The organism is Chryseobacterium sp. BLS98 (assembly GCF_001045445.1).
Classification (GTDB): domain Bacteria; phylum Bacteroidota; class Bacteroidia; order Flavobacteriales; family Weeksellaceae; genus Chryseobacterium.
The window spans coordinates 230686-287892 of record NZ_LFNF01000004.1; the positions used below are offsets into that span (position 1 = coordinate 230686).

Annotated in this window: 51 protein-coding genes, 1 tRNA gene and 1 pseudogene (1 of these 53 only partly in view); 26 read left to right on the plus strand and 27 right to left on the minus strand. The window is 38.2% G+C overall.

Going from position 1 to position 57207, the window contains the following annotated elements; translation table 11 throughout:
• Positions 1–147: the start of a DEAD/DEAH box helicase gene (locus ACM40_RS16970; RefSeq protein ID WP_048503981.1), read on the minus strand. 3195 nt of this gene lie to the left of the window's left edge; only the first 147 of its 3342 coding nucleotides appear in the window; the start codon lies at positions 145–147; the stop codon falls past the left edge of the window.
• 245 nt (positions 148–392) lie between these two features.
• Between ACM40_RS16970 and ACM40_RS16975 the strand changes: the two genes are divergently transcribed.
• The 3 genes from ACM40_RS16975 to ACM40_RS16985 all read left to right on the plus strand — a co-directional run bounded on the left by ACM40_RS16975 (position 393) and on the right by ACM40_RS16985 (position 3418).
• Positions 393–1451 (plus strand): 3-oxoacyl-ACP synthase III family protein, encoded by a 1059-nt coding sequence (locus tag ACM40_RS16975; RefSeq protein ID WP_048503982.1) that lies wholly within the window; start codon positions 393–395, stop codon positions 1449–1451.
• Positions 1452–1631: 180 nt separating this feature from the next.
• Positions 1632–2429 carry an SDR family oxidoreductase gene (locus ACM40_RS16980; RefSeq protein WP_048503983.1) on the plus strand — a complete coding sequence of 266 codons (798 nt, stop codon included), beginning with the start codon at positions 1632–1634 and terminating at the stop codon, positions 2427–2429.
• A 74-nt stretch (positions 2430–2503) separates the two neighbouring features.
• Positions 2504–3418 carry a helix-turn-helix domain-containing protein gene (locus tag ACM40_RS16985; protein WP_048503984.1) on the plus strand — a complete coding sequence of 305 codons (915 nt, stop codon included), beginning with the start codon at positions 2504–2506 and terminating at the stop codon, positions 3416–3418.
• Between the two features lie 23 nt (positions 3419–3441).
• On the opposite strand, the gene ACM40_RS16990 is transcribed toward ACM40_RS16985, so the two are convergent.
• Both ACM40_RS16990 and ACM40_RS16995 read right to left on the minus strand, forming a co-directional pair.
• Positions 3442–3513: transfer RNA gene (locus tag ACM40_RS16990), tRNA-Arg, on the minus strand.
• Between the two features lie 484 nt (positions 3514–3997).
• Entirely contained in the window at positions 3998–4405 is a 408-nt protein-coding gene (locus ACM40_RS16995) for a bleomycin resistance protein (RefSeq protein WP_228376201.1), read from the minus strand.
• Between the two features lie 327 nt (positions 4406–4732).
• On the opposite strand from ACM40_RS16995, the gene ACM40_RS17000 reads away from it, so the two are divergent.
• Complete coding sequence (locus ACM40_RS17000; protein WP_048503986.1) at positions 4733–5368, plus strand: NAD(P)-dependent oxidoreductase; 636 nt, start codon at positions 4733–4735, stop codon at positions 5366–5368.
• Between the two features lie 51 nt (positions 5369–5419).
• Here ACM40_RS17000 and uvrA read toward each other — a convergent pair whose 3' ends face one another.
• Positions 5420–8212 carry an excinuclease ABC subunit UvrA gene (gene uvrA, locus ACM40_RS17005; protein WP_048503987.1) on the minus strand — a complete coding sequence of 931 codons (2793 nt, stop codon included), beginning with the start codon at positions 8210–8212 and terminating at the stop codon, positions 5420–5422.
• Between the two features lie 510 nt (positions 8213–8722).
• Here uvrA and ACM40_RS17010 point away from each other — a divergent pair.
• Together ACM40_RS17010 and ACM40_RS17015 are read left to right on the plus strand one after the other, a co-directional pair.
• On the plus strand, positions 8723–10624 hold the full coding sequence (locus tag ACM40_RS17010; protein ID WP_228376202.1) for a TonB-dependent receptor plug domain-containing protein: 1902 nt from the start codon (positions 8723–8725) through the stop codon (positions 10622–10624).
• A gap of 107 nt (positions 10625–10731) precedes the next feature.
• Positions 10732–11412, plus strand: coding sequence for a DUF2490 domain-containing protein (locus ACM40_RS17015; protein WP_228376203.1), 681 nt, complete (start codon positions 10732–10734; stop codon positions 11410–11412).
• On the opposite strand, the gene ACM40_RS17020 is transcribed toward ACM40_RS17015, so the two are convergent.
• From ACM40_RS17020 to ACM40_RS17030, 3 genes are all read right to left on the minus strand, one after another.
• A complete protein-coding gene (locus ACM40_RS17020; protein WP_083996895.1) occupies positions 11409–11855 on the minus strand; it encodes a phosphohydrolase in 447 nt (148 codons plus the stop codon). The genes ACM40_RS17015 and ACM40_RS17020 overlap by 4 nt on opposite strands.
• Before the next feature lie 79 nt (positions 11856–11934).
• Complete coding sequence (locus ACM40_RS17025) at positions 11935–12270, minus strand: YegP family protein (RefSeq protein ID WP_048503989.1); 336 nt, start codon at positions 12268–12270, stop codon at positions 11935–11937.
• 24 nt (positions 12271–12294) lie between these two features.
• Entirely contained in the window at positions 12295–12609 is a 315-nt protein-coding gene (locus ACM40_RS17030) for a hypothetical protein (RefSeq protein ID WP_048503990.1), read from the minus strand.
• A gap of 215 nt (positions 12610–12824) precedes the next feature.
• Here ACM40_RS17030 and ACM40_RS17035 point away from each other — a divergent pair, with 215 nt between their 5' ends.
• A complete protein-coding gene (locus ACM40_RS17035; RefSeq protein ID WP_048503991.1) occupies positions 12825–13229 on the plus strand; it encodes a DUF805 domain-containing protein in 405 nt (134 codons plus the stop codon).
• A gap of 78 nt (positions 13230–13307) precedes the next feature.
• Here the strand turns inward: ACM40_RS17035 and ACM40_RS17040 are convergent, their stop codons facing one another.
• The 8 genes from ACM40_RS17040 to ACM40_RS17070 all read right to left on the minus strand — a co-directional run bounded on the left by ACM40_RS17040 (position 13308) and on the right by ACM40_RS17070 (position 22482).
• Complete coding sequence (locus ACM40_RS17040) at positions 13308–15083, minus strand: acyl-CoA dehydrogenase family protein (RefSeq protein WP_048503992.1); 1776 nt, start codon at positions 15081–15083, stop codon at positions 13308–13310.
• Positions 15084–15198: 115 nt separating this feature from the next.
• On the minus strand, positions 15199–16377 hold the full coding sequence (locus ACM40_RS17045; protein ID WP_048503993.1) for a thiolase family protein: 1179 nt from the start codon (positions 16375–16377) through the stop codon (positions 15199–15201).
• A gap of 169 nt (positions 16378–16546) precedes the next feature.
• The gene (locus ACM40_RS20775) at positions 16547–16729 is read right to left on the minus strand and encodes a four helix bundle protein (RefSeq protein ID WP_228376204.1); all 183 of its coding nucleotides are present in this window, start codon (positions 16727–16729) and stop codon (positions 16547–16549) included.
• A 39-nt stretch (positions 16730–16768) separates the two neighbouring features.
• Positions 16769–19162 (minus strand): 3-hydroxyacyl-CoA dehydrogenase/enoyl-CoA hydratase family protein, encoded by a 2394-nt coding sequence (locus ACM40_RS17050; protein ID WP_048504042.1) that lies wholly within the window; start codon positions 19160–19162, stop codon positions 16769–16771.
• A 55-nt stretch (positions 19163–19217) separates the two neighbouring features.
• Complete coding sequence (locus tag ACM40_RS17055; RefSeq protein WP_048503994.1) at positions 19218–19670, minus strand: MarR family winged helix-turn-helix transcriptional regulator; 453 nt, start codon at positions 19668–19670, stop codon at positions 19218–19220.
• Between the two features lie 162 nt (positions 19671–19832).
• Positions 19833–20756 carry an ABC transporter ATP-binding protein gene (locus ACM40_RS17060; protein WP_048503995.1) on the minus strand — a complete coding sequence of 308 codons (924 nt, stop codon included), beginning with the start codon at positions 20754–20756 and terminating at the stop codon, positions 19833–19835.
• Between the two features lie 171 nt (positions 20757–20927).
• Positions 20928–21899 (minus strand): iron ABC transporter permease, encoded by a 972-nt coding sequence (locus ACM40_RS17065; protein ID WP_048503996.1) that lies wholly within the window; start codon positions 21897–21899, stop codon positions 20928–20930.
• Positions 21900–21921: 22 nt separating this feature from the next.
• A complete protein-coding gene (locus ACM40_RS17070) occupies positions 21922–22482 on the minus strand; it encodes a TlpA family protein disulfide reductase (RefSeq protein ID WP_048503997.1) in 561 nt (186 codons plus the stop codon).
• 32 nt (positions 22483–22514) lie between these two features.
• Between ACM40_RS17070 and ACM40_RS17075 the strand changes: the two genes are divergently transcribed.
• Entirely contained in the window at positions 22515–23639 is a 1125-nt protein-coding gene (locus ACM40_RS17075; RefSeq protein WP_048503998.1) for a ferredoxin--NADP reductase, read from the plus strand.
• 23 nt (positions 23640–23662) lie between these two features.
• The gene (locus tag ACM40_RS17080; protein WP_228376205.1) at positions 23663–24253 is read left to right on the plus strand and encodes a vancomycin high temperature exclusion protein; all 591 of its coding nucleotides are present in this window, start codon (positions 23663–23665) and stop codon (positions 24251–24253) included.
• Here ACM40_RS17080 and ACM40_RS17085 read toward each other — a convergent pair.
• Positions 24250–26850 carry a BamA/TamA family outer membrane protein gene (locus ACM40_RS17085; protein ID WP_048504000.1) on the minus strand — a complete coding sequence of 867 codons (2601 nt, stop codon included), beginning with the start codon at positions 26848–26850 and terminating at the stop codon, positions 24250–24252. The genes ACM40_RS17080 and ACM40_RS17085 overlap by 4 nt on opposite strands.
• Between ACM40_RS17085 and ACM40_RS17090 the strand changes: the two genes are divergently transcribed.
• Positions 26836–27561: a TrmH family RNA methyltransferase gene (locus ACM40_RS17090; RefSeq protein ID WP_048504001.1), complete on the plus strand. Its 726-nt coding sequence runs from the start codon at positions 26836–26838 to the stop codon at positions 27559–27561. The two genes, ACM40_RS17085 and ACM40_RS17090, sit on opposite strands and share 15 nt — an antisense overlap.
• 92 nt (positions 27562–27653) lie before the next feature.
• On the opposite strand, the gene ACM40_RS17095 is transcribed toward ACM40_RS17090, so the two are convergent.
• From ACM40_RS17095 to porQ, 5 genes are all read right to left on the minus strand, one after another.
• Positions 27654–28151 carry a hypothetical protein gene (locus ACM40_RS17095; RefSeq protein ID WP_048504002.1) on the minus strand — a complete coding sequence of 166 codons (498 nt, stop codon included), beginning with the start codon at positions 28149–28151 and terminating at the stop codon, positions 27654–27656.
• A 3-nt stretch (positions 28152–28154) separates the two neighbouring features.
• Positions 28155–28469 carry a phage holin family protein gene (locus ACM40_RS17100; protein ID WP_048504003.1) on the minus strand — a complete coding sequence of 105 codons (315 nt, stop codon included), beginning with the start codon at positions 28467–28469 and terminating at the stop codon, positions 28155–28157.
• 79 nt (positions 28470–28548) lie between these two features.
• Positions 28549–28899 carry a YtxH domain-containing protein gene (locus tag ACM40_RS17105; RefSeq protein WP_040999207.1) on the minus strand — a complete coding sequence of 117 codons (351 nt, stop codon included), beginning with the start codon at positions 28897–28899 and terminating at the stop codon, positions 28549–28551.
• A 95-nt stretch (positions 28900–28994) separates the two neighbouring features.
• Entirely contained in the window at positions 28995–29669 is a 675-nt protein-coding gene (gene cmk / locus ACM40_RS17110) for a (d)CMP kinase (protein WP_048504004.1), read from the minus strand.
• A gap of 84 nt (positions 29670–29753) precedes the next feature.
• Positions 29754–30746: a type IX secretion system protein PorQ gene (gene porQ / locus ACM40_RS17115; protein WP_048504005.1), complete on the minus strand. Its 993-nt coding sequence runs from the start codon at positions 30744–30746 to the stop codon at positions 29754–29756.
• Between the two features lie 166 nt (positions 30747–30912).
• On the opposite strand from porQ, the gene pyrH reads away from it, so the two are divergent.
• Positions 30913–31620 carry a UMP kinase gene (pyrH, locus tag ACM40_RS17120; RefSeq protein WP_040999212.1) on the plus strand — a complete coding sequence of 236 codons (708 nt, stop codon included), beginning with the start codon at positions 30913–30915 and terminating at the stop codon, positions 31618–31620.
• Between the two features lie 123 nt (positions 31621–31743).
• Positions 31744–32298: a ribosome recycling factor gene (gene frr / locus ACM40_RS17125; RefSeq protein WP_048504006.1), complete on the plus strand. Its 555-nt coding sequence runs from the start codon at positions 31744–31746 to the stop codon at positions 32296–32298.
• Between the two features lie 184 nt (positions 32299–32482).
• Here frr and ACM40_RS17130 read toward each other — a convergent pair whose 3' ends face one another.
• From ACM40_RS17130 to ACM40_RS17150, 5 genes are all read right to left on the minus strand, one after another.
• Positions 32483–33154: a hypothetical protein gene (locus ACM40_RS17130; RefSeq protein WP_048504007.1), complete on the minus strand. Its 672-nt coding sequence runs from the start codon at positions 33152–33154 to the stop codon at positions 32483–32485.
• Positions 33155–33204: 50 nt separating this feature from the next.
• The gene (locus ACM40_RS17135; RefSeq protein WP_131705385.1) at positions 33205–33996 is read right to left on the minus strand and encodes a hypothetical protein; all 792 of its coding nucleotides are present in this window, start codon (positions 33994–33996) and stop codon (positions 33205–33207) included.
• 149 nt (positions 33997–34145) lie between these two features.
• A complete protein-coding gene (locus ACM40_RS17140; protein ID WP_048504009.1) occupies positions 34146–35600 on the minus strand; it encodes an LptF/LptG family permease in 1455 nt (484 codons plus the stop codon).
• Positions 35601–35734: 134 nt separating this feature from the next.
• Positions 35735–36382 carry a LolA family protein gene (locus tag ACM40_RS17145; RefSeq protein WP_048504010.1) on the minus strand — a complete coding sequence of 216 codons (648 nt, stop codon included), beginning with the start codon at positions 36380–36382 and terminating at the stop codon, positions 35735–35737.
• A 64-nt stretch (positions 36383–36446) separates the two neighbouring features.
• Positions 36447–38996 (minus strand): FtsK/SpoIIIE family DNA translocase, encoded by a 2550-nt coding sequence (locus ACM40_RS17150; protein ID WP_048504011.1) that lies wholly within the window; start codon positions 38994–38996, stop codon positions 36447–36449.
• A 535-nt stretch (positions 38997–39531) separates the two neighbouring features.
• On the opposite strand from ACM40_RS17150, the gene ccsA reads away from it, so the two are divergent.
• The 3 genes from ccsA to ACM40_RS17165 all read left to right on the plus strand — a co-directional run bounded on the left by ccsA (position 39532) and on the right by ACM40_RS17165 (position 44316).
• Positions 39532–42801 (plus strand): cytochrome c biogenesis protein CcsA, encoded by a 3270-nt coding sequence (ccsA, locus tag ACM40_RS17155; RefSeq protein WP_048504012.1) that lies wholly within the window; start codon positions 39532–39534, stop codon positions 42799–42801.
• A 340-nt stretch (positions 42802–43141) separates the two neighbouring features.
• Entirely contained in the window at positions 43142–44008 is an 867-nt protein-coding gene (locus tag ACM40_RS17160) for an SPFH domain-containing protein (RefSeq protein ID WP_048504013.1), read from the plus strand.
• 110 nt (positions 44009–44118) lie between these two features.
• A complete protein-coding gene (locus ACM40_RS17165; RefSeq protein WP_048504014.1) occupies positions 44119–44316 on the plus strand; it encodes a hypothetical protein in 198 nt (65 codons plus the stop codon).
• A 122-nt stretch (positions 44317–44438) separates the two neighbouring features.
• Here ACM40_RS17165 and ACM40_RS20660 read toward each other — a convergent pair whose 3' ends face one another.
• Positions 44439–44591 carry a histidine kinase gene (locus ACM40_RS20660; RefSeq protein ID WP_040995320.1) on the minus strand — a complete coding sequence of 51 codons (153 nt, stop codon included), beginning with the start codon at positions 44589–44591 and terminating at the stop codon, positions 44439–44441.
• A gap of 135 nt (positions 44592–44726) precedes the next feature.
• On the opposite strand from ACM40_RS20660, the gene ACM40_RS17175 reads away from it, so the two are divergent.
• The 11 genes and pseudogenes from ACM40_RS17175 to ACM40_RS17225 form a co-directional block, all read left to right on the plus strand.
• Positions 44727–46277 (plus strand): aldehyde dehydrogenase family protein, encoded by a 1551-nt coding sequence (locus ACM40_RS17175; protein WP_048504015.1) that lies wholly within the window; start codon positions 44727–44729, stop codon positions 46275–46277.
• Between the two features lie 97 nt (positions 46278–46374).
• Positions 46375–47700 (plus strand): L-lysine 6-transaminase, encoded by a 1326-nt coding sequence (gene lat / locus ACM40_RS17180; protein WP_048504016.1) that lies wholly within the window; start codon positions 46375–46377, stop codon positions 47698–47700.
• A 62-nt stretch (positions 47701–47762) separates the two neighbouring features.
• Positions 47763–47993: a DUF2007 domain-containing protein gene (locus ACM40_RS17185; RefSeq protein ID WP_048504017.1), complete on the plus strand. Its 231-nt coding sequence runs from the start codon at positions 47763–47765 to the stop codon at positions 47991–47993.
• A gap of 253 nt (positions 47994–48246) precedes the next feature.
• Entirely contained in the window at positions 48247–48759 is a 513-nt protein-coding gene (locus ACM40_RS17190) for a GNAT family N-acetyltransferase (protein ID WP_048504018.1), read from the plus strand.
• A 116-nt stretch (positions 48760–48875) separates the two neighbouring features.
• Positions 48876–49331, plus strand: a complete 456-nt coding sequence (locus tag ACM40_RS17195; protein ID WP_040995310.1) for a transcriptional regulator — start codon at positions 48876–48878, stop codon at positions 49329–49331.
• Between the two features lies 1 nt (position 49332).
• Entirely contained in the window at positions 49333–50517 is a 1185-nt protein-coding gene (locus ACM40_RS17200) for an efflux RND transporter periplasmic adaptor subunit (protein WP_048504019.1), read from the plus strand.
• A gap of 1 nt (position 50518) precedes the next feature.
• Positions 50519–53665 carry an efflux RND transporter permease subunit gene (locus ACM40_RS17205; protein WP_048504020.1) on the plus strand — a complete coding sequence of 1049 codons (3147 nt, stop codon included), beginning with the start codon at positions 50519–50521 and terminating at the stop codon, positions 53663–53665.
• An 82-nt stretch (positions 53666–53747) separates the two neighbouring features.
• On the plus strand, positions 53748–55163 hold the full coding sequence (locus ACM40_RS17210) for a TolC family protein (protein ID WP_048504021.1): 1416 nt from the start codon (positions 53748–53750) through the stop codon (positions 55161–55163).
• 157 nt (positions 55164–55320) lie between these two features.
• A complete protein-coding gene (locus ACM40_RS17215; protein ID WP_048504022.1) occupies positions 55321–55818 on the plus strand; it encodes a GNAT family N-acetyltransferase in 498 nt (165 codons plus the stop codon).
• Positions 55815–56297 (plus strand): MarR family winged helix-turn-helix transcriptional regulator, encoded by a 483-nt coding sequence (locus ACM40_RS17220; protein WP_048504023.1) that lies wholly within the window; start codon positions 55815–55817, stop codon positions 56295–56297. The genes ACM40_RS17215 and ACM40_RS17220 overlap by 4 nt, the downstream gene beginning before the upstream one ends.
• A 329-nt stretch (positions 56298–56626) precedes the next feature.
• Positions 56627–57207: pseudogene (locus ACM40_RS17225) on the plus strand (T9SS C-terminal target domain-containing protein); the annotation flags it as partial.

Sequence of the window (57207 nt, forward strand, 5' to 3'; positions counted from 1 at the left end):
GAAAATTCCATGATTGCTTTCAATGACAGCCGGGTAAATATCCTGAAAATCCCTGAGCTCCAGAAATGCACTACCTGAGGTATGCTTCAGAAGATCATACACAGAAAGTGTACTGATGCTTGTATTGTCAAGAATATAGGCTGCCATAGACGTGCGAATTTACAAAAAAAGCTAGCAATACGATCTGGATTATTTTCCGGAACTCATTAAAAGAGAATAAACGGAAGAAGTATACTAGATAGGAAATTCATCATTGTATGCTCTGAATATTAATATAAATATTCAATTATATTTTTATCATACGATTAATAGATATTTTATCGTTATTATTGTAGGATATTAAAATTCATGAAAAAAAACAAAATGAGTTTAAAAAAATTATAATTATTTTAATGACAAGCAAGATTATAGGAGTCGGCCATTATATTCCGCCGGAAACAATTACAAATTTATTTTTTGACCAGCATCATTTTATTAATAAAAACGGGGAGTCATTAAAGGAAGCAAATGATATTATTGCCAGAAAGCTCAAAGAAATTACCGGCATAGAAGAACGGAGATATGCATCTGAACATCAGGTGACCTCTGATCTGGGACTAATTGCAGCCCAGAGAGCGATAGAAAATTCAAAAATAGATCCCGAAACCCTGGATTACATCATATTTGCCCATAATTTTGGAGATGTCCGTTTTGGGACAGTCCAGTCAGATAGTGTTCCAAGCCTGGCTTCAAGGATAAAGCATCTACTGAAAATTAAAAATAATTTCTGTGTGGCGTACGATGTACTTTTCGGATGCCCGGGCTGGATTGAAGGGGTGATACAGGCTAATGCTTTCATTAAATCAGGCATTGCCAAACGATGCCTTGTTGTAGGCGCTGAAACACTTTCCAGAGTGGTTGATATCCATGACAGAGACAGTATGATCTATGCAGATGGAGCAGGAGCAGCTGTCCTGGAAATCAGTGAAGATGAGAGGGGTATACAATCTCACTTATCGGCTTCTTATACCCTGACGGAAAAAGATTTTCTTTTCTTTGGTAAATCATACAATAACGAAAGCTGTCCTGATACGAAATATATCAAAATGGATGGCCGCAAGATCTACGAATTTGCTCTTGTAAATGTAGCGGATGCTATGAAGAAGTGTATGGATGCAAGTGGATACTCCATCGGCCAGCTTGATAAAATTATTATCCATCAGGCCAATGAAAAAATGGATGAAGCCATTGTAAAACGTTTTTACCAGCTTTATGATCTGCCAATGCCGGAGAATATTATGCCCATGGTAATTAATAAATTGGGGAATAGCAGCGTAGCTACCATTCCGACTTTACTTGGTATGATCCTTAATGGCGAACTTCCTTCCCATGAAATAAAAGAAGGAGACATTGTGCTGTTTGCATCAGTAGGTGCAGGGATGAACATTAATGCATTTGTCTATAAATTTTAAAATATACAATATAAAAGGATAGAAGCTAATGTCTATTCTTTTTTTGAAAAAGCTCAGGTATAAACTCTGAGCTTTTATTTTTTAGGATAAATTCATTTTGGCTACACGTTCGTCCAATTTGGCAACTTTAGCTTTCTTGCTAATGCTGACCTTTGTCCTGTTAATTTAATACAGAACAAAATGAAAACAATTTTTATAACAGGCGCTTCAACAGGATTAGGAAAAGCGGCTGCCCGATTATTTCAAAGCAGAGGATGGAACGTAATTGCTACAATGAGAAACCCTGATGCCGCACCTGAACTTGCCGCTCTGGACAATGTAACTGTGCTTCCGCTGGATGTTACCAACCTGGAACAGATAAAGTCAACCGTTAATAAAGCTGTTGAACTTGGAAACGTAGATGTAGTTTTCAACAATGCCGGATACGGACTTATTGGTCCTTTGGAAGCTTTAAAAGATGAGCAGATTCTGAAACAGCTGGATACCAATCTTCTTGGAGTGATCCGTGTGACACAGGCATTTATTCCTTATTTCAGAGAAAGAAAAAGCGGGATGTTTATTTCTACCACTTCAATCGGCGGATTGGTCGCCTTTCCTTTAGGATCAACCTACCATGCTACTAAATGGGCTTTGGAAGGCTGGAGCGAAAGTATGGCTTACGAGCTGAACAAATTTGGCATTGATATCAAAACCGTATCTCCGGGAGGAATCAAGACCGATTTTGTAAGCCGCTCTCTGGATGCAGCAACCAGCCCTGCCTACGAGGAAATGACGAATTCTCTTTTTTCAAGTATGGAAGGAATGATGGCTGCGGCTTCCGAGCCGGAGCAGATTGCTGAGGTTGTTTACGAAGCAGCTACAGATGGTAAGAAACAATTGAGATACGTAGCAGGAGAAGATGCAAAAGCAATATATGCACAGCGTCTGGAACTGGGAGCTGAAGCTTTCCGGGAAGAGTTTGGAAAGCAGTTTATCTAATATGCCCAAATATGGAAGCAGCACGGGTAACCTGCTTGTGCTGTTTTCATTTAAATATTTAATAACTTTATACTATGGAAAAGAAAGATAATACTCCAATAAAAATTTCGTCGATATCGGAGCTTCACAGTATGCTGCAGCTTCCAAAGCCGCTTCATCCGCTGGTGAGCCTGGTAGATAATACGAAAATGATTGTTCATAAAGAATTTCTGGACCGAAGCTTTTATCTGAATTTTTATAAGATTTCCTATAAGTTTTCTAAAAATGGGAAAATGGGATATGGGCAGGGATATTATGATTTTAATGAAGGAGGAATGATGTTTACAGCACCCGGACAGATTCTGTCCACAGAAGCGGATACTTCCTACTGTGGGTATACACTACTGGTGCATCCGGATTTTATACGGACCTATCCGTTGGCAAAGAGTATCAAAAAATTCGGTTTCTTTTCTTACGATACGAATGAGGCACTGCACTTGTCCGATCAGGAGAAAACAACCATAACCGGATTGCTGGACAATATTATGAATGAATTGAATACTGCCATTGATGAGGTAAGTCAGGATGTAATTATTTCCTATATCGAGGTTTTGCTGAACTACAGCAACCGTTTTTATAAAAGACAGTTTATCACAAGAAAAGCAGTCAACAACGATCTATTATCCAAAATGGAAACAATACTGGATGATTATTTCAACAGACAGGAAACGTTAACCAAAGGGCTTCCTACGGTGGAATTCCTTGCTTCGGAGATGAATCTTTCACCGCATTATCTGAGTGACATGCTGAGAAATCTTACGGGACAGAATGCCCAGCAGCATATCCATGAAAAGCTGATCGAAAAGGCTAAAGAATACCTTACCGGAACCAGTTTTTCCGTATCCGAAGTGGCTTATGCTTTAGGATTTGAGCATCCGCAGTCTTTCAACAAGCTGTTTAAAAAGAAAATGGAAGTTACTCCTTTGGGCTATAAACAATCTTTCAATTAAAATATTCTCAATAATAATTAAAGTAGCTCCACCAGGAATCGAACCTGGATCTAAAGTTTAGGAAACTTCTATTCTATCCGTTGAACTATGGAGCCTTTAAGGGGAATAAAAATACTAATTAAATTAAAAAAAACAAAAGACTTTGATATTCCGAAATCTTTTATTTTTCATATTATTTTCAGCTTATCTCTCCAAATAATTTTCTGCAAAATTCTTTGCATAAAAGAATCCGCTCTTTAGGAGCGGATCCAGTAGATAAATACATCTCATTTTTTTAATTAGACAACAATAAAAAGCACAGCCGACAATGCTGTGCTTAAATTTTTATTTCAAATTTAATTGCAATTTCAAAGCTGAAAAAAGCAAAAAATGATTTCATTTCAGTTGTATTACATAGTAAATGTAGCACTATTTTTAATACAAAACATGAATTAAATGTTAAAATTCACAACTTATCCACAATTTGTTGTGGATAAGATTGTAAATAATTGTTTTTCAATTTGTTGTAGAATATAATTATTAAGTATTTTCTTCTCTTGATATTAGCGGGCTGGACGGTGATATGGTAAGCAGTCATATCTATTTACCGTTATCAATAATGCCCCGTTCTCCTAAATCAACGATCAAGCGTAGCAAATAGCCATCCGGATCCATTACCAAAAACTGTTTTTGTCCCAATTCCACATTATCTGCACGATACCATTTTTCCTCTAAATTCATAAATAATGGAATTCCGGCTTCTGCCAAACGAAAGAGAATGGGTTCAGTATCCGGGACTTTAATCTGAAGATTAATTCCCCGTCCTAATGGGTAGCTAAACGGAGCTGTTTCCCACGTTCTGTCGGTTTCGGTACGTTGTTCAAGCATAACATGAGCACCATCCAGGTTCAGATAGGCAAAACCTTCTTCAGGGCGGTCATAAAGCACCGAAAAGCCAATCAGGCCGCACCAGAATGATAAACTTGTTCTGATGTCAGTTACATACAACTCTGGTACAAGCTTAGTCAAGCTATTTCTTGAATATGGCATAACCTCTTATTTTATATTTCATATGGTTTCAATTAAGGAAAATTAATGAATATTTTACAAAATAAAGGATAGGTATTTCTTTTCAGGAAAAATAATTATCTTTGAACTATTAATATCTCTTTATAAATATCACTACTTGTTCAAGTACATTTCTAAGTGCTTGAAATCTAGGGTTCTTTTTTTTCTGAACCTAAATTCTTTATTATTTAAAATCAAAGAATGATAAAGGACATGAGCTGTTCTTCATCTTTATTAGATTCTATTCATTAACAAAAAGAGATCATTATGAAAACAAATACAATTGCCGTGATAGGCGGCACCGGAAAATCAGGACATTATCTTATCCATGAGCTTCTGGAAAAAGAATATCCCATCAGGCTTTTGCTTCGTACTCCCGGAAATTTAACTATAGAAAGTCCTTTAATTGAAATTGTACAGGGAGATGCAAGGGATTTTGAGTCTGTAAACCGTCTCATTACGGGTTGTAATGCGGTAATCAGTAAAATAGGGCAACCCGTCGGGGAGGATCCCATATTTACAGATTCAACAAAAAATGTTATACAGTCTATGAATCTTCATGGAATTAAACGGTATATAACAATTACCGGTTTGAACGTAGATACTCCTTTTGATCATAAAAACAGCAAAGTAAAAGCAGCTACAGACTGGATGTACCAGAATTATCCCAAAACAACACAAGATAAGCAGGATGAATATGACCTTCTGGTGAACAGCCATCTGGATTGGACATTGGTCAGGCTTCCGCTAATAATCCCGACTGCCGAACGGTTTAAAAAGGAAACGAACCTTACAGATTGTCTGGGAGAGAAAATCAGTGCGGCAGACCTGTCTGAATTTTTGGTTTCCCAGATCGATGACAGGACTTACATTAAACAGAGTCCCTTTCTTTATAATGTATAAGTAAAGGTATGATGATAAAAAGACAGAGAGCCATTTGGCTCTCTGTTTTATTTAGTTTTCTAGTTTTTCCTTGATGTATTTTGCAGTATGGGACTTTTTATCCTTGGCAAGGTCTTCCGGAGTTCCGGCAAAAACAACTTCACCGCCGTATTTTCCAGCTTCAGGGCCGATGTCGATGATATAATCTGCACATTTGATGATATCTGGCTGATGCTCAATAACAATCACAGAATGACCAAGGTCGATTAATGCCTGGAGGGACTTCAGTAATTTCTGAATGTCATGGAAATGAAGTCCTGTAGAAGGTTCATCGAAGATAAACAAGGTTTTGTCTGTGGTTACTCCTTTAACAAGGAATGAAGCCAGCTTTACACGCTGTGCTTCACCGCCGGAAAGGGTAGAAGAGCTCTGCCCAAGCTGCAGATAACCTAATCCGACTTCCTGGAGAGGTTTCAGTTTGGTAACGATTTTTTCTTCGTTATTGTCTTTAAAAAATTCCAAAGCTTCGTCCACCGTCATATGAAGAATATCGGAAATGCTTTTTTCATCAAATTTCACTTCCAGGATCTCGTTTTTGAAACGGGTTCCTTTACATACCTCGCATTCAAGTTCAATATCCGCCATGAACTGCATGGATACGTTGATCACACCTTCTCCTTTACACTCATCACATCTTCCGCCGTCTACGTTGAAAGAGAAATGCTTAGGCTTGTAACCCATCATTTTTGAAACTTTCTGTTTGGCGAAAAGATCCCTGATATCGTCATAGGCTTTCAGATAGGTAACAGGATTGGAACGGGAGGATTTTCCAATCGGATTCTGGTCGATCAACTCGATGTTTTTGATCAGCTTCTTAGGAAATTCTACAGAGTCATAATCTCCTTTTTTGCCACCCATTCCAAGCTGGATCTGGATGTCATTGGTTAAAATTTCCTTCATCAGCGTAGATTTTCCGCTTCCGGAAACCCCTGAGATCACCGTAAGGCTTTCAAGAGGGACATCTACGTCTATATTCTTTAAATTATTTTGTCTTGCTCCTTTGATGTGGATCCATTCCTTAGCTTTTCTGCGCTTTTTAGGAACTTCAATTTCCATTCTTCCGGTTAAATATTTTGAAGTAAGGGTATCTGCATTTTTAAGATCATTATAATCTCCGGCGAATACAAGATCGCCTCCAAGATAACCTGCTTCCGGGCCAATATCGATGATGTAATCTGCAGCTTTCATAACATCTTCATCATGTTCTACCACAATTACGGTATTTCCCAGGTCACGGAGATTCTTTAAAACTCCGATCAGATTTTCCGTATCTCTTGAATGCAGTCCGATAGAAGGTTCATCCAGAATATAGATCGATCCTACAAGGGAACTTCCCAGGCTGGTGGCAAGGTTAATCCTTTGACTTTCACCACCGGAAAGGGTATTGGAGGTTCTGTTTAAAGTTAAATAACCTAAACCTACTTTTAATAAAAATTCAATACGGGTTTTGATCTCGTACAATAATCTTTTGGCAACATCCTGATCGTGTTCGGAAAGTTTCAGCCCATCTATTAAAGGATACAGCTCATCCAGCGGAAGCTCAATCATGGACTGGATATTGTGTCCGTCTACTTTTACCCAGCTGGTTTCTTCACGGAGTCTCAAACCTTCACAGGTAGGGCACAGTGTTTTTCCCCTGTATCTGGACAGCATAACGCGGTATTGGATCTTATACAGGTTTTCTTCAAGCATTTTGAAGAAATTATTAATCGAAGGGAAGCTGCTTTTTCCGTCTCCTTTCCACAAGAAGCTTTTCTGTTCCTTAGTCAGCTGGTGATAAGGCTTGTGGATTGGAAAATCACCGGCTTTTTTGATGAATGCTTTTTTCCACTCGCTCATACTTTCTCCTCTCCAGGCGACTACCGCATCCTCATAAACAGATAAAGTTTTATTCGGAACTACAAGGTCCTCATCTATTCCGATTACTTTTCCGTATCCTTCACAGGCGGGACATGCTCCGTATGGATTGTTAAAGCTGAAAAAATGAACATTCGGTTCCAGGAACTCCATGCCGTCAAGCTCAAATTTATTGGAAAATTCTTTTACTTTTCCGGAATCGGGATTCTTCAGGGCACAATAGCCATGTCCTTCGTAAAATGCCATCTGGATAGAATCTGCCAGCCTCTGAAGGAAACTCTCATCTTCTTCATAAGAAAAACGGTCGATCACGAGATTGATTACCATTCCTTTTTCCGGTGTAAATCCAAAACTTTCCAGGTCTTCGATACCGGCTACATTACCATTGATCTCAAGCCTTGTGAAACCGGCTAATTTTAAAACATTCAACGTTTCTTTAAAATTGGTGGCATCATATTCCAAAGGAGCCGTCAGTAAAAATGAGGTCTCTTTTTTGGAAGCTTTGATAAAATCTATCACATCCGAAACAGAATCTTTCTTTACTTCCTCACCTGAAACCGGCGAAAATGTTTTCCCGATTCTGGCGAAAAGAAGCTTCATATAATCATAGATTTCCGTAGAAGTCCCTACCGTAGAGCGGGGGTTGGAAGAAATCACTTTCTGCTGTATGGCAATAGAAGGGGCAAGTCCTTTAATATCGTCCACTTTTGGTTTTTCCAGCTTACCTAAAAACTGGCGGGCATATGAACTTAAGCTTTCCACATATCTTCTCTGTCCTTCAGCATAAATGGTATCGAATGCCAGGGAAGATTTTCCGCTTCCGGAAACACCTGTAATCACGATCAGTTTATTTTTCGGAATGAGAACGTCTATATGCTTCAGATTGTTAAGATGTGCGTTCTTAACGAAGATCTGCTTTTTTATATCTATTTCTATTGTTTTAGTCATGCTTTTTATTGAAATTATACTGACTGAGACTTATTCTTAGATGATGGTGTATTTCTTTGTATTCCGGTCCTGCAATACCTCTTTACTTCCATGTAAGTGAGGCCAAAAAGATGTAAAAAGAAGATTGATCATCACAAAATTAAGACCCACAAAATTACGAATTTTTAGCGGAAAAAGTGTGCTTAAATTTATCCAATACAAATATATAATCCGAGATTACAGAGAAGGGAATATTTGCTTTATGAATTAAAGCATAGCCTGGAATAAAAAAATTCTCCTACAGGTTATTCAAATGGTATATTCTTATTGTATTTTAAAACTATTGATAAATTTCATTATGTTTTTGCATTTTACTATTGCTTTGTATTTTAAAATTAGTTAAAATTGTATTCATAAATATGTAATATAGAAATGAGAAAGTTATTCAGAGATCTTGTTACACATTTAATGAGAAAAAGATAAAATTATTCCCATCAAAAGATGCAGTATATCCGTACTGCATCTTTTTTTATGACAAGTATCATTTGCCTGTCTTCAGGAACTCCCTTACTTTTGAGCCCATTATTAAAGAAACTGATTAAGAACAAAACGGGAACCATTATGATCAAGAAGATTGGAAGTATTTTTTTATTGGGATTAATACTTTACGTGCATGCGCAGGAAAAAACAACGGATATTGAAATTATTGAATTTCAGGGAAAGTTTATTTCTACACCTTATAAAAGCGCCAATCAGAATATTACCGTTATTAGAAAGGAAGATATTGCAAATTCTCCTGCAAAAAGTATTGATGAAGTTCTTCAGCAGGTTCCGGGAATGGATATCAGAAGGAGAGGGGCCAATGGTGTGCAGAGCGATATAGGATTCAGGGGAAGTTCTTTTGAGCAGGTTCTGCTGTTGCTGAATGGCATCAGGATGAATGATTCCCAGACCGGCCACAATTCCATGAACGTTCCTGTAGATATGGATGATGTGGAAAGAATTGAGATCATCAAAGGGCCGGCAGCCAGAAGGTTCGGTCAGAATGCTTATGCCGGTGTTATTAATATTATTACAAAAACGAACCCTGGAAAACGGGTGAAAATAAGTGCTGAAGGCGGAGACTATGAAACGTACGGATTCGGTTTCAATGCTCAACTTGGAAACGAGAAGTTTTCTAATTCCCTTCAGGTTAATTCTGCCACATCACAGGGATATATGTACAATACGGATTACGAAATCCGTAATGTTTTCTACCAAAGCAAATTGAATATTAAAAACGGAGATCTTAAGCTGCAGGCCGGTTTTTCTGAAAAGAAATTCGGGGCCAATGGTTTTTATGCTTCAAAAGACGCTACGGAGCAGTATGAGGAAACACAGGCCTCTATTGTGAGCCTGGCACATCAGCAGACTTTTGGCAATTTGAAACTAAACTCAAATGTTTACTGGAGAAGAGGGCAGGATATGTATCTGTATGACCGAAGTAAACCGAATGGTTACAGAAATATGCATATTGGAAATAATGTTGGAGGAGAAGTAAATTCCAGTTATCAGTGGGGATTGGGAACGACCGGTGTGGGTGTAGAACTGAGAAAGGAGTTCCTGGCCAGTAATAATTTAGGAGAGCGAAACCGTTTTGTTTCGCAGGTTTTCTTTGAACATCATTTTTCTTTACTGGATAAAAAACTGAACATCAGTCCCGGAATTTCGTGGGCGAATTACTCCAAAGAGGGAAATTTCTTCTATCCCGGTTTGGATGTGGGATATAACTTCAATCAGAATAATAAAATCTATGGAAATATTGCCAAAGTCCACAGAGTCCCAACGTTTACAGACCTTTATTATGTAAGTAAAACTGAACAGGGAAATCCTGATCTTCTTCCTGAAAATGCCCTTTCATCTGAGATTGGATATCAATATCAGAGCAGCAGAATTTTAGCAAAGGTGAGCGGATTTATGAGGAATTCCAATAATTCTATCGACTGGGTAAAAACAGATATTGCCGATAAGGTTTGGTATGCCCGGAATGTCGGAAAGATTGATACCAAAGGGGTTGAAGTAGAATTGAGCCACAGGGTTTTTGACTGGCTGAAATATACAGTAGGATACACCTACCTGGATAGCAAAGTCAAGGAGTCCAATGGATTGGTTTCCAGATATATTGTGGATAACCTGAAACATCAGGTTGTGGCCAAACTTGAAACCAGATTCCTGAAATACTTCACCAATGAACTGGTCTATCGTTACAATGAAAGGCTGAATCTGGGAACTTATAATCTCCTTGATGAAAAGCTGAGCTTCTCCAGGAAAGACTTTTCGGTTTATGTACTGATTAATAATTTAACGAATACCAAATACACGGAAGCATTCGGAGTTGAAATGCCTCAGAGGTGGTTTCATTTGGGCTTCTCATATACGATCAATATTAAATAAATGTTAATTCGTGATTAATAAAAATTAACATTAACAAATTGTTAAATCGATTATTTTTGCAAAAATTTTTTATGAAACTTTTTTTCAGTTTGAGTATACTTTTAAGTATGACCTTTTTAAAAGCCCAGGAACACATTTCCAGCTTCAATGCAGTGACTCTGACCTACAAGTTTCATCCCAAATTTTTCCTCTATGCAGAAGGTCAGCTCCGAGGAAACGAAGATTATACTTATCCGGATTATTACGAGATCAAAGGGGGAGTAGGCTATAATCTTACCAAAAACCACAAACCATTTATAGGTCTTGGAAGATATGTGAATTATAAAGATCACAGTCTGAGCAGAGAGGAATTCAGAGTCTGGCTGCAGGACGTGATCGATCTTAAGAAAGGAATCGTCAAGTTTGAAAACCGTTTTCGTGCAGAAAAGAGCTGGTTTTATGAACCTGCGACGGACAAAGCTTCCCAAAGAATGCGTTACAGATACCGTCTGAACGTAAGTGTTCCCCTTAATGCAAAAACGATAAAAAAAGGAACTGTTTTCGCCAATGCCTATGACGAAATTTTCCTGGTAAGCCCGATGAAACCTACTTTTGCAAGAAACAGGGTATATGGAGGGTTTGGCTATCAGATAGATGATGTTTTCGGGATCCTGACAGGTTATTTATGGCAGCGTGAATTTGAAGCAAAGGGTAATAAAAACCTTCACTTTATCTACCTGGCCCTGAACATCAATATCGACGGTACGAACCATCCTACAAAAACGTATGATTTCCCCGGAGCGGATTAATATTTTTCTATCAGATAACGGTAGGCTTTCAGGTATTTGTTAAACCTTTTAATATCTTTAGGAGTCAGTTCTCTGTTTACTCTTCTGAGATCCATATTGTCACGAAGGTCATTAAGCTTTACTGCAACAGCTAGAGGAGATCTTTCTGTTCTTTTAACGAATTCATCATAATCTTCTTCGGGATCAAATTTGGTCAGACAGCTGATGGCAAAAATAATGTATTCGGGAAAGCCTTCAGTTCTTAAATAATCCAGGCTGAACTCTTCCGGGTTGTCTTCCACCACATCATGCAGGACACCTACGATTTTTTCGTCTATTGTTTTGCCGTATTCCATCACGCGCATCACATGGGCAATGTAGGGAGCATGGTATTTGTCGGTTTGTCCTTTGTGTGCTTTATCAGCTATTTTTATGGCTCGGTTGAGCATTTCTTCTTTTGTCATTTCAAATTGAAAATAGAATACAAAAATAAAAAATGCCTTAAAAAATAAGACATTTTTATTAAGATTATTTTACGTATTGTTAAATAACGGTTTCATCCTCCACAGAGGCGCCCGGGGCATTGGTTTTTACAGATTCTATTCCATTTTCCATTCCATTTTCAGACTCGTACATCTGGCTGGTGCCTATGATCTGCCCGTTTCCTGCTTTTAAATTGAAATAGCAACGGTCGTCCTTTGCCGTATTTCTTTCAAATTTAGAATCATCCTGAGAATTGGTGCGTACCGATTCTATACCGTTTTCACAGGACGATTTGGAGCCATATCCCTGGCTGGTTAAGATCACCTGTCCGTTTCCGGCTTTAAGATTGAATTTAAAGTCATTGTCTGTCCTTTTCGAGATAACAAATTTTCCCATAGTAATAAATTTTTTTGTTTTTAATTATTTAGAAGGCTGAGCCTTTTTTGTGTCTTCCTGTGTTTTTTCAGGCATGCCGGGATTCAGGATCTTGTATTTTGAATAATCCTTTTTTTCAGATTGCTTTAAAGCTATATATGCTGCTGTATCTTTAGGCTTTACCGTAAGTATTTTATAGAGTTCTTTTTTATCTGTATCGGTTTTTGCCTTTGTATCTCCTATACGCTTGAAATTGAAAATCTTTGCAGTATCTTTTTTCAGCATTGGTTGTTTTTGATCTTCTTTCTGGGCAGATAAAGCAACAGGAATCAGGAATAAAGGAAATAATAAGATTTTCATAAGGTTGTTGAATTTTAAATAAAATTATAAAAAAATATGGAAATAAAAAATATTTAAAAACAATGAAGATGGATCTACGCCAGAATTTAAATTTATCGGGATTCTAATGCTCGTATAATGATTTAAAGGATCAATAACAGAGAAATAAAATGAAAAGCATTTGGGTATCTAAAAAAAATCTTTATTTTTGGACCTAACAAAAAAACGAATAAACTATGAAATGGTATTTAAAAGTACTAAAACAGTACGCTGATTTTACAGGGAGAGCCAGAAGAACAGAATATTGGATGTTCGTATTATTTAATATGATTTTTGCTATTGCCGCAGCAGTATTAGATAATCTTTTAGGACTGAAATTTACTCCGGAAATTCCTTACGGATTTATTTATTTAATTTACGGATTGGCTACTTTCATTCCTGGATTAGCAGTAATGGTAAGAAGACTGCATGACGTTGATAAAAGCGGGTGGTGGTTTTTAATATCTTTGATCCCAATTGTTGGAACTATCTGGTTACTTGTACTCCTGGCAACAGATGGAACTCCGGGAACTAACCAATATGGTGTAAATCCTAAAGAGAATTTCAACGAGATCAATGAAATCGGACAAAAGCAGATGTAGTTTCAAAACAATTACAGCACATTAATAAACAAACGCTCCATATTTGGAGCGTTTGTCATTATATTTAAAAAAATAATATTAGTAATTTCCTTTACCAATATAGTGTGCTGCAATCTTTTCAGTTAAAGCTACTACATTCGGGTGGTTGGTATATTTTGTGAACCTTCTTAATCCTGAAAGCATCATTCTCTGCTCATCACCTTCAGCGAAAGAAATAATTCCTTCTTTAGCGGCTACGATGTTTTTTTCAACGGCTTTGTAAAGGTTAAGCTGTGCCATTGCAGCTTCCACAGAATCAGGTGAGAAGTGTTTCTCAGCTCTTAATACAGCAGATTCTGCCATATAAATCTGGTTAAGGATCTCAGAAGCATTCAATAATAAGTGCTGCTGTTTTTCAATATCCATCATATATTTTTGAAGAGCGGCTCCGGAAACCATCAAGAACACTTTCTTAAGGTTGGCAATAATAGCTTTCTCTTCGCTCATGAATGCTGAATAATCAGGAACTTCAAATGAAGGAATACCCATTAATTCTTTGCTGATAGCCATAGCAGGAGACAATAAGTCAAGCTCTCCTTTCATTGCTCTCTTGATCAGCATTCCTACGGATAGTAATCTGTTGATTTCGTTGGTTCCTTCATAGATTCTTGAAATTCTTGAATCTCTCCATGCCGCTTCCATTGGAGTGTCTTCAGAGAAGCCCATACCTCCGTATACCTGAATTCCCTCATCAGCAGTGTGCTGGGCAAGATCAGATACGAAAACTTTAAGGATAGAACATTCTACAGCAAATTCCTCAACGCCTTTAAGCTCTGCAGCCTGGTGATCCATTCCACCTGCTACCAGTTCATCAATTTTATCCTGAATATCTTTAGCCGCTCTGTAAGATCCTGCTTCACTTACGAAAACACCTGTAGCCATTTCAGCAATTTTCTTCCTGATAGCTCCGAAAGTGGAAATAGAAACTCCAAACTGCTTTCTTTCGTTAGAGTACTGGATAGAGTGGTTTAAGATTCTTCTCTGAGCATCAAGACATGCAGCGGCCAGCTTGATACGGCCTACGTTCAATGCATTTAAAGCGATTTTGAAACCGTTATTTCTTTCTCCTAAAAGGTTCTCTACCGGAATTTTCATATCGTTGAAGAAAACCTGACGGGTAGAAGAGGCACGGATTCCCAATTTATGTTCTTCCTCTCCGAAAGTAATGCTTCCCGGGTTTTCAAGCTCGGAACGGTTGATAATGAAACCTGTGATATTCTTGTCATCATCAATTTTAGCAAATAATGTGAATGTATCTGCAAAACCTGCATTGGAGATCCACATTTTCTGTCCGTTGATGATATAATGTTTTCCGTCTTCGGAAAGTTTTGCTCTTGTTTTTCCGGAATTGGCATCGGAACCTGCATCCGGCTCCGTAAGACAATATGCTCCGAATTTTGTACCTGTAGCCAGGTCCGGAAGGTATTTTTTCTTCTGTTCTTCAGTACCGTAAAGAACGATAGGCAGGGTTCCGATTCCGGTATGTGCCCCGTATGCTGTTGCCAATGAACCTGTTACCCCCGAGATGTAGTCGCAGGCAAGCATTGTTGTTACAAAGCCCATTCCTAAGCCTCCATATTCTTCAGGAACCGATATACCAAGCAATCCCATATCTCCAAGCTTACGCATTGTTTCTTCTGTGAATGCATAATCTTTCTTCTCGAAACGCTCTTTCTGCGGAACAACTTCTCTGTCTATAAATTCTTTTGCAGAATCACGAAGCATTTTTTGTTCTTCGTTCAGTTCCTCAATACTGAAAATGTCATTTGCAGGAATTTCCTTGATCAGGAATTCTCCGCCCTTTAATGTTGCCATATATTATTTTGTTTTTATAACGATTAGTAATTTTGTATTAACGTATTCATGTAAAATGTATTAATGATTAATTCTTCTCATGAATACATTTTACGTAAATACATCAGTACATTTTTTAAAGAAGTTCAAAGATTGAAGCTGCTCCCTGTCCTGTACCTACACACATGGAAACCATTCCGTACTTGTTGCCGCGTCTTCTCATTTCGTCAAGAAGCTGAACGGTTAATTTGGTACCGGTACATCCAAGCGGGTGACCAAGAGCAATTGCTCCTCCGTTTACATTTAAAATATCAGGATTTAAGCCCAACTCTTTTTTGATAGCAACTGATTGTGATGCGAATGCTTCGTTTAACTCGATTAAGTCGATATCCTTTAATTCAAGGCCTGCCTGTTTCAAAGCTTTTGGAATCGCGTAAATTGGTCCCATACCCATAATTCTAGGTTCAAGACCTGCTGCAGCATAAGCTACTAATCTGGCTTCCGGCTCAAGTCCTAATTCTTTTACCATTTCCTCGCTCATAACCATTACGAAAGCTGCTCCGTCACTCATTTGTGATGAATTTCCGGCAGTTACGCTTCCTCCGTTTGCGAATACAGGTCTCAGCTTTGCCAATCCTTCTAATGAAGTATCTTTTCTTGGACCTTCGTCTACAGAGAAATCAAACTTTTTAGACTGCATTTTCTGGTTTTCATCAAGGAAGTTATATTCTACAGGAATCGAAACGATCTGATTGGCAAACTTGCCTTCCTGATTAGCTTTTAAAGCTTTCATATGAGATTCGAATGCAAACTGATCCTGCTCTTCTCTTGTGATATTATATTGTTTGGCGACTTCTTCTGCTGTGTAACCCATTCCCCAATAATAATCAGGATTGGTTTTGGCGATATCGGTTTCCGGAACCGGCTTGTAACCACCCATCGGGATATAAGACATGGATTCTGTACCTCCTGCGATGATGCAATCAGCCATTCCTGCCTGAATTTTTGCGGAAGCAATGGCAATGGCCTCACTTCCTGACGCGCAGTATCTGTTTACGGTAACTCCGGGCACTTTGTCTGTATTCAGACCCATTAAGGAAATTAGACGTGCTACGTTCAGTCCTTGTTCAGCTTCCGGCATTGCATTTCCCACAATAAGGTCATCAATTCTGTTTTTATCTAATTGAGGTAACTCAGCCATTAATTTTTCAATAACTGTAGCTGCCATTACATCTGGACGAGTAAAGCGAAGGGAGCCTTTAGGTGCTTTTCCTACTGCTGTTCTGTATCCTTTTACTATATATGCTGTTTTCATTTTGTATTAAAGTATTTACGTAAAATGTATCAATGATTAAAATGTTTGAGTATTAAGCTTTTGCTTCAATTTTGCTAACATATTTTGTATGTGTTTTATTTCTGAATGAATGATATGAAAATCATCATTTTTGAAAAATCCTAAATCGTTTGCTATTAAGATTTGAGTTTCAGCATTTGTATCGCGACCTGCCCCTTTCAGCAATATTAGAAGGAGTTGAATATAAACTTCTTCTTGACTGTGAAGTCAATCCGAACATTTCATCTTTTGGAAAATAATTTGAAGCCAGGTAAAATATTTTACAAAGTTTCATTGATTTTGTCCAAACTTCCAAATCCCTAAAGTTGTGCATCGTGAATACATTAATACTTTTTACATTTTACAGAAAAATCTAATTTCTCAACGGTTTTCCGTTCTGTAACATGTACTGAATTCTCTCTAACGTTTTTCTCTCACCGCAAAGCTGTAAGAACGTTTCTCTTTCAAGATTCAATAAATATTGTTCGGTAACTACAGTGGGTTCGGAAAGGTTTCCTCCTACCATTACGTTGGCTAATTTATCTGCAATCTTTTTGTCGTGCTCAGAAATATATTTTCCGGTAAGCATCTGGTCTGTTCCTACGTAGAACATTCCCAAAGCATCTTTTCCTAAAACTTTTACTTTCTGTTCGATGGGTTGGGTGTAGCCCTGTTCTGCTAATAGTTTTGCAACTTTTTTGGCTTCGGCGATCTGTCTGTTTTTGCTTACGGATACAATATCTTTTCCTTTTTCAAGAATTCCCATGTCATAAGCTTCATAAGCCGAAGTAGCTACTTTACCCATTGCAATATTCATGAATGCTTCACGAAGTCTGTTGTTTTTCACATCATCTGCATGGAATTCTCTTGAAGTTCTCAGGGTAAGTTCTTTAGTACCACCACCGCCAGGGATGACACCGACTCCGGTTTCCACCAATCCGATATAAGTTTCTGCGGCAGCCACTACTCGGTCTGCATGCATGGTCATTTCGCAGCCACCGCCGAGGGTCATTCCGTGAGGAGCAACGACTACAGGAATAGAGGAGTAGCGTACTCTCATCATGGATTTCTGGAAATAAGCAATAGCCATATTCAGATCATCCCAGTCCTGCTCGATAGCCATCATCAGGATCATGGCAAGGTTTGCTCCTACAGAGAAATTGGTTCCCTGGTTTCCAACGACCAATCCATCGTATTCTTTTTCTGCTAAATCGATAGCTCTGTTTAATCCGTCAAGAACTTCGCCTCCCAGAGAGTTCATTTTTGAGCGGATCTCAAAATTGATGATCCCGTCACCAAGATCTTCAATTGCTGAACCTGAATTGCTCCAAAGGGTTTTGTTCTTTCTGATGTTATCTAAAATAATGAAGGCATCCTGACCTGGAATGGTATTGTATTGTCCTGAGTTTTTATCAACGAAAATACTTTGCCCCTCTTCATTTACTTTATAGAATGATTCAACATTTTTAACCCAGTCTGAAACTTCGTAACCTGCATCTTTTGCCAGTTCAATACCTTTTTGAACTCCTACGGCATCCCAAATTTCAAAAGGTCCGTTTTCCCATCCGAAACCGGCTCTCATAGCATCATCAATTTTATAGACTTCATCAGAGATTTCAGGAACCTTATGAGAAACGTAAGCGAATAATGCTCCTAAAGATTTTCTGTATAATTCTCCTGCTTTATCTTTGCCGCCGATTAGAACTTTAAATCTATCGATTGGCTTGTCGATATTTTTAGTCAATTCTAAAGTAGGGAAGGAAGATTTGCCTTGAAGTTCGTATTCAAGAGTATCAAGGTTTAACCCGTGAATTTCGGATTTTCCTTCTGCATTTTTTACTTTTTTATAGAAACCCTGTTCCGTTTTGGAACCCAACCATTTGTTATCCATCATTTTCTGGATGTAAGGTGGAAGGGCAAAAACGTCGTTAAAATTATTGGCTTCGGCACCGCTCTGGCGTACACCGTTGGCTACCATTACCAGAGTATCAAGACCTACAACGTCAGCGGTTCTGAATGTTGCTGATTTCGGACGTCCGATAACAGGACCTGTCAGTTTATCAACCTCAGAAACGGTCAAGCCTAATTTCTGTACATTATGAAGAAGATCCATCATCGAGAAAACCCCGATTCTGTTGGCAATGAACGCTGGAGTATCTTTAGCTAAAACTGTAGTTTTTCCTAAGAATTTAGCCCCAAAGCTCATATAGAATTCTACCACTTCAGGAAGCGTTTCCGGAGTAGGGATAATCTCCAGAAGAGGAAGATATCTTACCGGGTTGAAGAAGTGTGTTCCTGCAAAATATTTTTTGAAATCATCGCTTCTTCCTTCAATGAGAAAATGAATAGGAATTCCTGATGTATTAGAAGAAATCAATGTTCCCGGTTTTCTGAACTGCTCAATTTTTTCGTAAACAGATTTCTTAATGTCAAGCTTTTCAACAACCACTTCAATAATCCAGTCTGTATTTTTGATCTTGTGCAGATCATCATCAAAGTTGCCTATTGTAATTCTATCCGCAAATTTCGGAGAATAGAGAAGGGCAGGACTTGCTTTTTTCAGTTTTTCAAAGTTTTCAGAAGCAATTCTGTTTCTTACGGCTTTGTCATCTTTGGTCAAACCTTTTTTCTGTTCAGCTTCAGTCAGTTCAAAAGGAACGATATCCAAAAGAGACACTTCTACCCCAATATTGGCGAAATGTGCTGCGATACCGCTACCCATAATTCCTGAACCAAGAACCGTCACATGTTTGATTCTTCTTTTCATATGTAAATTTTTATTATTAATAAGGTCATATGCAACCATATGGTTTCATTATAATTTATTTTCTGTTGTTTAATAATTCGTTGGCGATTTTCATGATCTCCGACATCACTTCTTTGAAGGTTTCAATCTTCTCGGGCGCAATCTTTTCCATCACTTTCTTGTTGAAATTCACGACGACTTCCTTGGACATATTCCTTGAGTTCAGGCCCTTATCCGTAAGTTTGATAATTACCTCCCTTTTATCGGTGGTAGTCTTTTCCTTATAGATATACCCGTTATCTTCCAGAAGTTTGATGATTCTGGTTAAGGAAGTTGGTTCAATAGCCATTTTAGGCCCTAAGTTAGTACTCCGGGTTCCTTCTTTGGGATCAATTTTAAGAAGGGTCAAAGCTTGTACAGCAGTAGAGTCATGCTCCTGGGCAAGCTCTGTGTACATTTTAGAAACAGCCAGCCAGGTCTGTTTTAAAACTAAATCTACGTTTTCTATTTTTTCTTTATTATCCATCATTTATCTACGAATGGTGTTACCCAAATGTAGTAAATATTATGCATGCATAGTATTTATTAACGTTAAATTTTGTTAATAAGCTGATAATAAACAAATTAAATTGTATGATTAGCATAATACTATGCATGCATAGTATGTGAAATATTCAATGTAAATGCGGTATTAATGAATGTTTTTGACGAAATTAACTATTTCTTCGAAGGATTCATATTGATGCTTAGTGTCATCGGCGATAATTTCCCAAAAACCGTTTTTATACTCAAAATTCAGGGCAGAAAGGTCTTTTTCAAAATTTTTCTGCAATAAAGAATACAGCATTTCCTTATGAACCTGTGGCGCCTGTATAGAAGGCGGAACAAAATCATCATTAACCTGAAACAATGAAACATTGGTAAGCTCCTCATGCTGCAGCAGCAAATCCTCTACAATCCCTGAAAAAAGCTGGTTGTCCTTTAGATACCAGATTTTGTCTGCAAACTCTTTGGCAAGTCTCCAGTCATGGGAAGAGAAAAGAATGATTTTTTGTTGCTTCTTAGCCAGTCTGCGAAGAGTCTTTAAGATAATAAGTTTGTTTTTTTCATCCAGATGAGTGGTTGGTTCATCCAGAATAATCACCGGAGAATTCTGGATAATGGCACGGCCAATGAATGCTTTCTGCAGGTTTCCGTCCGAAAGGTTTTTAAGAAGAGTATGCTTATATTGATTAAGGTTCAGCTCATCAATAATATACGCTACTTCATCTCTGTCTTCTTTTCTAAGCTCAAAATAAAAAGGGTAGTAGATGTATTTTCCCAATGAAATAAGGTCTTCAACAGTATAATGTTGCGGAACATTTGATTTCGAGAAAACCACAGCTATATTTTCAGCAATTTCTTTAACGGAAAGGTTCCTGATATTTTTATTATTGATAGAAATTTCACCGTTTAAAAGGGTAGTCTGATGTAAAATAGACTTGATAAGTGTTGTTTTTCCTACCCCATTATTTCCAATTAAAAGACATACATCACCCAGTTTCAAATCTGCACTGGCATTTGAAATAAGGGTTTTGTTGTAGCCTATATTGGCTTGTTTGATTTGCAGGAACATTGAATATTGATTAATTGCTAAGGTGCATTGTTTACAAAAATACTATTTAAATCTGTTTGATCTGCGAGCGTATATTTTTTCTCTAGCAGATCAAGCAGATCTTAATTTTTCATATGTTTTTATTGGGATGAATATATTTTAAATTCACAATTGACCATTAACTTATTCACCTTACACTTTATTCTGTTTCAAAAGCATTAGTAAAATCACCGGTATACCAAACACAGAGCTTATCACATTTATAGGAATCTGTGTTTTTTCTGCAACTATAGAGAACAACAACATGATCAGCATGCCAAGAAACATATTCAGGATCCACTGCTGCCATAATTTGGACGGATTGTAGATTAATCTGCAGAAATGGGGAACGATAATCCCGATAAATAAAATAGGTCCCAGAAAGGCAGTAATCGAAGCCGAAAGCAAAGAAGAGGCTGCAATGATCAGAACTTTCAGCTGATTGAGATTGACTCCTAAACTTTGGGCATAGGAAGTTCCCAATGAATTTCCGATCAGGGGTTTTATGGTTTTAAAACAAATAAAAATTCCTACAAAAACAAGGATGGATAATACATAAATCTGATTTCTTGTCACCATATTATTGGCTCCGAAAGACCATAAAATATAGTTTTTCAGGCTTTGATTTTCCGCATAAAACTGTAGAAGTGAAACCACGGCACCGGCAAATGCTGAAACCAGGAATCCAAATATAATCAGGTAAGATTTATCCTGAAATTTATTCGACATGGAAAGTAGAACCAGCATCAGCAAAAGACTTCCTGCAATGGCTGAAAGGCTGAGGAAACTGTTCTGCAGAAATTCCGGAATCAGAAAATCGTGGGAAAAGAAAATATAAAATGCTACTGATAAGCTGGCTACAGAGGTAATTCCTAAAATATCAGGGCCCGCCAGGGGATTCTGAAAGTATTCCTGCATCAGAAATCCGGATGTAGGAATTGAAATTCCTGCCAGAAGCATTACCAGCACTCTGTTAATGCGGATTTCAGCAATCTGGCTTTGAGATGAATCCTGAAAAAAATCCTGGAAATTTAAACTTAAAAATCCTGTGTTCAGGTTGATGGCTACCGTAAGAATAATAGCAGCTATCAACAATAAACACAGAATTTTGAATTTTTTAGACATGATCAGAAAGAATCTGGATGTTTTATTTTAAAAGGGCATCGATTTTAGAATTCAATACTTCTTCCGTCATCATTCCCAGATATTCATCGGTTTTGTCACCTTTTCTCAAATAAGTAAAAGGAATTGATCCGCCATCCCACTGCTTGAAGTTGTTACTGAAGAATGCAGCATCCAGTTTCTGGCCATCTAACAGAATAATATCTTTTGCAAGATTATTTTTCTGTGCAAATGTTTTTACAGAGGTATTCCATTCGGATTTATCGTCAAGGTTAATAAATGTAAATTTTACCGGCTTACCTTTTAGTTCCTCCATTTTATTCTTAAAATGAGGAATTTCCCTCATACAGGGTCCGCACCATGTGGCAAAGAAATTGGTAACGTATAAAGTGTCATTTTTCTGAGCTAAATATTTTCCAAGATTTTCCGGAGAAAGTTCTCTGGAAGTATAAGCTGCCGTTGCAGATGCTGTATGGTCTGTAACGGAAACTGAGTCTGCCACAGTAGTACCGTCCGTTTTCTGGCTTTCTTTTTTGCAGCTGTAAAGAGCAGTGAAAACAAGCGCGGATAAAATTATCTTCTTCATAAATTATTTTTTGACTATTTTTGAATTGAAGTATGGAACAACAAATCTATAAAGGGAAACTGATACAGTTTCATCCGTTAAAAATAGCGAAAAAGGAACAACTGACCAAAAATACTTTTTCTCTGGAATTCGAGATCCCGGGGAGTTTGCAGGAGAATTTCAGGTTTGAGGCGGGGCAGTTTGTAAGCATAAAATTTATTGCTCATGGCCAGGAAGTTATTAATGATTACTCAATGACTTCGGCGCCTTACGAGAAAAAAATTTCCCTGGGAATAAAGATCAACTCATCTGAAGGTGCTACTTCAGAGCTGTTTAAAAATTATCATGTTGGAGATGAATTAATGGTCGGGGAGCCTTCCGGAAGATTTACCCTGGTTTCCAAACCGAGCGAATTCAGGACGATTGTTGCATTTGCAGCAGGAATAGGAATCACCCCGATCCTGAGCCATTTTAAGAATATTCTTCACACAGAACCGAGAACCAGACTTTTTCTGTTTTTTGGAAATAAAAGTTCCGAGGAGCTTATTTACAGAGAACAGCTTGATAATCTTGCCAGAATCTATGACGACAGGCTTCAGATCTTCTACTTCTTTTCGCAGGAGAAAACAGCTGACCGGTTTTTCTTCGGGAGACTGGATGAAAAGAAACTGAATCTGATCATTAATCAGATTCTGCATCTTGATGATACCGATGAGGAATCTACGATTTGGGATGCGGTAGATGAAGTCCTGATATGCGGAAAAGGAGAGATGATCAGATCATTGGCTAACGCCTGCTATCACCATGGGATTCCGAAAAAGAACATTCATTTTGAGCTTTTTGAAGAATATAATGATGATATCTATCCTGTAGAAAAGGAGTTCCCATTGATCGAAAATATAGAGGTGGCGTTCAAAATACTTGGAAAAGAATATGAGACCCATCTTCCTGACAATAGAGAAAAGATCCTGCAGCAGCTTCTGATCCAGAATTTTCCGGTGCCTTACTCATGCAAATCCGGCATCTGCGGCAGCTGCGAATGTTATCTTGAAGAAGGTGAAGTGGAACTTCTTGAGAATGAATATCTGACGGAAAAGGAAGAGCGACAGGGGAAAATATTAGCTTGCATGTCTATTGTAAAAAGTAAGAAAATAAAGCTTAACTTTGATCTTAGTTGAGAATCATCAGGAACATATTTAACTTGGGTTTTGTATCGGCAGAAATAGGCATTCTGCTGATATGTCTTTGTAATGCATGGGTGTTCGGGCTCACGAACGGGCGTACCTATACCAAGATTTCTAAAATTCCGCCCCGGGAAATTGCCCTTGTTTTAGGAACTTCACCTAAAATGAGATCAGGACAGTCCAATCCTTATTTTACAAAAAGGATGGATGCGGCGGCACTTCTTTACCATCATGGTAAAATCAAAAAAATTATTGTAAGCGGAGAAAAGAGTAAAGGGTACAACGAGCCTGCTGCCATGAAGAATTACCTGGTGAACCAGGAAGGAGTTCCCGAAGATATCATCATTGAAGATCCTAAAGGTTTTAATACCTATAAAAGCATTTTGCGCTGTAAAGATGTCTACAAAAAGAAAGACGTGATTATTGTGTCACAGGGCTTCCATAACCTCCGTGCCTTGTTTTTTGCAAGAAATAATAATATGAATGCCCTTGGATTCGATGCACAGGATGTTACAAAGCCCGAAAGCTACTACAGAAACCAGATCAGGGAAATACTCGCCAGAGTGATTGCTGTAGTTTACTTCATATTGGGAATTTCTCCGGATTAGAAAGGATATCCGAATGCGATATTCAATGTTGGCTTAAAAGGTTGGAAATTTTTAAACCTCCATCGGTCACCTTCAGGTTTGTTCGGATCGTAGATCTTATAGGCAAGATCAAGTCTGAAAGTAATGTAGGCAACATTTACCCTTAGGCCGAATCCACTTCCGATTCCCATTTGTCCTAAAAATTTATTGAATTTGAATTCATCACCGTAGCCATCATTATAGTTTTTAAGACTCCATGTATTTCCGATATCTGTAAATAAAGCTCCTTCATACATTTCATTGAAAGGAATTCTATATTCAATATTGGTAGTAAGCTTTACATTATCAGTCATATAAGTACGGACTCTTTCATCCACCTGAGAGTCTGCCGGACCCAATCCTCCAAAAGCCACCCATGCTCTGATATCATTGGATCCTCCGTTGAAATAAGACTTGATGACAGGCATATTGGTGGAGTTTCCGAAAGGAATCCCAACTCCGATGAATTGGCGTAAAACCAAGGTCTGATTGCCGTTGAACTTAAAATATTTTCTGGTGTCAATATCAAATTTTACGAACTGGGCATAAGGGATTCCAAAAATAGTTCTTTGTGGGCTTGTTACAACACCACCTTCATCTCTTTTTTGGTTGAAGATACTTAAAATATTACCCGCAAGCTCTACCTTACCATTGAAATAAAATGCATTAGGATAATCTTTTTTACCAATTTCATTGTAAACAAAATTATAAATCATTGACGAAATAAGGACATCCTGAGTTTGCCTGTCTTTATTTACAAGGGTTCCTTTGAAGGCAGTAAGGAGGTCCTGTCCCTGCTGGTCAAGCGTTCCCTGGTAGTTGGCATCTTCAACAATCCGTTTCGAAACATTGTCTAGGCTGAGTTCCCCGGAAAGGTATTTTTGCCCGGTAACAGGATCATAGGTGAAATAGCTTGCAAGGATATCATCCTTTATGATTTCGTCATTACTGAAGTAGTCATAATAAGCATCTTTATTTTTTGTAAGACTGATCTGTGTATTGAAAAGGGTCAGCCTGTGTGACACCTGATCATTAACATTGGCCTGGTAATTTAATCCCGTATTGAAGTTGACCCTTCCCAAACCGATATTATTCTGTACAGAAGCTCCTAAAAGGATAGAGGAGGTTGGGGTATATCTTTTAGGGAGAAGCTTATAATAATTGAAGGGAAGCAGAAGTCTTGGGAAATTAAGAGAAGCCTGTGCCGAAATTTCATAGGCAAGCTCCCTTTTACTAATATCCTTTGTACTTCTGATAGACCCGAATGTTCCTGAAATACTTGTTGAAAGGTTTTCTGCCCCGCGGAAAACATTCCTTGTGGTAAGGTCTACAGAAGGAGATATCCCAAGATTCAGAATCTGAGAATAGTTGATGTCTGTTCCCAGTTTCAGCTCATATTTCGGAAGCGGTTTCAATAGGTATAAAACATCAACAATGCTGTCATTAGGTGACATTCCACCCCCTCTTCTTAAGGAATCTCTTGCTTTCAGAATACTGAAATTATTCATGGCAATGAAATTTCTTTTTGTAAGATCAAGGGCTTTCTGGTCATAAACTTTCTTGTTGTCTACAATCACTGCTCTCCATAAAGAAGACGTTTTATAGCTGTCGTCCATTTTATGGAACCTTATTCTTCTTAAACTATCCTTAACAGTATTTTTCGGAAAATCGCTGGCTTCGTTCACAATGGCAACATCAATATTTCCAAAGGTTGCCACTTTATAAGGGTGATCGGCCGAATCTTTATGGATTTCCAGCGTAAGAGGGACTTGTTTTCTGCTTTTCAGTGAATCTGCTACGAAATAGATTTCTTCGTTAGAACTGTTAAATCTGTAATAACCGTTTTCTCGCATCAAATCAGTGATCCGGGTTACTTCTTTCTCAAGAACGGTCTGGTCCAGTCTCTGTCCGGACCGGATAAGACTTTTATCAAGTTTCTGCCAGTAAAGACCTTTTACGGTAGGGTCTGTAATGTTATAATAATAATCTTTAATGTAAGTAGGGTCATTGTGCCTGATGAAATAATTAACGGCTGCTTTTTTGGATGCAGTGTCAATCGCATGTTTAAAGTCAACCTTGGCATCCCAAAAACCCCGGTAAACAAGTCTTTTTTTGATAGATTCCGCACTTTTTTCACTTCTTGTCTGGTCCAGGATCACTGGTGGAGTTCCCCAGCTGTGCAGTAAACGGTCCATAAAAAGTGTTTTTCCTACACTGCTTTTCATATCATATTTAAGGAAAAGAGAATCTCTTAATTTCTGATTTCTCATTTCACTCGGGTACGTCATGTATTCGTTGAGTAAAGTATCATATTTAGGATTGGCCATATTGTAAAACCCTAAACTCAAAGGCATGAAAAGAAGCTGCTTTTTATTGGGTTTCTGCTGAACATAATCTTTCAGTTCTTCATCGAAGGATTCTTTCTTATCTTCAAACTTAAAGTTGTTCTTGGTAAGCAGATATTCACCCTCCGGAACTTTTTTAGTTGTACTGCAGGCATAAAGGAGACCAACAAATGTTGCAAATGAGATAATTTTATAATATTTTTGAGGAGAATTCTTATAATGCTTACAGCTCATACAATAAAAATTTTACAGTCTTTAGATAAAAAGAAGTTCAGACAAAAATACAATTTGTTTTTGGTTGAAGGTAATAAAATCATTTGTGAACTTTCTGAATCTAAATTTAAAGTTAAAGAAATATTTTCTACCGATCCGCAAAAATTGGACCGGACAGATTCCCCCGTTATCCAGATCACTGAAAATGAGCTGAAAAAAATCAGTTTCCTTAAGACTCCTAAAGATTCTGTGGCAGTTTGTTACCTTCCTGAAGAAGAAGAAAAAGGGGAGAAGGATATTCAACTGATTCTTGACGGAATCCAGGATCCCGGCAACCTTGGTACGATGATCCGTTTAGCCGATTGGTTTGGAATAGAACAGATTATCTGCAGCGAAGATACTGTAGATGTTTATAATCCTAAAGTGATTCAGGCTACAATGGGGTCTTTTACCCGGGTAAATATTATTTATACTGACCTTGTGGAATATCTGTCAAAAACAGAAAACGTCAATATCGGAACGGATATGGAAGGAGAAAATATATATGATTTTGAAAGGCCTGAAAAAATGAATCTTATCCTTGGTAACGAAGGAAACGGAATGAGACCGGAAACGGAGAAGATGCTCCAGAAATGCATCACGATTCCAAGGTTCGGGAAATCCCAGTCAACAGAAAGCCTGAATGTTTCTATGGCTGCAGGAATTATATTGGGACAGCTGTTCAGTAAGTAGACTTAAGATATAAGACATCAGATTTCAGACTTTGAATATTGAGTGACAGATTGATCACAACTAATACTTCTGAAATCTGATATCTTGTTAAACTATATCAACTGTTCCAGGCTCGAAACACTTTTGTTTTTCTGGTATACCTCAAGTTTTTTTCTCACATATTTAAGGGCAATAGGAGCGAGGTAGATCATGGCTGCACCCAGAAGTTTTTTCTTCCAGTTAGGGCTTTTCATGTTCTTTTTGGCATAGTTGCCCACCAAAGCTGTGATTCCAAGCTTTATAAGGCTGTCTGTCACATTCCCGCCCAATGCAGTACTCGCAATTCCCACAGCCGTTTGTTTATTGATGAACATATCTTTCACCTCGGAGGTAAGCTGCCTGGCAATAACATCTTTTCGGAGAACTACTTTTTCGTCACCGTCATCATCTACTTTTTCCTGCAGATACTGATCGGTAAGACCATTGGTGAATGCGCTCAGGCTTTCTTTTGTATTTTTAAAAGTAAGAAGGTCTTCCAGATCATTAATCTCGCTTTTAAGCAATTTTTTCTTTCTTCTCAATTCTTCAATGCTTTCGTAATTTCTGCCCATAGCTTAATGATTATGATTTAAAAATTTAATAACCTGATCTGCCACCCCGTTCACAATCTTATTTTTAAACGAAATGATAAATGCCATTACCACAACATAAAAACCTGCAACGATCAGGAATCCGTACGAGTAATTATCCAGTGCTTTTCCAATAAGAAAAGCGATTCCAAAATTGAAAAGGATAATAAAAAAAGCAAAAGCAACAAGCAGCACTACAAAGTAGGTGATGAGCCCTGCAGAAAGAGAGGATTTTTCGGTAGCTTCAATCTTCAGTAAATCTATTCTCTTTGATGCATATTCTTTAATAGTCTCTATCATTGTTTTTTTTTAAAGTTACAAAAAAAGGAACTTTCGCGCAAAAAGTTCCTTCCCATAATTTACTCAAAAAATAAACTATTTATTTTTTAAGATCATTCAGTTCCGTTTCTACATCCTTTACTACGTCTGCAGTTTTGGAAACTATCTGGTCTTTGTATTTGTCATATCCGTCTTTTACCGTATGAGCTACACTGCTGGCTGTTTCTTTGAAAGTAGAAGAAATATTGCTGTACTGGTCTTTTACTTTTTCAGAAACTTCACCATACTTATTTTTAGCCTGGTCTTTCAGGTCTCCTGCTTTATCTTTGATTTTTTTTCTGGTTTCTTTACCTTCTTCAGGCGCATAAAGCATTCCTAAGATTACACCTGCTGCAGCACCTGCAAGAAGTCCTGCCAATATACCTGCTGTATTTTTTCCGTTTTTAGACATTTTAAGCTTTTTTAATAGTTAATAAATATTAGTTTTTACTGTGTTAAAATCTACAATTTGTATACCAAAGGAGGCATTATGCCTATTAAAAATTGTTAAATCTTCTTGATATAGGATAAAATCAGGTCTATGGTCTGCTCTTTTGTAAGCGAGGTATTATCAATAACGATAGCATCTTCAGCCTGCTTTAAAGGGGCAATTTCCCTTTCACTGTCGATCTTGTCGCGGTCTATGAGGTTTTTTTTTACCTGCTCTCTTTCTGCATGGATTCCCATTCCTGCCAGTTCGAAATATCTTCTGTTAGTTCTTTCGTCAATGCTGGCAGTGAGGAAAAACTTATAGTCTGCATTTGGCAGAACTACTGTCCCTATGTCACGTCCGTCCATAATAATGCCGCCTTTTTCTGCCAGCGAGCGCTGGGACTGAAGAAGGAAATCCCTTACTTCTTTCTGTTTTGCCACAATACTTACATTGTCGGAAACTTCAGTAGTCCGGATTTGTTTGGAGATATCAATATGATTGAGATAAAGAATCAGCTCACTGTCCTGGTTTCTGAACTCAAGCTCGATCTGGTCTAAAGAGGAGAATAGATTTTGAAGGTTGATGGAACCGTCTTCATTCAGGCAGTTCTGCAGGGCAAACCATGTAATTCCTCTGTAAAGCGCGCCGGTATCCAGGTGTATGATTCCCAGTTTACTGGCAATCACCTTAGAGATTGAACTTTTTCCGGTAGACGAGTACCCATCGATAGCTATTACAGGTTTTTTCATACCGCAAATTTCAAGAATTTTTTTAAAAAATCAAGACAACACAGAAAAAATCTTTATTATTATGAAGATTCTGTCAGGATGGAATTATTCTCCAGCGTGGCTGCTAAGGTCCATGGAAATCCCTATCTGGTTCACATTGGAAGAGTTATGGTAACGGATATGGGCATAATCTATACGGAATCTCCTCAGCTTAATTCCAAATCCTCCGGAAAGCCCGGAAAAGTTTCTCTGATCTGCAACCGCAAGTTCGTTTCCTCTTTTGGCATTATAACCCAGCCTAATATTAAAGCTTTTTTCAGGGAAAAGTTCTGCTCCAATGGAAAAGTGGTCTGCCAGCTTTCTTCCGAATCCTACTTCCTGACCGTTTACATTATATTCCGAAGAAATGTCAAACTGTTGAAGGTCGTGGGCTGTAATGGTAACGGCAAGAGGGATAGCTTTCAGGATTCTGGTATATCCAAGGTCTACCCTGAACGGAAGGTTTTCTCTGGTTCCATTGAAGGATTTCAGCTGAAAACCAAAATTCCTCGCCACCAATGAGAGAACTTCTTTATTCTTTTTATTATGGTAAGCCACTCCTGCAGTTCCGGAGATCGCAGAAGAGGTATAGTTGTCAATTTTTGAAGTGATGAAATTAATGCCGCCTCCAATGGTCCAGTCTTCTTCAAACTGGTAGGCATAGCCTGCGCCGATAGCTACATCCGAAGCTTTGAATTCACCATTCTCTTCACCGCTTTCATCGGTTCTGGGAATGCTTCCGTAGCTCATGTACCTGGCATTGATGGTTGCCATATGTCCGTTGTCAAAATCTCTGGCATAGGCCACCGTTCCGTATTTGGAATCTGCAAGGTAAGCTGCGGCATTCACGGAAAGCTGTTTGTCTGAATCTCTATTTAAAAGGGCTGGGTTTGCAATAGCAAAGGAAACATCATGGTCTCTGACGGAAATTGCATCGCCACCTAAGGCAGCCTGTCTGGCAGATACAGGGATGTTTAAGAAAGGATAAACATTTGTTCCTGTTTGCGCATAAGAAACAATTCCTGACAGAAATAATGAAAAAATGACAATTTTCTTCAATTCAATTTATAATTAATGCAAAAATAATCCTTTTTCGTACTTATCAAAATATTTCTGACATTATTTCTGCGTAAATATTTTTCTTTATTCAATATTTTTAATGATTATATTTGCAAAATCAAATTCCGGAGAAAATCAGTCCGGGAAAATTTATTAAAAATTAAAGATGAAATATAAAAGAATCCTTCTGAAACTGAGTGGTGAGGCCTTAATGGGGAACAGACAATATGGTATAGACAATGAAAGACTGCAGGAATATGCAGCTGAGATCAAAAAAGTAGTAGAAAAAGGCTGTGAGGTAGCGATCGTTATTGGAGGAGGAAACATTTTCCGTGGAGTAGCAGGAGCTGCCAAAGGAATGGACAGGGTGCAGGGTGATTATATGGGAATGCTGGCAACGGTGATCAACGGTATGGCTCTTCAGGGGGCTCTTGAAGATGCAGGAATCAAAACAAGACTTCAGTCTGCCATCGAAATGGACAAAGTAGCTGAGCCTTTCATCAAAAGAAGAGCAGTAAGACACCTTGAAAAGGGAAGAGTAGTGATCTTCGGGGCAGGAACAGGAAATCCTTACTTTACAACGGATACAGCAGCAACTCTGAGAGCCATCGAAATTGGTGCTGATGTAATCTTAAAAGGAACAAGAGTAGACGGAATCTACGACAGTGATCCTGAGAAAAATGCAGATGCTGTAAAATACAATTCACTTTCATTCGATGAAGTGTATGCTAAAAACCTTAAAGTAATGGATATGACTGCATTTACTTTAAGTCATGAAAATAAATTGCCTATTATTGTATTCGATATGAATAAGGACGGGAATTTAGAGAAAATTGTGGATGGGGAAAATGTAGGTACTTTAGTTGATTTATAGGTAGAAGGAAACAGATAATAGGTTACAGGTAAAGGAATATTACCCATTGCTTATTACTCATTACTGATTATCTATCAACCATCATTTATAAAAATGTGTAATTTATCAAATTTTAACTATATAATGGAAGAATTAGATCTTATATTAGAATCTGTAAAGCACGACATGGACGCGGCTGTAAAGCACTTGGATCATGCATTTCAAAGAATTAGAGCAGGACGTGCTTCTACGTCAATGGTTCAGGATGTTATGGTAGAATATTACGGAGCTCCAACTCCTTTAAACCAGGTTGCCAACGTTTCTGTACCGGATGCAATGACTATTTCTATTCAGCCTTGGGACAGAACTGCGATTGGTGCTATTGAAAAAGCGATCATCAATTCAAACCTGGGCTTTGCACCTTCTAATAACGGGGAAAATATCATTCTTAATGTTCCGCCTTTAACAGAGGAAAGAAGAAGGGAACTGGCCAAACAGGCTAAAATAGAAACTGAGAGTACAAAAGTAACGATAAGAAATGCAAGACAGGACGGTTTGAAAGAGCTTAAAAAGCTGGAAGGTATTTCTGAAGACGTTGTGAAAGGAGTAGAAGAAGAAATCCAGGGTTTTACTGACAAATACGTAAAGCTTTGTGAGGATCACCTTAAGACGAAAGAGGCTGAAATTATGAAAGTGTAATTTCCAACTATAAATTATATAAAAGCACCTGTAAGAGGTGCTTTTACTTTTTTATAATGACAGAGTGGTTTTGAAAATGGCCATCGGCGAGATTTCGTTTGAATTTTTCTGAGGTAAAGAGTCTATCTGATAAACCAGTATTTTTTTTTATTTCTATAGATTTAAATAGAGTATATATGATTTTTTACAGACATTTTATCTCTCCTTTTCTATCTTTGTTTCTTAACAAGGACTGATAGGTTTTCATCAACTCATTAGTATTGCATTGGACTTCTTTGCTCGGAATAGTATCGGGAGAAGGTTTTGCTTTATTATCTGATCGTATGCTGTATTTCTTTTCAAGGCATTTTAGCATTTTATCATTTTGTAAATAGATGCGTGTTTCTGTGATATCATCTTTGGTAATTGGTTTTTCGGGAGTTCCACCATCAAAATTCCAAACTGTTTCCTGCCTGAAGACGAAGAATGGCTTTCCGTTTTTAATGAAATACTTTTCAGAGGCCGAAAAATGACTGTGTTCGGCATAAAAATGTTCAATCACTTTAATTTCATCCTTATCCGAATAAAACTTCACTTCTCCGAAAGGCTCTTCATTGCAATTGTAGGTAAAGCCTCCGGAGCTGAACCTTTTTGATTCCAGCATGGTTTGGAGGATTCCGTATTCTTTTTTTATTTCTTCTATAGGATCTGTTGCGGCAGTAGTGATCGGATCATTGTTGACAATAATGCTGTCTTTGGGAGTCGGTTGCTTACGGGCTGTTTTATCTTCATTATTTTTACACGAAAAGATAAGAGGCCGGCTGCAACGAATAGGATTTTCATACAGTAATTGGTTTGGTGATATATAAAAATACAAAAATTTAAAGCTAAAAAAAGAGGCCTCTATTGAAAGCCTCCAGTTTATTTTTATTTACAGTTCTCGTTGTAGTCTGTGATAACTTCTTCAACAATTTCCGGAACATTGGACATCACGTCGTCAATCTGGCTTTTGATTAGTTTTCCCAGACCGGATCTTTTCTTTTCATCATTTTTAAGGGAAGCATAAGAACCGCTTGTCAGTTTACCTTTTGCATAGCTGCAGTCAGCAATGATCATTTTAGCTTTGGCTAAAGTAAGTTCCTCTATTTTACCTCCTTTTTTAGAATAGATGTAGGAAGGTGAATTTCTCATTCTTTCGGTTTCCTTTTCTGCTACAGCAATCTGACCTCCGGCAGAGAATGTAGTAGGGTAACCATATAATTTATACACCTTGATTTTACCGTCTTTTACCACTTCTGCAAACTGGGTGCTTTTGGTAAGGTTGTTGAAAGCTTTGATATTGCCACTTAAACCGCCTGTTGCTGTATTGAAGCCTTCTTTGGTATTGGTGTACTTAATCATTTCAAAATGCCTTTCATTGTTGTTTTCATCAAAAGCCACATATTCTTTAATGTCGTCTGAATCCAGGGTTTTAAATTTCTGTTTCTTCTTAGACTTATCAATATCTGAAACAGCAATAAACTTTACTTTTTTCTGATTATTCCACGGGTTCATGGCATCTCCGTTCAGTCTTACGATTCCTTCCGTCTTTTTTCCTGATTTATCAACAATATAGCCGTATTTTTCATCCGTCCTCAATTCGTAATCCGTATTGTCTTCCTGTGCATAGGCGTTGAAAGAAACCAATGTAAACATTCCCAATAGTAATGCTTTCTTCATAATTATTATAGTTTTTAACATTTTTTGTAAATATAGCTTTTTATCCTTTACTGCAAATGAAATAAGATACCACAACCAATCCAAATAAAAAAGGCCCGGAAATTCCGGGCCTGTATATTGTAATGATTAAATTTTTTAATCTTTTAATTTTATTGATATCTCTTATGCTCTTTGTTTTTAGAGAACCTCCTGGTAATAGGTTTGAACAGTGCTTTATACTTTTCTGCATCAAACAGCTGTGAATCGGTAAGTGCTTTATAGGTCATCCAAACTCCGAAAGGCAAGAGAATAAGATTAGGAAGCCATGCCGCCAGATAAGGACTCATTCCTCCTCCCCATGAAATATTCTCAATACCCAGATTCATCACATAGAAAATAATGAAAATAATGATTGCAATGATCACGGGAAGTCCCATACCTCCTTTCCGGATAATGGAACCCAGGCTAGCCCCGATCAGGAAGAAGATAATACACGTTACAGAATAGGAAATAATTCTCTGCTGGTAAATCACAACCTTACTGAAGTATTTGATATTGGAGCCGAATTCATTTTTCTTTCCTGACGCTGTAGTTTTCAGATTGTCCAATCTGTTGTAGGCATTATAGATCATTTCAAGCTTTTTATCCTGTTTTACCGTATCAAGCTTGATCTGCTGTTTGGCAACTGCTTTGGATTTGTTTTTGTCCATATAGCTGATCACTGAATTGGTCTGGCTCAGAACATCAGCGCTGATATTCTCAAAATAGGCGGCATTCTCTTTTTTGTTTTTGGCAACTGTTTCATTAAGCTGGCCATAGGTCTGAAAACGGTAATCGTCCGTGATCTGTTCCTTTTCAATAGCTTTATTAATGACTTCACTAATGTCAAAATGCGAGACTAAAGTATCAAATTTAATGGCCTGATCCGGCTGCTTCAGCCTTACATTTTCACCTTTTCCTGCAAAGTTGTCTTCAAATATGTAGCCGTTATAAAGCTCCAGCTTCAGAAAGTTTTTATTGGCTGCGGGAACAAATTTACCCTTTTCAGCTACAATAGACTGCTGGTTTTCATAGGTGCTTGCTTTTCTGTGGACAAAAACCCCTTCAATGTTTTCACCGTTCTCACCATAAATCTTATCAAATTTCACCATATATCCCGGAAGCTGGTCTATAAACTGGCCGGGTGTGAAATTCAGGGCAGGCTTGGTTTGTGCAATATTGAAAAGCATATTTTTTGCCTTTTTCTGAAAATCGGGAATGATATTATTGGAGAAAAGAAAGAGCAGGACTGCCAGCACTGTTGCCACACCCATCAAAGGAGCCATTACCCTGGTCAGGGAAATTCCGGCGGCTTTCATTGCAGCAAGTTCGTACCGTTCCCCAAATTCACCGAAGGACATAATGCTCGCCAGGAGGATGGTAAGTGGAAGCACAAGGCTGATAACACTCACTCCGAGATAGAAGAGAAGTTTGAGGATCTGCCAGTAGCTTAATCCTTTTCCCATGAACTGCCCCAGCTGAACCCAGATAATGTTTACAATAAAAATGAAAAACAAAACGCTGAATATAAAGAAAAACGGTCCAAAGAAGGTTTTTATGATATATCGGTCTAGTATTTTTAACATGGGCCAAAATTAATCAAAAAGCCACAAAGTTTACTTGTGGCCCGTGTAATTTTTTTACTTAATAACAAAAAAGTTAAAAGGCAAAATTGTGGATTGGCTTATTCGCTTTCTTTGCCCTTTTAGCTTTTCACTCTTTATAATTCCGTGATGATGTAATTCTTGAATTTATTCTTATCAAAAACAAACATATTAGGATCCAGGGTTTGGTTTTCCTTATATTCTTTAATGGCAATCACTGCAACATCTTTGTTGCTTCCGTGCTGTTCAAGCTTTACCATCTGTTTTTTCGCAGAATCTACAAAAAGGTATACATACTGGATTCCATTGGATTTGATTGGAGTCAGTTTAATGAAGTCTGCATTTACTCCGTTTACATTTTTTTTACCGTTGTAGGTAACATTATAGTCGTTTCTGTATGTACTAAGATAGTTGATAGGGGAGAACATGCTGCTGCTGCCGTTTGGTTTTGCAATGGTCACTTCCATATCATCCGCATTGATATTGTAGATTTTATTTCCGTCAAAGATCTGTTCCGTATCCATGATCTTCAGCTTATATTTATCTCCGGCAGAGTAATAGATTCCCGGCTCTGTTTTGGTCACCTGTCCGTTCACTCCGGTTCCGAAGGAAAATTTGAAATAAGAATTCTTTTTAGAATTATAGTTGGCGGTGATATCATCCAGAATCTTTTTAGCTTTGGCATCAATCTTCTGTGCATCTGCGAATCCTACAGCACCAATTACGAAACTTCCGACTATGATTTTTGAAATAGTATTTTTCATTTTTTATTTAATAAACTTTAAACATTCCAGTGCTTCAAGGTTTATTTTATAAAGCACTTTTCCTTTAATTACGCAAATCTTCCAAAAACTGTTCCAAAGAATGAAGATCACTGATAATGACCTCTCTGGCTTTTGCCCCGTTGAATCCTCCCACAATACCGGTAGCTTCAAGCTGGTCCATAATCCTTCCTGCTCTGTTGTAGCCCAGCTTAAGCTGTCTCTGAAGCATAGAAGTAGATCCCTGCTGGGTAGAAACAATGATTCTTGCTGCCTCTTCAAATAAGGCATCTTTTTCATTTGGATCGAAAGCACCTACTGTGCTTGAAGAATCTTCAGAAACAAATTCCGGAAGAAGGAATGCAGATGAATAACCTTTCTGCTCACCAATATATTCAGCGAGTCTTTCCACCTCAGGTGTATCTACGAAAGCACACTGAAGTCTCAAGATCTCATTTCCGTTAAAATAAAGCATATCTCCTTTTCCGATCAGCTGGTCTGCCCCCGGAGAGTCGAGAATTGTTCTTGAATCCACACTTGAAATTACTCTGAATGCAGCTCTTGCAGGGAAGTTAGCCTTGATCATACCTGTAATTACATTTACAGAAGGTCTCTGGGTGGCAACGATCAGGTGAATTCCCACGGCTCTTGCAAGCTGTGCCAGTCTGGCGATAGGAAGTTCCACTTCTTTTCCTGCTGTCATGATAAGGTCAGCAAATTCATCTACCACCAATACGATATAAGGAAGAAAACGGTGTCCGTTTTCAGGATTCAGCTTTCTTTCTGAAAACTTTTTGTTGTATTCCTTTAAGTTTTTACAGAATGCATTTTTAAGCAGGTCATATCTGGTATCCATCTCTACACAAAGAGAGTTCAGGGTGTTGATTACTTTATTGGTATCTGTAATGATGGCTTCATCAGCATCCGGAAGTTTAGCCAGATAATGTCTTTCAATTTTTGAATATAATGAGAGCTCTACCTTTTTAGGGTCTACCATCACGAATTTCAGTTCGCTCGGGTGTTTTTTATAAAGAAGAGAAGTCAGAATTGCGTTAATCCCTACGGATTTACCCTGACCGGTAGCGCCTGCCATCAGTAAGTGAGGCATTTTGGCAAGGTCGGCCATGAATACTTCGTTGGAAATAGTTTTTCCGAATACGACAGGAAGATCCATATCCGTATTCTGGAACTTGTGCGAGGCGATTACCGAACGCATAGAAACCATGGTAGGATTTTTTCTCGGAACTTCAATTCCGATAGTTCCTTTTCCGGGCATTGGTGCAATAATCCTGATGCCTAAAGCGGAAAGATTCAAGGCAATATCATCCTGCAGCTTTTTAATGGCAGACACTCTGATCCCTGCTTCCGGAACTATTTCATATAAAGTAACGGTAGGGCCGATGGTAGCTTTGATCTCGGAGATCCCAACATTGAAGTTTTTTAAAAGCCCTACAATCTTATTTTTATTTTCTTCTAATTCTTCCTTATTAATGGAAATTTCCTCGCTGCCATAGTCTTTAAGCAATTCCACAGTTGGCATCTGGAAACCTGCAAGATCAAGCTTATGATCATACAGTCCGTGCTTTTCTACAAGTTCCTGGGATTTTCTGTCTGAATCATCCAGAACATCTATTACCGGGGCTACTTCTACATTGAATTTAATATTATCCTGATTCGCAGAAGGTGTTACCGGAGGAACAGGGGAAATTGCCGGGCTGACAGGCGCCATATCAAATGCCTGCTCCGGAGTTGAAGTAGGTACTGTCGGTTTTGTATTCAGGTTTAGGCTGATCGGTTTTTCCTCCTCTTCAAAAGAAGTATGGTTGGGGGTTACAATCGTTTCTATGTCTGCTGTAGGCTGAACTTCTGGAAACCCTTTTGGTACATTTACCGGTTCCTGTTGTTTAGCTTTTGGCTTTTCTGAAAGATCTGTAACGGTAACATTAAGACCTGCTTCTTCAGCAGCCTCCTCAAGTTCCGTATCGGCTTCAAAGTTTTCCTCTGAGCTTGGCATCATAGATTTTACTCTGCCGATGGTATTGTCATTAATCTTGTCAAGTTTGGATTTAATAGAGCTCGGCCGAAGATTAAATTCAAGAATGAAATATAAAAGTATGCTTGCAGCCAATACCACCCAAAGACCTACAGGTCCAATGATAGCATTCAGGTAATCCATGATCTGGTATCCATATACCCCTCCCAATACACCTTGGCCTTTCGTTACTGCTCCCATAAAAATAGGAAGCCAGCAGATGAAAAACAAAGAATGGCCAATAGTTTTCCATGGTTTAAAGGTTCTTTTTTTAAGAATCAGAGTTCCCACAACCAAAAACAGGAATGCAATAATGAACGATGCGATTCCTATGCTTTCGAATATAAAAATATTTCCCAGCCAGTCGCCAACCTTTCCGAATATATTTGAAGATTTTATAGTTTTATCTGTCATTGTCCCTGCCTGGCTCTGGTCCGCTTTCCAGTTCATCAGATAAGAGATGAAAGAAAATGCCAGAACGACAGAAAAAAGAATGAAGGTAAGCCCGAAAAATATACGTGGCTTAGATAAGATTTTGCCTTTGTCAGGCGATTCAGCTGGTTTTGTCTGTGTCTTTTTATCCATAATATCAATGTGGGCAAATTTAATGTTTTTTCAACATTAATAGAATCTTTTTTTGTTCAAAAAGATAGCGTAATTTAAGGTTATTTTTTAAAATTATACTTCGTTTTTAAGATATTTTTTTTCATTAAAATGCCATGCGGCAGGCACTTTTAAGTTGATCCGGACGCCGCATTTATTCTTCAACTAATTTTATTCCATAAAACTTTAAAATTTGAAAAAGATGAAAAAAAGTTTAAAAATATCTTAGATTATTTCTTTAAAATCCATTTAAGATAACTTCCTTGAAGATATATGGAAAAGCAGCCGGTTGATTATCTCGGGTGAGTTGGGTAGGAATAGACTATTTCAATCACACAGATCGGAATAATATATCTGAAATTTCAGGGTATTACAATTTGAATTTTTGTTAATTGTTTTTATGTTATTAAGAATGGTTCAAAATAACTAAAATCGCCTTCAAAGTGACAAAAAACAGCTTTTTTTAGCCTCTTTGTGGTTTATCATCCTTATTTTTGCATGTCAAGTAAAATAAATCATGAAGAAGCTCCAAGATATTCTTATCTCAACCAGGACAATGGCTGTGCTGTTACTGGTGTATGCATTTGCGATGGCCTATGCAACGTTCTTAGAAAACGACTACGGAACTCCTACAGCCAAGGCGTTAATTTATGAAGCAAAATGGTTTGAACTCATCATGGTTCTGCTCATTCTCAACTTCATAGGAAATATCGGAAGATATAGACTTTGGAAAAGGGAAAAATGGCCGGTACTGGTATTTCACCTTGCTTTTATCCTTATTTTTATAGGAGGGGCCATTACCCGCTACATCAGCTTTGAAGGGACAATGCATATCCGGGAAGGTGAAACTTCCAACGAGATCGTAACGGATAAGAATTTCTTTAAAATTCAGATCGAGGAAAAAGGCGATGTTCTTAATTATCAGGATGTTCCTTATCTGATGTCGCCTTTACACAAGGACTTTAATGCTACGTATGACTTCCACGGAAAAGAAGTAAAAGTATTTGCCAAAGATTATATCCAGAGAAAAAAAGACAGCTTAATTGCTGAACCCAATGGTTCGGAATACCTTCACCTGGTGTCTACAGGAAATACCGGAAGACAGAATATCTATATCAAACCGGGAGAAACAAAATCGATCAACGGGACTTTAGTAACGTTCAACAGAGCGATTGACGGTGCTGTGGAATTCAAAAAAGAAGGTGGACAACTATTCATTAAAACCCCGGTTGATGCAGCTTTTATGACGATGGCAACACAGGCTACCGGAAGCACCAAAAAAGATGAATTCAAGCCTCTGGCATTGAGAAGTTTATACACCATCAACGAATTGAAACTGGTTGTTCCTGAAGGTCTTAAAAAAGGAAGACTAATGGCATTTGAAGGTGATAAAAAGAAAGATGCCATGGTGCCGGATGTACTGAGAATAGAACTTCAGGGCCCAAAAACAAAGCAAATGGTAGATCTTTCCGTTGAAAAAGGTAATCCGAATGCATTCAAGCAGATCACTATGGACGGACTGAATATTATGGTAGGTTTCGGACCTAAAGTTTATAATACGCCTTTTGCATTAAAGCTTGATGATTTCGTGATGGAAACCTACCCGGGAAGTTCATCGCCAAGTGCTTATGAAAGCCATGTGAAGATTATCGATGAAGGCAAAGAAACACCTTATAAAATTTATATGAACCACGTTCTTAACCATAAAGGATACCGTTTCTTCCAGTCAAGTTTTGATCCGGACAGAATGGGAACAGTGCTTTCTGTAAACCATGATTTCTGGGGAACCATTATTTCCTACATAGGATACGCACTTTTATTCTTAGGAATGTTTGTCATCTTCTTCTGGAAAGGGACCCACTTCTGGAAATTAAATAAAATGCTGACCGACGTTAATAAAAAGAAAGCGGCAACAGTATTTTTGTTGTTGTTAAGTTTAGGCTTAAACGCACAGAAAATAGAAACTCATGGTACAACAGACGGAAGCAAGGAACATATCCATGTAGAAGGAGACAACCATTCTCACGCTCCGACTCCTTCTGCACAGCCGCTTGATGGTGCTTCCCCTAAGCAGAATTCATTGGCAACCCCGATGAGTAAAATGAGATCGATTACTCCAGATGAAATTATTTCAAGAAATAAAATCAACAAAGAGCATGCTGACAAGTTCGGATATCTTTTGGTGCAGAATTTTGAAGGAAGAATTGTTCCTATTAACACGGAAGCATTAGATATTTTAAGAAAATTATACAAAAAAGACGAGTTTAAAGGAACAGACGGAAAATCTCTTACAGCTAACCAGTGGTTTCTTTCCATCAATACGGATACGCCAAGCTGGACGATGGTTCCGATCATTAAAGTGGGAACTAAAGGAGGTGATGAGCTAAAGAACAAAACAAAGGCTGATGAAGATGGTTATACCTCATTAATGAACCTTTTCCCGGCAGACGCAAACGGTAACCTTACCTATATCCTGGAACATGATTACAACACGGCATTCCGTAAAAAACCGGCTGAGCAGACCAACTATGACAAGGAAGTAATTGCTGTAAACGAAAGGGTACAGATCTTCAACGAGTTTTTCAGCGGTCAGTTTATGAGAATAGTTCCGGTAAAAAACGATGCTAACCACACATGGCATTCCTGGCTGGATCAGAAATTTGAACCAGATATGGAATCTCAGCAGGTAATGGGCCCTTATTTTGCAGAAGCTCTTACTGCACAAAAAACAGGAAACTGGACTAAAGCCGATGCTGAACTGGCAAAACTGTCAGAATACCAGCAGAAATGGGGTAAAGCAGTAGTTCCTGCAAAATCTAAAGTAGATCTTGAAGTTTTCATGAATAAAGTGAACATCAACTTCAAACTATTGATTTTCTATACCATCATCGGAGGACTTCTTCTGATCCTGGGATTTGTAGAGCTGTTCAAGACTAAAAAGAGTTTAAATAAAATAATCAAAGTCATTATTGCTGTAGGAATAGTGGGATATTTATGCCACTTCTTAGGCCTTGTGGCTAGATGGTATATTTCCGGACATGCTCCTTGGAGTAACGGATATGAAGCGATCATTTTTATCTCCTGGGTTGGTATTACAGCCGGGTTGATCCTTTATAGAAATGCGAATGCTCTTATTCCTGCAGCCGGTTTTATGGTGGCGGTTATTATGATGGGATTTGCCCACGGAGGCTCAGCACTTGATCCGCAGATTACACCGCTTGTTCCGGTATTGAAATCTTACTGGCTGATTGTTCACGTAGCAATTATTACCTCAAGTTACGGTTTCTTTGCCCTGTCCATGATTATTGCTGTCATCTCTTTGGTATTTTATATTATCGCCAATAAAGACACTTACAAGCTTCATCACGACACTACATTAAAAGAGTTGGTCATTGTATCTGAAATGTCACTGACGATCGGTCTTTTTGCCTTAACGGTAGGAAATTTCTTAGGTGGTATCTGGGCCAATGAATCATGGGGAAGATACTGGAGCTGGGACCCGAAAGAAACATGGGCCTTCATTTCCATTATGGTATATGCATTCGTATTACATATGAGACTGGTTCCCGGATTGAGAAGCAGATGGGCGTTCCACGTTGCAACGATGTTTGCCTTCTGTTCAATGGTAATGACGTACTTTGGAGTAAATTACTACCTGAGCGGACTTCACTCATACGCAGCAGGAGATCCTGTCCCGGTTCCGGCCTGGGTATATATCGGGTTAAGCACAATGCTACTTTTATCTGCTGCTTCTTACATTAAGTTTAAAGCTTTAACGAAGAAATAGATTAAAAACATAACAATTGAAATCCTGGAATTTTATTCCGGGATTTTTTTTGTGAGTGTTTCGGGGTTTGGTTATGTGTCACGGGTTACGAGCTGCGGGGTTCGGGTTTGTATATAAAGGATAAATGTTCCGGGTTATAAATAATATTAATTAAGGTAATAGCTGGATCAAAATTTAATTGATCACTAATATTTTTCGCCCCGGATCATGAAACTCGTAACTCGAAACCCCGAACCTTGCATCCCACACCCCGAAAAAAATTCTTCAACAATGATTCTAAATTCAAAAACTTATTCATACCTTTATGATATCAAAATAATATCAAATTAAAATTACAATCATGGAAAAAGTTTTAAAGCCCATGTCAGGCTATTTGGCATTGGTATTCTGCCTGGTTTTATTTGCCGGTGCCGTTTATTTTTTTATTTCCGGAGTGGAGCAAAGCATTACGTTCGTCATTCTTGCCATGCTGTGCTTTCTGTTATTCTGTTTTTTTCTGAAGGGTCTGATGATTATTCAGCCCAATCACTCAAGAGTACTGAATTTCTTTGGTAAGTATGTGGGAACGGTAAAGGATAACGGGTTATTTTTCATCAACCCTCTGTATTCATCACAGAAAATGTCACTACGTTCGGAAAACCTTCAAGGGCAGACGCTGAAAGTAAATGACAAAATGGGGAACCCGATTGAAATTGCAGTGGTAATCGTTTGGAAGGTAGGAGATACTTACAAAGCTGCTTTTGATGTTGAGCGTTATTCAGACTTTGTAAGAATGCAGAGTGAAGCTGCAGTACGTCATTTGGCCATGAGTTTTCCGTATGACAATTTAGAAGATGACCATGCACCGATCACTTTAAGAGAAGGAGGTGATAAGATTAACTCCATTTTGGAGCAGGAGCTTACCGACCGTCTTTCAAAAGCGGGAATTATGATTCAGGAAGCGAGAATTTCCCACCTGGCTTATGCATCGGAAATTGCAGGAGCTATGCTTCAGAGACAGCAGGCAACAGCTATTGTTGCAGCCAGAACCAAGATCGTGGAAGGAGCTGTTGGAATGGTAGATTTGGCATTGAAAAAACTTTCGGAAGAAAATATCGTAGAGCTTGATGATGAAAGAAAAGCAGCTATGGTAAGCAATTTAATGGTTGTACTTTGCGGTGAAAAAGCAGCACAGCCCATTTTAAATGCAGGAACCCTTTATAATTAAGAGTCAAAAGCAAGAATGAAGAATGAACGCTTGGATTTTTATGGCAGACTTTAAGCAAAAGCCTTTATGTCTTCTGTTCCAAGAGTATTACTAATCTGCAAAGAGAAAAAATGAAATCGGAAAAAGCTTCAAAACCCTCTGAAACTAAAGGCAAGAAATCCTTCGTCATAAGAATCGACGAATCTACCTATAAGCTGGTGGAGAAGTGGGCCAATGACGAGTTCAGGAGTGTAAACGGACAGATCGAGTATCTGTTGCACCAAAGCTTGGTTAATTCAGGGAGGAAAAAGAAAGACGAAGAAGAATAAACAGAATGTAAAAGCAGTTGATGGAACGAATTTAAAAATATTTTGCATTTCATCTGCCTCTACAGGGCAGTCCATTCAATTAACCTTATTAAAAAGAAAAGCAGAGAAACTTCTCTGCTTTTTTATTTTATACAACTTTGAAGCGTATCTGCTCCAAAGTAGAATATGACGAGCCAGATCAGGCCTTTGATCGTGAAAAAAGCAAATCCTGCCCATCCTACACGCTTGAACCACTTCTTGAACTTCGAATTGTTGTTTTCCTGTGAATTTTCCATATCTCAATGTCAAAAGATTACCTTACAAAGATAAACATGTTTGTAATTAGTCCAAATAAAAAGGATGTTAAAAATTAAAATTTTGAGGTTCGCATAATATTTCTATCTTTAGAGGAAACGAAAAGTAAACATTTTATGTCTAAAAAAGTAAAGGATTTCGGAATCGAAAAAACACTCAAAAACCTTGGTATTAAAGAAGAAAATAAGGGGACTTCAGTGGGCGGAAAATATTTTGCTTCGGGGAAAACAATAGAAAGTTTTTCTCCTGTAGATGGCAAGTTAATCGCTAAAATAAAGACTTCCGGAGAAAGTGATTATGACAAAGTAATAGAGACGGCCCAGAAGGCGTTTCAGGAATTCAGATCTATCCCTGCACCTAAAAGAGGGGAGATCGTTAGACAGTTAGGTCAGAAATTAAGAGAATATAAAGATGACCTTGGAAAACTGGTTTCTTATGAAATGGGTAAATCTCTTCAGGAAGGCCTTGGAGAAGTTCAGGAAATGATTGATATCTGTGATTTCGCTGTAGGAGTTTCAAGACAGCTTCACGGTTATACGATGCACTCGGAAAGACCTGGTCACAGAATGTATGAGCAGTACCATCCGCTTGGTGTAGTCGGAATTATTACCGCTTTTAATTTTCCTGTTGCCGTTTGGGCATGGAATACCGCTTTAGCATGGATCTGCGGGAATGTTACCATCTGGAAGCCATCCGAAAAAACACCATTGTGTGCCATTGCATGTCAGAACATTATGGCTGAAGTATTAAAGGAGAACAATCTTGCTGAAGGTATTTCAAGCGTATTGGTTGCTGATCATGAAATCGGGCAGAAACTGGTTGATGACAAGAGAGTTTCGTTAGTATCCTTCACGGGATCTACAAGAGTGGGAAGAATGGTATCTTCCAAAGTAGCGGAAAGATTCGGAAAATCCATCCTTGAATTGGGAGGAAATAATGCGATCATTATCTCTAAAGATGCCGATATCGATATGTCTATCATCGGAGCCGTTTTCGGAGCCGTAGGAACAGCCGGGCAAAGATGTACATCTACAAGAAGATTAATCATCCATGAAAGCGTTTACAATGAAGTGAAAAACAGACTGGTAAAAGCTTACGGACAATTAAAAATAGGAAATCCGTTAGATGAAAACAACCATGTAGGACCGCTTATTGACGTAGACGCTGTTAACCAATATGAAGAAGCGATTAAAAAATGTAAGAAAGAAGGAGGTAAATTTATCGTTGAAGGCGGTGTTTTAAGCGGAAAGGATTATGAATCCGGATGCTATGTAAAACCATGTATTGCAGAAGTTAAAAACTCTTACGAGATCGTTCAGCACGAAACTTTCGCACCTATTCTTTATTTGATCAAGTATAAAACATTAGACGAGGCTATCGCTATTCAGAATGATGTTCCACAGGGATTGTCATCTGCCATCATGACCCAGAACTTAAGAGAAGCAGAATTATTCCTTTCTCATGCAGGTTCAGACTGCGGTATTGCGAACGTGAACATCGGAACTTCCGGTGCTGAAATCGGAGGTGCTTTCGGTGGTGAAAAAGAAACCGGAGGCGGAAGAGAATCTGGATCAGACGTTTGGAAATACTACATGAGAAGACAAACCAATACTATAAATTATACAACTCAACTTCCTTTAGCACAAGGGATTAAATTTGATTTGTAAAAATTTGGTTTAAGTCAAAAAAAAAATCAAAAATTAATAACCTGAATGTTTAAGCTTTTAGCCATTCAATTTATTAGATCACACAACTATTTTAATTATGGAACAAACAATTGATATAAAAGTAAATAAAGTAAAAGAAACCGTAGGAAGACACGTTTTGGCAGACGGCTTTGATTTTGTGATGGATATTGAAAAATCCCACGGATCATGGCTGTATGATAAGCTTACAGATAGAGAATACCTCGATATGTTCTCTATGTTTGCATCCGCTTCTATAGGCTACAACCACCCTTATCTGGTAGAAAGATCCGAATGGCTGGGGAAAATGGCTGTGAACAAACCTACTTTGGCAGACGTCTATTCAGATGAATATGCCCACTTTCTGGAAGTTTTCGAAAGAGTGGTTATTCCTGAAGAACTGCAGTATGCTTTCTTTATTGAAGGGGGAACTTTAGGCGTTGAAAATGCAATGAAGGCATGCTTTGACTGGAAAACACGCAAAAATTTTGAAAAAGGACTTCAGACAGAAGCCGGAATCTGTATCCATTTCAGACAGGCATTCCACGGAAGAAGCGGTTATACTTTAAGCCTAACCAATACTTCCGACCCAAGAAAATATCAGTATTTCCCAATGTTTGAATGGCCGAGAATCTTAAACCCTAAGTTACATTTCCCAATTACAGAAGAGAATTTAGAAGAAACGATCAAAAACGAGAGACTTGCTTTGTTACAGATCGAAGAAGCTATTCTGATGAATCCTGATAAAGTGGCTTGTATCATCATTGAGCCTATCCAGGCAGAAGGAGGAGACAATCATTTCAGAGACGAATTCCTGATGGGCTTAAGAAAGCTGTGCGACCAGAATGAGATCTTACTGATCTTTGATGAAGTTCAGACCGGTATTGCCATCACAGGAAAAATGTGGGCATTCCAGCATTTTACCGCTAAACCGGATATCATTTCTTTCGGTAAGAAAGCACAGGTTTGCGGAGTTTTAGCCAATAAAGAAAAATTCGATCAGATTCCAAATAACGTTTTCAGAGAAAGCTCAAGAATCAATTCTACCTTTGGAGGGAACTTTATCGATATGCTTCGTTTCCAGCTGGTAATGGAAGTAATCGAAAAAGAAAACCTGGTTGAAAATGCAAGAGTGGTAGGCGACTATCTGTTGGAAAAGCTAAAAGAGCTGGCTCAGAAATATCCTGAAAAGATCTCAAATGCAAGAGGAAGAGGGTTGATGTGCGCCATTGACCTTCCTTCAACGGAGCAGAGAAATCACCTGATGAACGAGCTTTTCAAAGACGGACTCATCATCCTTTCGTGCGGGGACCAGTCACTTCGTTTCAGACCCCACCTGAATGTTACCAGAGAAGAAATTCAGTTGGCTATGGATAAAATTGAAAATAATATTAATAAAATTTAAAACCAAAGATTTGTAATTTTAAAAAAAACATTGTACATTTAGATACTCAAACGATATAGAATATGGAAAGAAGTACGAGAGTATCGGTTTTTGAAAGTGATAAACCTTCAGAAATCCAGCTAATAAAGTCTAAATTGGATGATGCCCAAATTACAAATAGCGTCGAAAACAGTTATCTTACCTTTACGACAACGCCTACCGCAACGTCGTTGAAAATTATGGTAAAACTGGAAGACGAGAAGAATGCATTTAAAGTGATAGATGCTTATCTTCAGCAAAGCGAAAATCAATAAAACAATTTCATAATTTTAAATTTTACTACTTCGAACCGAAAATTAATTTTAATTAGTTTTCGGTTTTTTGGTTCAATTAAATAATCATTAAAAATTAAAAGATTAAAGAATTAAAATACAGATTCTTAGATATTCAATAGGGGTAGGCTTCAGCCCGCTTGAATAATAGATCACAATAAGCTTTAGCCAAACTTAAAAACAGGAGAATTATACACACTCTAATTAATCTTTTAATTTAACAATCCACACAACAATGAATTCAGAGACACAACTAAGAAAAGCAGAAATAGAGGACAGGGATATTATTTGGGGAATAATCCAGCAGTCCATCGAAAGAAGGAAGCAGGACGGAAGTACGCAATGGCAGAATGGTTATCCCAATTTGGGAACCGTGGAAAGCGATATTGCAAAAGGCTTTGGATATGTTCTTACTGTTGATGGGGAAATTGCAGTATATGCAGCCCTTATTTTAAATGATGAGCCAGCCTACAGTACCATCGAAGGGGCCTGGCTGAGCGACGGAGAATTTGTTGTTGTCCATAGGGTGGCCGTTGACGAAAAATTTGCAGGACAAGGATTGGTGAAAAAACTTTTTGACCATATTGAAGATTTTACAAAATCTCACGGAATTCAAAGTATAAAAGTAGATACCAATTATGATAATCTGGCCATGCTGAAAATCCTTGAAAGCAAAGGTTATTCCTATTGTGGTGAAGTACTTTTGGCGGGGGGAATGAGAAAGGCCTATGAGAAGATTATAATTTAAGGCAAAAGTTAAATCAACTATCATTGAATTTTTAAAAGAGTCTGTATTTATAAACTCTATCATGTTTGTTCGTTTAGTTCTGAACTAATTTCTACTTTTGTCAAAATTTTTATATTATGCACCAAAGTATAGAAATTGATGAAAAAATATTTCAGGATGCCGTGAAATTTTACGGCACCGTTTTCAACCTACCGCCTTTAGCTTCAAAGATTTATGCCTACCTGCTTTTCGATTATGAAAAAGTAGGAATTACCTTTGATGAATTTGTTGAAGTACTCTGTGCGAGTAAAAGCTCTGTATCTACAAGCATTTCACTGCTCTTGAATGCACAGCTCATCATCGATCACAACAAAATGGATGAACGGAAACGGTATTTTTTCATCAATGACGAGTACAAGAAAATCAGATTTGAAAAGATCGTTCAGAAAATGAAAGACGAACTCAAACTACTCGATGACCTGAACAGCTTTAAAAAAAATCAGGACAACGAATACAACGAACGAATAGAAGCTTACAAAGCACTTTTATACAAAAACATAGAAAATATTCAGGAATCTCTTAATAAACTTTAAAATGAATAATAAGCTAGTTATACTTTCTATTGCAGCGCTTTCACTGACAGCCTGCAAAAAAGAAGCTCCAAAACAGGATGGTCCGAAACCTTACCCTGTAGTGTCTGTGGAGTCAAAAAATATAGTGGGCTATCAGACCTTTCCGGCTACCATCCAGGGAAGGGTGAACAATGATGTCCGGGCAAAAATACAGGGATATATTACCCAGGTGCTCGTAGACGAAGGGCAGTATGTTACCAAAGGACAGCCGCTGTTCCGTCTTGAAACCAATATCCTGACCGAAAATGCTGCCGCTTCCAAAGCCGGAATCGGGGCTGCAGAATCTAATATTGCAGCAGCACAGGCCTCTGTAAATGCAGCACAGGTGGAAGTCAACAAACTGAAACCTCTTGTTCAGAAAAACATCATCAGCAATGTACAGCTGCAGACGGCTCAGGCCAACCTGGCACAGGCCCAGGCTCAGCTGCAGCAGGCTACCGCGGCAAAAAGACAGGCTGTTGCCAATTATAAAGGAGTAGAAGCCAATATCGAATATTCTATCATCCGTGCTCCTATTTCAGGAGTAATCGGAAGACTTCCATTAAAAGTAGGAAGTTTGGTGGGACCTACTGATCAGACTGCCTTAACAACAATTTCTGATACTTCTGAAATTTTCGCCTATTTCTCAATGAATGAAAAAGAATATTTTGATTTCCTTGAAAAATCTCCGGGAGCATCTATGCCTGAAAAGATCAAAAACCTTCCGATGGTAGAGCTTCAGCTGGCTAATGGAAGCCTTTATCCTGAAAAAGGAAGAATTGAGGCTATTACCGGGCAGATTGATCCTACAACAGGTACCATACAGTTCAGAGTAGCTTTTACCAATGCTCAGAAATTATTGAGTAACGGTAACAGCGGAACAATAAGATTCCCACAACATTACGATAATGTATTGGTTGTGCCGGAAAGTGCAACTTACGAGCAGCAGGGTATTGTTTACGTTTACAAAGTAGAAAAGGATACTGCTAAAAATGTGGTTGTTAATGTGATCGACAGAATAGATAATCTTGCGCTTATAAAATCTGGTGTCAACAAAGGAGAAGTTATTGTTGCAGCAGGTATTGGAGGGTTAAAGCCGGGAACAGCCGTTAAAAAGAAGCCTGTAAAAATGGATAGCCTTGTTCAATCAATAAAACCGAAATTCTAAAATGATTAAAAATTTTATAAACCGACCGGTTTTATCCACCGTAATATCAATTCTGATTGTTATTCTCGGGGTGTTGGGATTGATATCGCTGCCGGTTACCCAGTATCCGGACATTGCGCCACCTACCGTAAGTGTATCCGCAAACTATACCGGAGCCAATGCGGAAACGGTGATGAAAAGTGTTGTAGTACCTCTTGAAGAACAGATTAACGGGGTAGAAGGAATGGACTATATTACTTCCAGTGCCGGAAACGACGGTTCTGCCCAGATCCAGGTTTTCTTTAAGCAGGGAATAGACCCGGATATTGCAGCCGTAAACGTACAGAACCGTGTAGCAAGAGCAACGCCGCTTCTTCCTTCCGAAGTAACCCGTTCAGGGGTAGTTACCCAGAAGCAGCAGACCAGTGCCCTGATGTATATGTCTTTCTATTCGGAGAATAAAGACCTGGATGATGTATACCTTCAGAACTTCCTGAATATCAATATTATTCCGAATCTTAAAAGGATTAACGGTGTAGGGGATGCCAACGTTTTCGGAGGTAAGAACTACTCCATGAGAATCTGGCTGGATCCTGCAAAAATGGCAGCCTACAGCATAACACCTACGGATGTTACCAATGCCATCAACGAACAGAGTAGAGAGGCAGCCGCAGGTTCTATCGGACAGAACAGCGGAAGTTCTTTTGAATATATCATCAAATATGTAGGTAAATTCAATGATAAGGAGCAGTATGATAACATTATCATCAAATCCCTTGGTGACGGACAGAATTTAATGCTGAAAGATGTAGCCAAAGTAGAGCTGGCAGGCCAGTCTTACACAGGAATCGGGGAAAACGGAAACAATCCGTCCATCAGTATGGGGATATTCCAGACTCCGGGTTCCAATGCCCAGGAGATCATTAAAAACATTAAAACTTACCTGAAATCAGCGGAAGGAACTTTTCCACAGGGAATTAAATATACCTTCAACTTTGACACCAATGAATTCCTTGAAGCTTCTATCGACAAGGTAGTACATACTCTGATCGAAGCCTTCATTCTTGTATTTATTGTTGTATATATATTCCTTCAGGACTTCAGATCTACCCTGATTCCGGCCATTGCGGTTCCGGTATCTATTGTGGGAGCTTTCTTCTTCCTGAATTTATTCGGATACTCATTAAACCTGTTAACTTTATTTGCATTGGTACTTGCGATTGGTATTGTGGTGGATGACGCCATCGTCGTCGTCGAGGCTGTCCATGCGAAGATGGAGCATGGTATTTCCGATGCGAAAAGAGCAACTGTAGAAGCAATGGATGAGATCACAGGAGCGATTATCTCTATTACTTTGGTAATGGCGGCTGTATTTATTCCTGTAACATTCATTACAGGTCCTACAGGAGTATTCTACCAGCAGTTTGGAATTACTTTGATTATAGCGATTATCATTTCTGCAATCAACGCCCTGACGCTGAGCCCGGTTTTATGTTCACTATTTTTAAAGCCTCATGCAGAGCATCATAAAGAATACAGCAAACTTAATTTTCTTCAGAAATTCTTCTATAAATTCAATATTGCTTTCAAAACAACCACTGAGCGTTATGGAAGAGGATTTGTATTCCTGCTGAGACATAAATGGGTAACCCTAATCATCTTCGCGGTGACCGGAGGTATTTTATTCTGGGCGAGCAGTACCATGAAAAAAGGTTTTGTACCTACAGAAGACAGAGGAATTATCTTTACAGATGTTCAGCTTCCTCCGGGGGCTTCTATGGAAAGAACGTATAATGCTTTAAAAACACTTCAGGCCAAAGCTTTAAAAGTTCCGGGAGTACAGAATGTAACGATTTCTACCGGTAGAGGATTCTTATCAGGAAACGGAAGTAACAATGGTCTTGCCTTTGTTAAGCTGAAGCCTTTTGAAGAAAGGAAAAAAGACGGCCAGACTTCTGATGATATTACCAAAAAGCTATTTGGAATTGTAGGATCTGTTCCCGATGCCAAAGTGGTATTTTTCCAGCCGCCAAGTGTACCTGGTTTTGGTAACAGTGCCGGTTTTGAGATGGTACTTTTGGATAAGTCAGGAGGAGAGTATGCAGATCTGGATAACAAAACCAATGAATTCATCGGGAAACTGATGGAAAGACCTGAAATAGAATTTGCCCAGACTTCATTCAACACAAAATATCCTCAGTACCAGATGGAGATCAATGTTCCTCTGACCAAGCAGCTTGGAGTTTCCGTAAGTGATATCCTGGCCACCATGCAGGGCTACATCGGAGGGATCTATACCGCTGACTTTACCAAATACGGGAAACAGTTCAGAGTAATGGTACAGGCACTTCCTGAAAACAGAAAAAACATTGAAAACCTGAATGAATTATATGTAAGAACCGGTTCAGGAATTATGTCTCCGATTTCACAGTTCGTTACGTTGAAAAAAGCATATGGACCTCAGTCGGTAAGCCGTTATAACCTGTTTACGTCCGTAAAAGTAACGGGAGCTAACTCTGCAGGATACAGTTCCGGAGATGCTATTACTGCTGTACAGCAGGTAGCAAGTGAAACACTGAACCAGAATTATGCGGTAGAATTTACCGGACTAACCAGAGAAGAATTGAATTCAGGATCCCAAACGCTTCTGATTTTCGGATTAAGTTTGATCTTTGTTTATTTTATTCTTTCTGCCCAGTATGAAAGTTATATCCTTCCGCTGATCGTAGTTATTTCTCTTCCTCTAGGGGTAATGGGAGCTTATTTCGGACAGAAAATTATGGGCTTAGAGAACAATATTTACTTTCAGATTGCCCTGATCATGCTCGTTGGGTTACTGGCGAAAAATGCGATTCTTATTGTTGAATTTGCGGTCCAGCGAAGACATCATGGGGAAACCATTGTCATGTCTGCCATTAATGCGGCTAAAGCCAGGATAAGACCAATTCTGATGACTTCATTTGCTTTCATTTTCGGTTTATTACCGTTGGTTCTTGCAAGCGGAATCGGTGCGGTAGGGAACAGATCTATTGCAACGGGTGCGGCAATCGGACTATTGATAGGAACTATTTTAGGATTATTTGTAATTCCTGTACTGTATGTGATTTTTGAAACACTTCAGGAAAAAATTAAACCTATTAAGAAAGAAGATATCAGTTTAGCAGAATAAAATTAAGGTTCAGGAATCGGAAGCTGGTTTTTCACATCTAAAACCACTTCTGATTCCGAACTCTAACTTCTAATTAAAACAAATGAAGAGTTTATTAAACATCATAAAAGGAATCACTTTTTCAGTCGCCATTCTTGGTGCCGTTACCTCCTGTATGGCAAGAAAAGAGTACGAAAGACCGAAAAACGTTGTAGACGAAAAGCTTTTCCGTACAGATATGCTGCCTTCCGACAGTACAACGATTGCGAATATTTCATGGAAAGAAATATTTACAGATCCTATACTTCAGAAGCATATTTCAAAGGCTTTGGATAATAATTTAGATATAAGGATTGCCCTGCAAAGCATCAATTCTGCGGAAGCTTATTTAAAACAAAGTAAGGCTGCCTATGAACCGACATTAACGGTAGGTCCCGGCTATTCTTTCCAGACTCAGTCTTTAAATACGCAGACCGGACAGTTATTTGGAGAGAGACGATATATTAACCAGCTTGATATTACAGCAAGTTTAGGCTGGGAAGCTGATCTCTGGGGCAAACTGAAGGCTCAGGAAAAAGCTCAGTTGGCAACTTATTTAGGAACTGTGGCAGCGCACAAGGCTGTTAAAAGTGATCTGGTTGCGTCTATTGCCTCCGCTTACTATCAATTGCTGACTTTTGATGACCAGAAAAGAATCATTACGGAAACAATTGCAGTTCGTGAAAAAAACCTTGAAACGACTAAGGCTTTAAAAGTTGCGGGAACAGTAACGGAAGTTGCGGTTCAGCAGAGTGAAGCATTGGTTTTCAATGCCAAATCTTTACTGATTGATATGGATACTCAGATCCAGCTGTTGGAAAATACAATGAGTTTGCTGATGGGAGAGCCTTCCCATACCATTGAAAGATCGACATTGAGAAGCCAGCAGGTTCCCGTTGATTTAAAGTTAGGATATCCTGCCCAGTTATTGGCCAACCGTCCTGATGTAATGAGAGCAGAGTATAATTTAATGAATACTTTTGAGCTGACGAATGCTGCAAAAGCCCAGTTTTATCCTACCTTAAAGATCACAGGAAACGGAGGAATCCAGTCTCTTGATATTGACCATTTGTTCAGTGTAAATTCATTGTTTGCAAGTGTAGTGGGAGGTTTGGCTCAACCGATTCTAAACAGGAGAGCGATCAAAACCAATTACGAAGTAAGCCTGGCCAATCAGGAAACGGCTTATCTGAATTTTAGAAAAACGGTGCTTACAGCCGGAAAAGAGGTTTCAGATGCGATCCGTGTATTTTCTGTTCAGGATTCTTTTATTGAATTGAAACAAAAAGAGCTCAATGCTTATAAGAATTCTGTTGAGTATTCTCAGGAACTTGTTAACTACGGTATGGCCAACTATCTTGAAGTATTGAATGCAAGTGTGAATTCATTGAACGCAGAACTGAATATTTCCAATGCGGAATACAGCAAAATGAAAGCTGCTGTAGAGCTTTACCAGGCTCTTGGCGGTGGATGGAAATAGAAGTTTATTCTATATAAAATATAACGTATGTCAGAGATGGCATACGTTTTTTGTTGTCTGATATTGGATATGGATTGTTAAATTTTTTATAAAAGCTAAAAAACATTTTGTATATATGTAGTAAACTACGTAGTTTTGATATATAAATAAAATGCATATGAATATCATCATTAAACCATTAAATAATACTTATTCGGATCAGCTGATTGACTTAATTCTTACCATCCAGCAAAAAGAATTTAATGTGCCCATTACGATAGAAGATCAGCCGGATCTAAAAGAGATTGAAAGCTTTTATATGGAACCCGGCGGAAATTTCTGGGGCGCTTTTATAGACAATGAGTTGGTAGGCTCCATAGCGTTGGTTAAATTTGATGAAAGGGCAGGAGCGGTGAGAAAGATGTTTGTAAAAAAAGAATTCAGGGGAAAAGAACTGAATATTGCACAGGAACTTCTGGAAGTTTTAATATCTTTCTGTCGTGAAAATGGAATAGATGCGATTTATCTCGGAACGGTTAATATATTAAAGGCAGCCATGCGTTTTTATGAACGCAATCATTTTTTACAGGTTGAAAAAGAAGATCTGCCAGCCCGATTCCCATTGATGAACAGCGATAATATTTTCTACTGTTTAAATTTAAATCAAAAGGTATGAATATAATAGACGAATCCGGCATCCTGGCTATATCTACCAGGCTGCAGCGTTTAAGTGAACAATTGAGAAAAGATGGAGCTTTGATCTATCAATCTTTTGATATTGATTTTGAACCTAAGTGGTTTCCAGTCATTTTTACCCTTCATCATAAAAAAATGCTGAGTGTTGTGGAAATTGCCAATGAAATAGGGTATACTCATCCATCTACCATAAGCTTATTGAAAGAACTGGAGAAACAAAAGCTTATTCAATCCAAAAAAGACAAACAGGATGAGCGCAGAAGACTGATTATACTATCTCCGAAAGGTATTGAACTGGTTGAGAAGATGCAGCCGGTTTGGGAACTGGTGTCAAAAGTACTTGGTGAAATAGCAGATAATAAGAATAATCTTCTGGCAGCCATTAATGAAGCGGAAGAAAAAATAGCTGAGCAGTCTTTCTATCAGCGAGCATTGAAGATGAAGAAAGAAAGTAAATAGTTTGATTACAATCTAAATATTTTTTAAAGCAATTGAAATAAATAAAAAGAGTTACTGAATCCGGTAACTCTTTTTTATTTAAAGAGGTAGTATGGGATGACTGTCTTAACTATTACATTATACTTCTAATTTCATATCTATCATTTAATACGACAGGTTTTGTCGCTTTCCGTCAATACCTTTACCTAATTAAATGATTTAAAATTATTATAAAAAACACTGACAATGACATGATCTATGTTAAATCTCTGTAATGAGATTTGTGTTTGTGTTAAAAAATGTTAAATTTGCCCAAAATTATTAAAACTAAGATTAACTAAATACACAAGATGAAGAAAATTTACTCTGGTGCATATATTCTATGCACAGTTCTGGGTCTGTCTGCCCAGGAAGTATTGTGGCAGAAAGATATCAAATCCAATACCCAGGATTTTCTAAGCCAGATCACGACAACCATTGACGGTCAATATTTAATTACAGGAAGCAGTATTCAGAGCAGTAAGCTTCAGGCAGAAGGCAGTAAGCAGAATGGTGGCTACGATTTCCATTTAATCAAATTAAACCAGCAGGGAGAAGAAATCTGGGAAAAATACTTTTCAGGACAGAATCATGATTACCTGTCAGCTTCTGTGGCTACCCAGGAAGGAGGATTTCTTGTTGCCGGCACTTCTTATTCCGGAAAAGGTTTAGATAAAAAAGAAGATTCCAAAGGAGGATCAGATATATGGCTTATAAGATTAAATGAATTTGGAGATGAACTTTGGCAAAAAACACTGGGGTCTTCTTCAGATGAAGAAGCAAAATCTGTAATTCAAAGTACAGATTTAGGATTCTTTGTAGCAGGCAACGTTCAGAACTCTAGAAAAGGTTATGGCTCCAAAGATGTTTTAGTTATAAAGCTAGATAAAGA

Coding starts and splice junctions, on each gene's coding strand:
- ACM40_RS16975 (WP_048503982.1), top strand. CDS start 393: ATGACAAGCAAGATTATAGGAGTCGGCCATTATATTCCGCCGGAAACA.
- ACM40_RS16980 (WP_048503983.1), top strand. CDS start 1,632: ATGAAAACAATTTTTATAACAGGCGCTTCAACAGGATTAGGAAAAGCG.
- ACM40_RS16985 (WP_048503984.1), top strand. CDS start 2,504: ATGGAAAAGAAAGATAATACTCCAATAAAAATTTCGTCGATATCGGAG.
- ACM40_RS17000 (WP_048503986.1), top strand. CDS start 4,733: ATGAAAACAAATACAATTGCCGTGATAGGCGGCACCGGAAAATCAGGA.
- uvrA (WP_048503987.1), bottom strand. CDS start 8,212: ATGACTAAAACAATAGAAATAGATATAAAAAAGCAGATCTTCGTTAAG.
- ACM40_RS17010 (WP_228376202.1), top strand. CDS start 8,723: ATGACAAGTATCATTTGCCTGTCTTCAGGAACTCCCTTACTTTTGAGC.
- ACM40_RS17015 (WP_228376203.1), top strand. CDS start 10,732: ATGACCTTTTTAAAAGCCCAGGAACACATTTCCAGCTTCAATGCAGTG.
- ACM40_RS17020 (WP_083996895.1), bottom strand. CDS start 11,855: ATGACAAAAGAAGAAATGCTCAACCGAGCCATAAAAATAGCTGATAAA.
- ACM40_RS17025 (WP_048503989.1), bottom strand. CDS start 12,270: ATGGGAAAATTTGTTATCTCGAAAAGGACAGACAATGACTTTAAATTC.
- ACM40_RS17030 (WP_048503990.1), bottom strand. CDS start 12,609: ATGAAAATCTTATTATTTCCTTTATTCCTGATTCCTGTTGCTTTATCT.
- ACM40_RS17035 (WP_048503991.1), top strand. CDS start 12,825: ATGAAATGGTATTTAAAAGTACTAAAACAGTACGCTGATTTTACAGGG.
- ACM40_RS17040 (WP_048503992.1), bottom strand. CDS start 15,083: ATGGCAACATTAAAGGGCGGAGAATTCCTGATCAAGGAAATTCCTGCA.
- ACM40_RS17045 (WP_048503993.1), bottom strand. CDS start 16,377: ATGAAAACAGCATATATAGTAAAAGGATACAGAACAGCAGTAGGAAAA.
- ACM40_RS20775 (WP_228376204.1), bottom strand. CDS start 16,729: ATGCACAACTTTAGGGATTTGGAAGTTTGGACAAAATCAATGAAACTT.
- ACM40_RS17050 (WP_048504042.1), bottom strand. CDS start 19,162: ATGAAAAGAAGAATCAAACATGTGACGGTTCTTGGTTCAGGAATTATG.
- ACM40_RS17055 (WP_048503994.1), bottom strand. CDS start 19,670: ATGATGGATAATAAAGAAAAAATAGAAAACGTAGATTTAGTTTTAAAA.
- ACM40_RS17060 (WP_048503995.1), bottom strand. CDS start 20,756: ATGTTCCTGCAAATCAAACAAGCCAATATAGGCTACAACAAAACCCTT.
- ACM40_RS17065 (WP_048503996.1), bottom strand. CDS start 21,899: ATGTCTAAAAAATTCAAAATTCTGTGTTTATTGTTGATAGCTGCTATT.
- ACM40_RS17070 (WP_048503997.1), bottom strand. CDS start 22,482: ATGAAGAAGATAATTTTATCCGCGCTTGTTTTCACTGCTCTTTACAGC.
- ACM40_RS17075 (WP_048503998.1), top strand. CDS start 22,515: ATGGAACAACAAATCTATAAAGGGAAACTGATACAGTTTCATCCGTTA.
- ACM40_RS17090 (WP_048504001.1), top strand. CDS start 26,836: ATGCTTACAGCTCATACAATAAAAATTTTACAGTCTTTAGATAAAAAG.
- ACM40_RS17085 (WP_048504000.1), bottom strand. CDS start 26,850: ATGAGCTGTAAGCATTATAAGAATTCTCCTCAAAAATATTATAAAATT.
- ACM40_RS17095 (WP_048504002.1), bottom strand. CDS start 28,151: ATGGGCAGAAATTACGAAAGCATTGAAGAATTGAGAAGAAAGAAAAAA.
- ACM40_RS17100 (WP_048504003.1), bottom strand. CDS start 28,469: ATGATAGAGACTATTAAAGAATATGCATCAAAGAGAATAGATTTACTG.
- ACM40_RS17105 (WP_040999207.1), bottom strand. CDS start 28,899: ATGTCTAAAAACGGAAAAAATACAGCAGGTATATTGGCAGGACTTCTT.
- cmk (WP_048504004.1), bottom strand. CDS start 29,669: ATGAAAAAACCTGTAATAGCTATCGATGGGTACTCGTCTACCGGAAAA.
- pyrH (WP_040999212.1), top strand. CDS start 30,913: ATGAAATATAAAAGAATCCTTCTGAAACTGAGTGGTGAGGCCTTAATG.
- frr (WP_048504006.1), top strand. CDS start 31,744: ATGGAAGAATTAGATCTTATATTAGAATCTGTAAAGCACGACATGGAC.
- ACM40_RS17135 (WP_131705385.1), bottom strand. CDS start 33,996: ATGAAGAAAGCATTACTATTGGGAATGTTTACATTGGTTTCTTTCAAC.
- ACM40_RS17140 (WP_048504009.1), bottom strand. CDS start 35,600: ATGTTAAAAATACTAGACCGATATATCATAAAAACCTTCTTTGGACCG.
- ACM40_RS17145 (WP_048504010.1), bottom strand. CDS start 36,382: ATGAAAAATACTATTTCAAAAATCATAGTCGGAAGTTTCGTAATTGGT.
- ACM40_RS17150 (WP_048504011.1), bottom strand. CDS start 38,996: ATGGATAAAAAGACACAGACAAAACCAGCTGAATCGCCTGACAAAGGC.
- ccsA (WP_048504012.1), top strand. CDS start 39,532: ATGAAGAAGCTCCAAGATATTCTTATCTCAACCAGGACAATGGCTGTG.
- ACM40_RS17160 (WP_048504013.1), top strand. CDS start 43,142: ATGGAAAAAGTTTTAAAGCCCATGTCAGGCTATTTGGCATTGGTATTC.
- ACM40_RS17165 (WP_048504014.1), top strand. CDS start 44,119: ATGAAATCGGAAAAAGCTTCAAAACCCTCTGAAACTAAAGGCAAGAAA.
- ACM40_RS20660 (WP_040995320.1), bottom strand. CDS start 44,591: ATGGAAAATTCACAGGAAAACAACAATTCGAAGTTCAAGAAGTGGTTC.
- ACM40_RS17175 (WP_048504015.1), top strand. CDS start 44,727: ATGTCTAAAAAAGTAAAGGATTTCGGAATCGAAAAAACACTCAAAAAC.
- lat (WP_048504016.1), top strand. CDS start 46,375: ATGGAACAAACAATTGATATAAAAGTAAATAAAGTAAAAGAAACCGTA.
- ACM40_RS17185 (WP_048504017.1), top strand. CDS start 47,763: ATGGAAAGAAGTACGAGAGTATCGGTTTTTGAAAGTGATAAACCTTCA.
- ACM40_RS17190 (WP_048504018.1), top strand. CDS start 48,247: ATGAATTCAGAGACACAACTAAGAAAAGCAGAAATAGAGGACAGGGAT.
- ACM40_RS17195 (WP_040995310.1), top strand. CDS start 48,876: ATGCACCAAAGTATAGAAATTGATGAAAAAATATTTCAGGATGCCGTG.
- ACM40_RS17200 (WP_048504019.1), top strand. CDS start 49,333: ATGAATAATAAGCTAGTTATACTTTCTATTGCAGCGCTTTCACTGACA.
- ACM40_RS17205 (WP_048504020.1), top strand. CDS start 50,519: ATGATTAAAAATTTTATAAACCGACCGGTTTTATCCACCGTAATATCA.
- ACM40_RS17210 (WP_048504021.1), top strand. CDS start 53,748: ATGAAGAGTTTATTAAACATCATAAAAGGAATCACTTTTTCAGTCGCC.
- ACM40_RS17215 (WP_048504022.1), top strand. CDS start 55,321: ATGAATATCATCATTAAACCATTAAATAATACTTATTCGGATCAGCTG.
- ACM40_RS17220 (WP_048504023.1), top strand. CDS start 55,815: ATGAATATAATAGACGAATCCGGCATCCTGGCTATATCTACCAGGCTG.